44 protein-coding genes are annotated in these 57,671 nt (G+C 66.5%); 18 read left to right on the forward strand and 26 right to left on the reverse strand.

Annotation, left to right across the window (positions count from 1 at the left end; all coding sequences use genetic code 11):
* Window positions 1-168: 168 nt before the first annotated feature.
* The 8 genes from ACFTSF_RS25885 to ACFTSF_RS25920 are packed head-to-tail and all read right to left on the reverse strand — an operon-like array spanning window position 169 to window position 7,075.
* Window positions 169-1,950: a sensor histidine kinase gene (locus tag ACFTSF_RS25885; RefSeq protein ID WP_380156297.1), complete on the reverse strand. Its 1,782-nt coding sequence runs from the start codon at window positions 1,948-1,950 to the stop codon at window positions 169-171.
* A gap of 1 nt (window position 1,951) precedes the next feature.
* Window positions 1,952-2,641, reverse strand: coding sequence for a response regulator (locus tag ACFTSF_RS25890; protein WP_380156299.1), 690 nt, complete (start codon window positions 2,639-2,641; stop codon window positions 1,952-1,954).
* 20 nt (window positions 2,642-2,661) lie between these two features.
* Window positions 2,662-3,894, reverse strand: a complete 1,233-nt coding sequence (locus ACFTSF_RS25895; protein ID WP_380156301.1) for an ABC transporter permease — start codon at window positions 3,892-3,894, stop codon at window positions 2,662-2,664.
* Window positions 3,891-4,556 carry an ABC transporter ATP-binding protein gene (locus tag ACFTSF_RS25900; RefSeq protein WP_380156303.1) on the reverse strand — a complete coding sequence of 222 codons (666 nt, stop codon included), beginning with the start codon at window positions 4,554-4,556 and terminating at the stop codon, window positions 3,891-3,893. The genes ACFTSF_RS25895 and ACFTSF_RS25900 overlap by 4 nt, the downstream gene beginning before the upstream one ends.
* The gene (locus tag ACFTSF_RS25905; protein WP_380156889.1) at window positions 4,553-4,933 is read right to left on the reverse strand and encodes a hypothetical protein; all 381 of its coding nucleotides are present in this window, start codon (window positions 4,931-4,933) and stop codon (window positions 4,553-4,555) included. The genes ACFTSF_RS25900 and ACFTSF_RS25905 overlap by 4 nt, the downstream gene beginning before the upstream one ends.
* On the reverse strand, window positions 4,825-5,451 hold the full coding sequence (locus tag ACFTSF_RS25910; RefSeq protein ID WP_380156305.1) for a peptidoglycan-binding domain-containing protein: 627 nt from the start codon (window positions 5,449-5,451) through the stop codon (window positions 4,825-4,827). The genes ACFTSF_RS25905 and ACFTSF_RS25910 overlap by 109 nt, the downstream gene beginning before the upstream one ends.
* A 44-nt stretch (window positions 5,452-5,495) precedes the next feature.
* Window positions 5,496-6,101, reverse strand: a complete 606-nt coding sequence (locus ACFTSF_RS25915) for a hypothetical protein (protein ID WP_380156307.1) — start codon at window positions 6,099-6,101, stop codon at window positions 5,496-5,498.
* Window positions 6,098-7,075 (reverse strand): alpha/beta hydrolase family protein, encoded by a 978-nt coding sequence (locus ACFTSF_RS25920; RefSeq protein ID WP_380156309.1) that lies wholly within the window; start codon window positions 7,073-7,075, stop codon window positions 6,098-6,100. The genes ACFTSF_RS25915 and ACFTSF_RS25920 overlap by 4 nt, the downstream gene beginning before the upstream one ends.
* A 121-nt stretch (window positions 7,076-7,196) precedes the next feature.
* Between ACFTSF_RS25920 and ACFTSF_RS25925 the strand changes: the two genes are divergently transcribed.
* On the forward strand, window positions 7,197-7,760 hold the full coding sequence (locus ACFTSF_RS25925; protein ID WP_380156311.1) for a TetR/AcrR family transcriptional regulator: 564 nt from the start codon (window positions 7,197-7,199) through the stop codon (window positions 7,758-7,760).
* On the opposite strand, the gene ACFTSF_RS25930 is transcribed toward ACFTSF_RS25925, so the two are convergent.
* Complete coding sequence (locus ACFTSF_RS25930) at window positions 7,726-8,328, reverse strand: TetR/AcrR family transcriptional regulator (protein ID WP_380156313.1); 603 nt, start codon at window positions 8,326-8,328, stop codon at window positions 7,726-7,728. The two genes, ACFTSF_RS25925 and ACFTSF_RS25930, sit on opposite strands and share 35 nt — an antisense overlap.
* Window positions 8,329-8,385: 57 nt before the next feature.
* Here ACFTSF_RS25930 and ACFTSF_RS25935 point away from each other — a divergent pair, with 57 nt between their 5' ends.
* The 8 genes from ACFTSF_RS25935 (at window position 8,386) to ACFTSF_RS25970 (ending at window position 15,930) form a co-directional block, all read left to right on the forward strand.
* A complete protein-coding gene (locus ACFTSF_RS25935; protein WP_380156315.1) occupies window positions 8,386-8,985 on the forward strand; it encodes a DUF2867 domain-containing protein in 600 nt (199 codons plus the stop codon).
* Window positions 8,986-9,025: 40 nt separating this feature from the next.
* Complete coding sequence (locus tag ACFTSF_RS25940; RefSeq protein ID WP_380156317.1) at window positions 9,026-9,616, forward strand: helix-turn-helix domain-containing protein; 591 nt, start codon at window positions 9,026-9,028, stop codon at window positions 9,614-9,616.
* Entirely contained in the window at window positions 9,613-10,683 is a 1,071-nt protein-coding gene (locus tag ACFTSF_RS25945) for an epoxide hydrolase family protein (protein WP_380156319.1), read from the forward strand. The genes ACFTSF_RS25940 and ACFTSF_RS25945 overlap by 4 nt, the downstream gene beginning before the upstream one ends.
* 42 nt (window positions 10,684-10,725) lie before the next feature.
* Window positions 10,726-11,277 carry a DUF998 domain-containing protein gene (locus tag ACFTSF_RS25950; RefSeq protein ID WP_380156321.1) on the forward strand — a complete coding sequence of 184 codons (552 nt, stop codon included), beginning with the start codon at window positions 10,726-10,728 and terminating at the stop codon, window positions 11,275-11,277.
* Between the two features lie 1,288 nt (window positions 11,278-12,565).
* Window positions 12,566-13,513 carry an o-succinylbenzoate--CoA ligase gene (locus ACFTSF_RS25955; protein ID WP_380156323.1) on the forward strand — a complete coding sequence of 316 codons (948 nt, stop codon included), beginning with the start codon at window positions 12,566-12,568 and terminating at the stop codon, window positions 13,511-13,513.
* Entirely contained in the window at window positions 13,506-14,657 is a 1,152-nt protein-coding gene (locus ACFTSF_RS25960; protein ID WP_380156325.1) for a thiolase family protein, read from the forward strand. Before ACFTSF_RS25955 ends, ACFTSF_RS25960 begins: the two co-directional genes overlap by 8 nt.
* Window positions 14,648-15,331 (forward strand): energy-coupling factor ABC transporter ATP-binding protein, encoded by a 684-nt coding sequence (locus ACFTSF_RS25965; RefSeq protein WP_380156327.1) that lies wholly within the window; start codon window positions 14,648-14,650, stop codon window positions 15,329-15,331. The genes ACFTSF_RS25960 and ACFTSF_RS25965 overlap by 10 nt, the downstream gene beginning before the upstream one ends.
* Window positions 15,328-15,930: an energy-coupling factor transporter transmembrane component T family protein gene (locus ACFTSF_RS25970; RefSeq protein ID WP_380156329.1), complete on the forward strand. Its 603-nt coding sequence runs from the start codon at window positions 15,328-15,330 to the stop codon at window positions 15,928-15,930. Before ACFTSF_RS25965 ends, ACFTSF_RS25970 begins: the two co-directional genes overlap by 4 nt.
* Here ACFTSF_RS25970 and ACFTSF_RS25975 read toward each other — a convergent pair.
* On the reverse strand, window positions 15,879-16,487 hold the full coding sequence (locus ACFTSF_RS25975) for a biotin transporter BioY (protein WP_380156331.1): 609 nt from the start codon (window positions 16,485-16,487) through the stop codon (window positions 15,879-15,881). The two genes, ACFTSF_RS25970 and ACFTSF_RS25975, sit on opposite strands and share 52 nt — an antisense overlap.
* 82 nt (window positions 16,488-16,569) lie before the next feature.
* Between ACFTSF_RS25975 and ACFTSF_RS25980 the strand changes: the two genes are divergently transcribed.
* Window positions 16,570-19,101: a hypothetical protein gene (locus tag ACFTSF_RS25980; RefSeq protein ID WP_380156333.1), complete on the forward strand. Its 2,532-nt coding sequence runs from the start codon at window positions 16,570-16,572 to the stop codon at window positions 19,099-19,101.
* On the opposite strand, the gene ACFTSF_RS25985 is transcribed toward ACFTSF_RS25980, so the two are convergent.
* The 3 genes from ACFTSF_RS25985 to ACFTSF_RS25995 are packed head-to-tail and all read right to left on the reverse strand — an operon-like array spanning window position 19,098 to window position 21,771.
* Window positions 19,098-19,556 (reverse strand): GNAT family N-acetyltransferase, encoded by a 459-nt coding sequence (locus ACFTSF_RS25985; RefSeq protein WP_380156335.1) that lies wholly within the window; start codon window positions 19,554-19,556, stop codon window positions 19,098-19,100. The two genes, ACFTSF_RS25980 and ACFTSF_RS25985, sit on opposite strands and share 4 nt — an antisense overlap.
* A 9-nt stretch (window positions 19,557-19,565) precedes the next feature.
* Window positions 19,566-20,777, reverse strand: coding sequence for an alkaline phosphatase (locus tag ACFTSF_RS25990; protein WP_380156337.1), 1,212 nt, complete (start codon window positions 20,775-20,777; stop codon window positions 19,566-19,568).
* A 25-nt stretch (window positions 20,778-20,802) separates the two neighbouring features.
* Window positions 20,803-21,771, reverse strand: a complete 969-nt coding sequence (locus ACFTSF_RS25995) for a hypothetical protein (RefSeq protein WP_380156339.1) — start codon at window positions 21,769-21,771, stop codon at window positions 20,803-20,805.
* Between the two features lie 191 nt (window positions 21,772-21,962).
* Here ACFTSF_RS25995 and ACFTSF_RS26000 point away from each other — a divergent pair, with 191 nt between their 5' ends.
* Complete coding sequence (locus tag ACFTSF_RS26000) at window positions 21,963-22,751, forward strand: maleylpyruvate isomerase family mycothiol-dependent enzyme (protein WP_380156341.1); 789 nt, start codon at window positions 21,963-21,965, stop codon at window positions 22,749-22,751.
* 140 nt (window positions 22,752-22,891) lie between these two features.
* A complete protein-coding gene (locus ACFTSF_RS26005; protein WP_380156343.1) occupies window positions 22,892-24,352 on the forward strand; it encodes an alpha/beta fold hydrolase in 1,461 nt (486 codons plus the stop codon).
* Here ACFTSF_RS26005 and ACFTSF_RS26010 read toward each other — a convergent pair.
* The 3 genes from ACFTSF_RS26010 to ACFTSF_RS26020 all read right to left on the reverse strand — a co-directional run bounded on the left by ACFTSF_RS26010 (window position 24,343) and on the right by ACFTSF_RS26020 (window position 30,807).
* A complete protein-coding gene (locus tag ACFTSF_RS26010) occupies window positions 24,343-26,613 on the reverse strand; it encodes a chitobiase/beta-hexosaminidase C-terminal domain-containing protein (RefSeq protein ID WP_380156344.1) in 2,271 nt (756 codons plus the stop codon). The genes ACFTSF_RS26005 and ACFTSF_RS26010 overlap by 10 nt on opposite strands.
* Before the next feature lie 155 nt (window positions 26,614-26,768).
* On the reverse strand, window positions 26,769-27,947 hold the full coding sequence (locus tag ACFTSF_RS26015; RefSeq protein ID WP_380156346.1) for a glycoside hydrolase family 5 protein: 1,179 nt from the start codon (window positions 27,945-27,947) through the stop codon (window positions 26,769-26,771).
* 145 nt (window positions 27,948-28,092) lie between these two features.
* Window positions 28,093-30,807 carry an ATP-binding protein gene (locus ACFTSF_RS26020; protein ID WP_380156348.1) on the reverse strand — a complete coding sequence of 905 codons (2,715 nt, stop codon included), beginning with the start codon at window positions 30,805-30,807 and terminating at the stop codon, window positions 28,093-28,095.
* A 141-nt stretch (window positions 30,808-30,948) separates the two neighbouring features.
* Between ACFTSF_RS26020 and ACFTSF_RS26025 the strand changes: the two genes are divergently transcribed.
* The 3 genes from ACFTSF_RS26025 (at window position 30,949) to ACFTSF_RS26035 (ending at window position 34,280) form a co-directional block, all read left to right on the forward strand.
* Window positions 30,949-31,296, forward strand: a complete 348-nt coding sequence (locus ACFTSF_RS26025; RefSeq protein ID WP_380156349.1) for a VOC family protein — start codon at window positions 30,949-30,951, stop codon at window positions 31,294-31,296.
* 35 nt (window positions 31,297-31,331) lie between these two features.
* Window positions 31,332-31,940 carry a glyoxalase gene (locus ACFTSF_RS26030; protein ID WP_380156351.1) on the forward strand — a complete coding sequence of 203 codons (609 nt, stop codon included), beginning with the start codon at window positions 31,332-31,334 and terminating at the stop codon, window positions 31,938-31,940.
* An 819-nt stretch (window positions 31,941-32,759) separates the two neighbouring features.
* A complete protein-coding gene (locus ACFTSF_RS26035; RefSeq protein ID WP_380156353.1) occupies window positions 32,760-34,280 on the forward strand; it encodes a DUF222 domain-containing protein in 1,521 nt (506 codons plus the stop codon).
* A 693-nt stretch (window positions 34,281-34,973) separates the two neighbouring features.
* On the opposite strand, the gene ACFTSF_RS26040 is transcribed toward ACFTSF_RS26035, so the two are convergent.
* Complete coding sequence (locus tag ACFTSF_RS26040; RefSeq protein WP_380156355.1) at window positions 34,974-35,333, reverse strand: hypothetical protein; 360 nt, start codon at window positions 35,331-35,333, stop codon at window positions 34,974-34,976.
* A gap of 227 nt (window positions 35,334-35,560) precedes the next feature.
* On the opposite strand from ACFTSF_RS26040, the gene ACFTSF_RS26045 reads away from it, so the two are divergent.
* Window positions 35,561-40,939, forward strand: coding sequence for a hypothetical protein (locus ACFTSF_RS26045; RefSeq protein ID WP_380156357.1), 5,379 nt, complete (start codon window positions 35,561-35,563; stop codon window positions 40,937-40,939).
* Here the strand turns inward: ACFTSF_RS26045 and ACFTSF_RS26050 are convergent.
* Complete coding sequence (locus tag ACFTSF_RS26050) at window positions 40,916-41,467, reverse strand: TetR/AcrR family transcriptional regulator (RefSeq protein ID WP_380156359.1); 552 nt, start codon at window positions 41,465-41,467, stop codon at window positions 40,916-40,918. The two genes, ACFTSF_RS26045 and ACFTSF_RS26050, sit on opposite strands and share 24 nt — an antisense overlap.
* A gap of 54 nt (window positions 41,468-41,521) precedes the next feature.
* Here ACFTSF_RS26050 and ACFTSF_RS26055 point away from each other — a divergent pair, with 54 nt between their 5' ends.
* Window positions 41,522-43,054 carry a carboxylesterase/lipase family protein gene (locus ACFTSF_RS26055; protein ID WP_380156360.1) on the forward strand — a complete coding sequence of 511 codons (1,533 nt, stop codon included), beginning with the start codon at window positions 41,522-41,524 and terminating at the stop codon, window positions 43,052-43,054.
* Between the two features lie 68 nt (window positions 43,055-43,122).
* On the opposite strand, the gene ACFTSF_RS26060 is transcribed toward ACFTSF_RS26055, so the two are convergent.
* Window positions 43,123-44,091: a polysaccharide lyase family 1 protein gene (locus tag ACFTSF_RS26060; RefSeq protein ID WP_380156362.1), complete on the reverse strand. Its 969-nt coding sequence runs from the start codon at window positions 44,089-44,091 to the stop codon at window positions 43,123-43,125.
* Window positions 44,092-44,332: 241 nt separating this feature from the next.
* Between ACFTSF_RS26060 and ACFTSF_RS26065 the strand changes: the two genes are divergently transcribed.
* Complete coding sequence (locus ACFTSF_RS26065) at window positions 44,333-47,227, forward strand: family 43 glycosylhydrolase (protein ID WP_380156364.1); 2,895 nt, start codon at window positions 44,333-44,335, stop codon at window positions 47,225-47,227.
* Here ACFTSF_RS26065 and ACFTSF_RS26070 read toward each other — a convergent pair.
* The 7 genes from ACFTSF_RS26070 to ACFTSF_RS26100 form a co-directional block, all read right to left on the reverse strand.
* Window positions 47,192-49,879: a Tat pathway signal sequence domain protein gene (locus ACFTSF_RS26070; protein ID WP_380156366.1), complete on the reverse strand. Its 2,688-nt coding sequence runs from the start codon at window positions 49,877-49,879 to the stop codon at window positions 47,192-47,194. The genes ACFTSF_RS26065 and ACFTSF_RS26070 overlap by 36 nt on opposite strands.
* Complete coding sequence (locus ACFTSF_RS26075; RefSeq protein ID WP_380156368.1) at window positions 49,852-52,482, reverse strand: Tat pathway signal sequence domain protein; 2,631 nt, start codon at window positions 52,480-52,482, stop codon at window positions 49,852-49,854. Before ACFTSF_RS26075 ends, ACFTSF_RS26070 begins: the two co-directional genes overlap by 28 nt.
* A complete protein-coding gene (locus ACFTSF_RS26080; RefSeq protein WP_380156369.1) occupies window positions 52,479-53,393 on the reverse strand; it encodes a carbohydrate ABC transporter permease in 915 nt (304 codons plus the stop codon). Before ACFTSF_RS26080 ends, ACFTSF_RS26075 begins: the two co-directional genes overlap by 4 nt.
* Before the next feature lie 12 nt (window positions 53,394-53,405).
* The gene (locus ACFTSF_RS26085) at window positions 53,406-54,317 is read right to left on the reverse strand and encodes an ABC transporter permease (RefSeq protein WP_380156371.1); all 912 of its coding nucleotides are present in this window, start codon (window positions 54,315-54,317) and stop codon (window positions 53,406-53,408) included.
* The gene (locus tag ACFTSF_RS26090) at window positions 54,314-55,843 is read right to left on the reverse strand and encodes an extracellular solute-binding protein (RefSeq protein ID WP_380156373.1); all 1,530 of its coding nucleotides are present in this window, start codon (window positions 55,841-55,843) and stop codon (window positions 54,314-54,316) included. Before ACFTSF_RS26090 ends, ACFTSF_RS26085 begins: the two co-directional genes overlap by 4 nt.
* Window positions 55,840-56,469, reverse strand: coding sequence for a YesL family protein (locus ACFTSF_RS26095; RefSeq protein ID WP_380156375.1), 630 nt, complete (start codon window positions 56,467-56,469; stop codon window positions 55,840-55,842). Before ACFTSF_RS26095 ends, ACFTSF_RS26090 begins: the two co-directional genes overlap by 4 nt.
* Window positions 56,470-56,585: 116 nt before the next feature.
* The gene (locus tag ACFTSF_RS26100) at window positions 56,586-57,596 is read right to left on the reverse strand and encodes a LacI family DNA-binding transcriptional regulator (RefSeq protein ID WP_380156377.1); all 1,011 of its coding nucleotides are present in this window, start codon (window positions 57,594-57,596) and stop codon (window positions 56,586-56,588) included.
* Between the last annotated feature and the right edge of the window lie 75 nt (window positions 57,597-57,671).

Here is a 57,671-nt window from a genome sequence, read left to right on the forward strand (position 1 = left end):
ACCTGTCTACCCAACAGAGCTCCGCTGCTTTACGTTCAACACGCCCCTTGACACCACCCAACCCGCCTTAACTAACCGGCCTTGGGGTTCACCCACCAAAGCGGGGGTTCCCACACCAGATTCCGGTAGGGGAACCCCCAAGCCGGTGGGTCCACCCACCAAATGGGCCTACGGGGTGGTGGGGAGGCGGAGGGTGAAGGTGCTGCCTTGGTCGGGGGTGCTGGTGACTGAGGTGGTGCCGTGGTGGGCTTCGATGAGGCTGCGGACGATCGGGAGGCCGAGGCCGCTGCCGCCGGTGTGGCGGTTGCGGGACTGCTCGGCGCGCCAGAAGCGGTCGAAGACCTTGGGGAGGTCTTCGAGCGCGATGCCGGCGCCGGTGTCGGTGACATCGATCAGTACGTCGGTGCCTTCGCGGCGGGCGTCGATCCGAACCGTACCGCCGGCGGGGGTGAAGCGCAGCGCGTTGGCGACCAGGTTGCCGATGGCCTGGCGGAGGCGAACCGGATCGGCGTCCAGCTCGATGTCACCATCGGTTGCCGAGGACAACGTGATCTCGGCGTGCTCGGCCTGGCTGAGGTAGGTGGCGACGACCTGTTCGAGCAGCAGACCGAGGTAGACGCGTTCGGGGTGGATGCGGAGGTTGCCGGCGTCGGCGGTGGCCAGGTCACGGAGGTCGTCGATGATGTGCTGGAGCAGCGCGGCCTCCTCCGACAGCGAGGCGATGAAGGCCTGATCGGGCTGGGCGACACCGTCCTCGACGGCTTCGAGCCAGCCGCGGATGTTGCTCAGCGGGGTGCGCAGCTCGTGCGCGATATCGCTGACCATTGCCCTGCGCAACGATTCGGTCTTGGCTCGGCTGTCGGCGAGCTCATTGAAAGCGAGCGACAGCTGGCCGATTTCATCCTTACCGCGAACCCGGACCCGGATCTCCTCGTCGCCACTGGTCATCTGCCGCGACGCCTTGGTCAACGCCCGCAGCGGGTGCACCAGCCGGATCCCGCCGAGTACCGCGATCAGCACAGTGATCCCGAGAATCGCGGCCGCGACTCCGGCGATCCGTTTCTGATTGGCCGCCGACAGGTCGAACTCGGCCGACGCGCTACTGCCCTGACTGCTCACGAACAGCAGTGCCAACGGAGCGACGTACGGCTTGAGTAGGTCGCGGCGTGCGTTCGTCAAGCAGTTCTCGACGGCCTCGGTCGTCGGCGGCACTGGCGCAACGGCCGGGGCTTCCTGTGCCGGGGCGGTGGGGATGGACCAGTTCAGGTAGGCATCGAGCTTGATCGTTGCCTTGGGCCCCCGGGCGTTCAGGCAGCGGGTGACGTCCTTCTGCAACTGATCGTAGGCCTTCAGTTGGGGCGGCTCGATGAGGGCGAGGCGGTCGCCTTGGCAACCAGCCACCGTTGCCTCCGGGGCATCCAGGATCTCGGGCCGGCCGGTTGATCCCACCTCGATCCTGCCCTGGCCGGTGCGTCCCTGAACGCACTCCAGGACCTCCTTCGCCACCGCGTTGTACGCCGTCCGCTGCGCCGGCGTCAGTGCGAACGGACCGGCCACTCGCGGATCGATCAGGTCACCGCCGCCCTCCGCGGCGACCAGGTTGGGGTCGAGGCGGAGCGGATCGATGAATGCCGACGGCTTCCTCGTGTCCGGGACCGGCTTGCCGGCGATCGGTGTGTGATCGCGGAGGGACAGGCTGATCTGCCGGCCGGTGTCCTTGCCGAGTTTGGTGAGCAACGGGTCGACACCTTGCCAGGTCCGGTGCGTCGCGGCGTACTCGAGCAGGGTGTTGTAGATCTTCGCGTCGTCGGCGAGCGCCTGGCCCTGCTGTTCCTGGATCGCGACCGTCGTACTGCGGGCCGCCAGCCAGGCCGTCGCGGCGATCGAGCAGAGCGCGATCAGGACGGCACCAGCCAGTAAGCGGACCAGAATGCTTCGCCGAGCGGCCATGTCAGCCGTCGGTCAGCTTGTAGCCGACCCCGTAGACCGTCAGCAGCCGCACCGGCCGGCGCGGGTCCGGCTCGATCTTCTTCCGCAGGTTCAGCACGTGGGTGTCGATCGTGCGGGTGGTGATGTACTGGTCGATCCCGTGCATGTTCTCCAGCAGTTGGGCGCGGGTGAAGACCCGGTGCGGTCGCGCGGCCATCGTCGCGATCAGGCGGAACTCTCCTGGCGTACAGGTGATTTTGGTGCCGTCGGCAAACAATTCGTGCCGCTCGAGATCCACCGCGATTTCGCCGACCTGCAGCAACGTGCTGGGCTCAGCGGCCGCAGGGACCCTGGTACGGCGGAGCAGGGTGCGCACGCGCGCGGCCAGTTCGCGCGGACTGAACGGCTTGGTCATGTAGTCGTCCGCGCCAAGGTCGAGGCCGAGCAGCATGTCGTCCTCCTCGGTCCGCGCGGTCAGCATCAGCACGGGAATATCGGACTCGCGCCGCAGGATCCGGCACACGTCGAGCCCGTCCACGCCGGGCAGCATCACGTCGAGAACCAGGAGATCAGGCTGCCGCCGCCGTACCTCCTCCAGAGCGGATCGGCCGTCGGTCACGACGATCACCGTGTGGTTCTCCCGCTCGAGATAGCGCCGTACCAGCTCGGCCTGCTTCTCGTCATCCTCGGCCAGCACGACCTGCGCACCCATGCCGTCGACTATATGCCGTCTCAATCCGAGGCCAGCGCTTCTGTTGGCGTGAGCAACGATGCGCGGACGGCCGGATAGACCCCCGCCAGCACGCCGACCGAGATCGATGCGGCCAGGCCGGTGAGCAGTGCGGAGGCCGGGATCACCACGGGCCAGTCCTGCGATTCGGCGTACCCGATCACGCCGATCACCCCGAGGACCGCGCCCATCAGACCACCGATCGCGCACAGTACGACGGACTCGGTCAGAAACTGGCCGCGGATCTGGCGCCGGTTGGCGCCGAGTGCGCGGCGCAGGCCGATCTCGCGGCGGCGTTCGAGCACGGAGATCACCATCGTGTTCGCGACCCCGATGCCGCCGACCAAGAGCGCGACCCCGGCCAGGCCGAGGAACAGTGTGGAGAAGGCGTTCTGGGTGATGCGTTTCGCGGCGAGTGCTTCGGATGGCCGGCTGATCTGAACCAGGCCGGGCTGTTCGGGGCTGAGCGTGCGGCCGAGTACGGCGCGGACGTCCTCGACCGCGGTGTCGGTGGACCGGACGTAGACCACCGATGGTCGCCCGTCGAAACCGAGGTTGGTCTTGGCGGCGTCCCACCCGATCAGCACGGATTGCGCGACATCCGGTGCGAGCGGGGAGTCTGCGAGTACGCCGATCACGGTGAACCAGGTGTCGTTGAGCAGGATCCGGGGGAGCGCTTGCCCGGCGGGCAGGCTGGTGATTCCCAGCCAGGTAGCGGCTTTCGCGCCGAGTACGACGGTGGGGAACTGGTCGGTCGCGGGGGACAGGAACTTGCCGGAGTACATCTTGGCGCTGAGCAGGTTTATTAGGTTGGGGGTACCGGCCAGGACGGTGATCCCGCTGCTGTTGGTGGTCGCGTCGATCTTGTCGGAACGCCGTACGCTCGCGTGCACGTTGGCCACGCCGCTGACGTCCTGTACCGGTCCGATCCGGCCGGCCATGCCTACCGCCTCGACCGGAAGCCCGGCGGGAGCGCCGCTCTTGTCGGTCGCATCCGGTACGGCGGCCGCCCGGAGCAGGTCGGGTCCGAGGGTCGACAGTTCGTCGAGTACCGCCTGCTGGCTGGAGGCTGGGATTCCGGTCACGACGATCATGGTGGCGATGCCGATGGAGATGCCGAGGGCGGATAGGGCGGCGCGCAGCGGTCTGGTGCGGACCCGGGTGAGGCCGAGCAGCAGTAGATCGGACAGCGCCAGGCGGACGGGTCGGGTGAGCTCGGGTCTGCGTGCGGTCATGCGGTTACCACCTGGCCGTCGCGCATCTCGACTTGGCGGGGGAGCTGGGCGGCGATCTCGCGGTCGTGGGTGATGACGGCGATCGTCGTACCGGCTGCGTGGAGCTGCGTCAGCAGGTCGAGGACGGCGAGGCCGTTGGCGGTGTCCAGGGCGCCGGTTGGTTCGTCGGCCAGCACGATCGACGGGTTGTTGACCAGGGCTCGCGCGATGGCGACTCGTTGGCGCTCACCGCCGGAGAGCTGGTGCGGGCGGTGGTCGGCTCGGTGGGACAGACCGACTTTGGCGAGTGCTTCGAGTGCTAGTGGTTTCCGCGCGCGCCGCGGCGTACCGGCGTACAGGAGTCCGGTGGCGACGTTCTCGGTCGCGGTGTGACCGTCGGAGAGGTGGAACTGCTGGAAGACGAAGCCGATCGAGCGACCGCGCAGGGCGGACAACTCGCGATCGGACAGGCCGGCCACGTCGTGGCCGCTGATCGCGACCGTCCCTTCGGTGGGACGGTCGAGCGTGCCCATCAGGTTGAGCAACGTCGACTTCCCGGAACCGGATGGGCCGACGATCGCGATGAGTTCGCCCTTGGCGATGACTAGCGAAACGTCGTCCAGGGCGCGGACTCCACCGGGGTACTCCTTGACCGCATGGGTGAGTTCGACGACCGCGGTCATGAGGTGGTCACGACCTTCTGACCCGCCTGCAGACCCGTCCCGGTGATCTCGACGTTGCCATCGGCAAACATTCCGGTCTGGACGCCGACCAGCGAGGTCGTCGTACCGTTCACCACCTGGACGGCGTACCCACCCTCGCGCAGCGCGAGCAGCGCAGCCACCGGTACGACGAGGACGTCTTTGCGACTGGGACCGGGCACAGTGACCTGCACCGGGCCGGTGTCGACACCTTTGCTCGCGGCCTGCTGGTCGAGGGCGATCGTCGCGATCAGCTGCGGCTTCTTGCCGCTGTCGGATGGATTGCCGTCATCGGGCGGAGCGGTGGCGTCCGTGCCGACGCTGCGCCGGTCGGCTGCTGGTCTGTTGCCTTCTGCCACTTCTTGATCGCCTTGGTGGTGGCGGGAGTGAGCTTGTCGGTCGTCGTCGTGGGCAAGAAACCGAGTGCCGTGAGGTTCTCCTTGACCACGCGGATGTCGGGTCCCTCGAGCGGCTCAGAAGGCGGCGCGCTGGGCGGTGTACTTGGCGAAGTCGGCGGCGAAGTCGGTGGCGTGGTGGGCGGCGGACTCCCTGCACCGGTGCCGATCGTCCGGAAGAGCGGCGTGGATCCGAAGAACAGTGTCACCGGTTTGTTGTCCACCCGGAACAACGCGTCCCCGCGGTCCACCACGGTGTTTGCCTTGGGCAACCACGTGATCGTGCCGGTGGCATGACTCTTGATGGTCGAACTGCCGCCGTACCCGAGCTGCCCGGTGACCTCCTTGGCCTGGGACAGATCGGTCCGGGTGATCTCCACCGTCTGCGCCGGATCAGGGCCATTCGCGGCGACCGCCTTCTCCGGGCGATCGACGTACCGGAAGCCGGCCAGACCGCCGCCGCCAACCACGGCTAGTGCCACGACAGCCAAGAGAAAACGGCGCAGTACCATGCGTCGCCGAGAGCTCACTTGCCGGCCACCTCGCGCTGGCATTCCGGCATCAGGTCCATGCCCTTGGTGATGGACTGCATGTCGTTGTTCTTGCCGCCGAGCGCCGGGCCGACGATGCCGGACGACGTGTCCTTGGACAGCTCGACGTACTTGACGCCCTTGTCCTTGAGGCACTGCACGACCTTGCGGCCGAAGTCCAGCGCATCCGGGTTGTTGGCGTCGACCTCCCAGGCAGGCAGTGGCAGCTTCGGCTCGCAGACCTTGCCGGCCGTCTTCGCCTTCTGCGGGTTCGTGGTCGGCCCACTACCCAGTACGCCGGCCTCCTTCCGCTGCGCGAGGACATCGATCCCGTTGTCCTTCATGCATTGCAGATACGGCTCGAGCAACCGCCGGCGATCCGCATCGGTCATGTCGATCCGCTCCCGGACACGGCCGGCGTCCGGGTCCTTCGGAGTCGCCTTGGTGCTACTGCTCTTGCCGGGTGTCGGCGTCACGAGCGTCGCGACATCCGGCGCATTGGTGGTGTGCGCCTGCGTGTCCGCCTTCGAGGCCGAACATCCGGCCGCCAACACCACCACCAGCACCATCGGTGCCCACTGCAACAGTCTTCTGGTCGTCATGCCCGCCACGATGCCGACCGAATGTCAGGAAATTGTCGGCTCCCGGTGCCGATCCTGTCCTCGCTACTTGGACTCGGTGCCCGCGAGTGCGGCCAGCTCCTCCGAGGCCTCTTGCCACGCGGTGTTGGCGGGGTTGAACTGCGTGTGGAGGTAGGCGGCGGTGAGGCGGGCGATGGCGGCGACTCGCTGCGGATCCTCGTCGGTGGTCTCAGCGGCGTCGTACCCCTGGATGCCGCCGAGGAGATGCTCGGCGCCGAAGACGGTGAGGAGGGTCTTGGGCGCCGGGGCGAGGTGGTACGGGTCGGCGTGCCAGTCGGGGCCCAGGTCGGTGAAGTGTTGCGAGTCGTCCTTGTCGCGACGACCACCAGGGCCGGCGTCGTCATCGTGCTGAAGTCGATCGTCCGCGCGAAGTCGATGGCGTCCGCCATCGGGCCGTTCAGTACGTCGCCGCGGCCGGGCGCGGCCAGGACGATGCCCTGCTTGATCCGCGGCTCGCGCAGGTCCGCGATCTCGCCGGTCTCGGGGTCGGTGATGCGGGCCCCGAGCAACTGAGTGGTGGTGAAACCGCCGAGGGAGTGACCGGCCACGGCAATCTGTTCGCGGTTCACCCGACCGGCGAGCTGCGGTACGGCGTTCTCGACGAGATCGAACTGGTCGAGGATCTGGGACATGTCCTCGGCGCGCGATCGCCAGAAGTACGGCGCTCCGGGCGCATCGCCGACCGCGTTGGTCAGCGTCCGCGAGCTGAGGTGAGTCGGCTGGATGACGACGAAGCCGCGCGCGGCCCAGTCGTTGGCGAGCGGGGCATAGCCGTTCAGCGAGGACAGGTTGTTCGCGAAACCGTGGCCGTGCGACAGCAGGATGACCGGCAGATCGGTACCGGTCGCGGGTGCAGTGACGCGGACCTCCAGGTCGACGGGCCGGCCGGGGACAGACAGGATCACCGGGCTGTAGGAGATGACGGGCGTGCTCATATCGCTTCCTTCGATGCACTAAAGTGAGAACCGGGACGTTGTTCCACTTACGATACGGAACGTTGTTCCGGTTATCAAGTGGGACGTCGTTCCGGTTGTCCTGGCTGAAGGGAGTTGGGTGATGGAGGCCGGTCGGAGTAGGCGGTCCGATGCGCTGCGGAATGAGCAGAAGCTGCTGACCGCGGCGGCTGAGGTGTTCCTGGTCTCCGGCGTCGATGCGCCGATCCGGGAGATCGCGGCCCAGGCCGGCATCGGCACCGGGACGATCTACCGGAACTTCCCGACGCGCGCGGATCTGGTGGTTGCGGTCTATCGGCACCAGGTCGAGGAGTGCGCCGGGGCCGGCCCGCGGCTGCTGGCCGACCTCGACTCGCCGTTGGAAGCGCTGCGGCAATGGGTCGATCTCTTCGTGGACTTCCTGGTCACGAAGCACGGCCTCGCGCACGCAATGCAGTCGGACAGCAGTGGCTTCGAAGCCCTGCATGTCTACTTCCTCGAGCGCCTGCTGCCGATCTGCACCGAGCTACTCGCGGCCGCCTCCGAGGCCGGCGAGATCGACTCCGACATCCAGGCCTACGAGCTGATGCGCGGCATCGGGAATCTCTGCATCGGCCGCGAAGGTGACACCGCCTACGACCCGCGGCGCCTGATCACGTTGCTGCTGGACGGTCTCCAGGTGCACTGAGGAGATACTCCCCGGCTAGCTTGACCGTCTCGGCGCGCGTCCGGCCGGGGTGGTCGAACGCGATGAAGTGCCGGCCGATGGCCAGTGTGAACGCGAGGATGCTGCGCGCCTCGACCTCGTCCGGGTCACTGATGAACGACCCGAACATCGTGCGCAGGAAGTCCATCCGCTCGGTGTCGATCCGGCGAAGTCGCTCCGCCACCGCCTCGTCATGGCGTGCCCAAGCGCGGACGGCGAGGTCGATCTGGTGGACGTCCTCGGAGAAGGTCAGCTGACCGGCGCGTCGAATCCGGGTGGCCGCATCGCCGCCCTCGGCCTCGACGTGCAGCAGAACCTCGCGAGTACAGCGGCGCTCCCACTCGTCGAGCATCTCGTCGAGCAGCGCAGCCCGGCCGTTGAAGTACCCGTAGAAACCGCCCTTGGTGACACCGAGGTCCGCGGCCAGTACCTCGACGCGGACGGCGTCAGGTCCGCCCCGGGCCAGTGCGGTCAGACCGGCTTCGATCCAGCGGGTTCGCGGAGTCCGGGCGACGGCGGGAATCGGTCCTCCTCCATTGATGACGGCCAAGTTGTACGTTACCGTACAGATCAATTGTACGGCGACGTATAAATGGAAGGCGGAGTCATGGCGCGACTCGAAACGAGCGCTCACACCGAGCTGAACTGGCGGATCCACGAGCTCGCGAGCGACTTCACGGTCGAGGATGTGTGGTCCTTCCGTACGCCGGGCGCAGGGCCGGACGACTTCCCCGTCATGCTCGCCGCGATGCGGGCGGCCGGGGGAATCGATAACCAGCCCGGGGTGGCCAAGTTCCTGTTCGCCTTCCGCTGGAAGGTCGGTGAGCTGTTCGGCTGGGACAAGCCGGCCGCGGGTCTCAACAGTCGGATCGCCTCGCTGCGCGATCGGTTGCCGAGTGATCTCCCCGCCACTTCGACCGAGCTCGACGACGATCGCCTGCCGCTCAAGCCGGTGTACGCGCTGGAGCGGGAGGCTGCGCTCGAGATCGCGAACAAGACCGTGCACGCCCTCATGCACCTCGGCTGGGTCCAGGGATCGCAGGGTGATTACGAGCTGCGGATGGCCGTGCTGGTCAAACCCAACGGGTCGTTCGGGCGGCGCTACATGGCCGCGATCGCGCCGTTCCGCTATCTCGTCATCTACCCCGCGCTCACCCGCCGCTGGGAGCAGGCCTGGCTCGACCGCGAGCAGCTGCTCACGCAGTAATCTTGTTGCAAAGAAAGCTTTGCAAAGCTACCTTTGCATCATGCAGGAGGAATTCACGAGGGCGCCGGCTTTGGGTACGGCGGCGTTGCGGGCGCTCGCGCATCCGCTCCGAGTGCGGATTCTCGATGAGCTGTCGATGTACGGGCCGCTGACGGCGAGTGGGTTGGGGGAGCGGCTCGGTGAGTCGAGCGGCGCCACCAGCTACCACCTTCGCCAACTGGAGAAGCAGGGGCTCGTCGCCGAGGACGTCGGGCGCGGTACGGCGCGAGAGCGCTGGTGGAAGCGGGCGCCGGGCTCGATCACCCTGCCGGACGCCCATCGGCAGCCGGAGGGCAGTGCCGAGCGGCTCGCCACCGAGCTGATCGACCAGGAGTGGATGAGCCGCCGGGATGACACCGTCCGCGAGTTCCGGTCGCGCGGCGAGGAAGTGTTCGGGCCGGAGTGGCTCGACGTTGCGTCGTTCGACACCGTCAACCTGCGACTCACCGCCGACGAACTGCGTGAGCTTGTCGCCGAAATCGACGGTGTCGTCGCTCGTCGCCTCCAAGCCCAATCGTCTGCGGATGCGCGACCCGTGCAGTTGCAGCTCAACGCGTTCCCGCTGGTGCGCGGACAGGGAGTAACCCTATGAACCCCTTCACGATCGCCGTACCCGAGTCCGAACTCGACGATCTCCGGTCACGACTCCGGCGGACGCGATTCGCCGTACCGACTGCGAAGGACTGGGACGCCGGCGTCGATCCGGACTACCTGCGCTCGCTCGTCTCCTACTGGGCCGACGAGTTCGACTGGCGGGCGGCCGAGGCGCGGTTGAACGAATACCCGCAGTACATCGTGGACGGCACCCACTTCGTCCACATCCGGCGCGATCCGACGCGGCCTCCGGTCCTGCTCACTCATGGTTGGCCGAGCACGTTCGCCGAGCTGTTGCCGCTGGCCGACCTGCTCGACGTCGACGTGGTGATCCCTTCCCTGCCTGGGTTCCTGTGGTCGACGCCGACCGACGGACCGACCACGAAGGCCGCGATCGCCGAGCGGTACCACCGGCTGATGACGGAAACCCTCGGGTACGAACGCTACTTCGCCTTCGGCGGCGACATCGGCGGCTCGGTGTGCGGGTGGCTCGCGACGATGTACCCCAACCAGGTCGCGGGGATCCATGTCATCCACGGCCCGTTCCCGGCGGACTTCGCTGAGCCGATCACCGAGGCCGAGCAGGTGTGGCTCGACTCGGACGACGAACGCGGCGAGGAGGACGGCGGCTACGGTGCGATCATCGGCACCCGGCCTGACACGGTCGCCGCGGCACTGCTGGATTCACCGTCCGGGCTGGCCGCCTTCATCATCGACAAACTCCGAGCCTGGAGCGACTGCCACGGCGATCTCGAATCACGCTTCACCCGCGACGACCTCTGCACGATCATCACGCTCTATTGGGTGACCGCCTCCATCGGTACGTCGTTCCGCCCGTACTACGACGGTTCGCACAACGGGGTCCGCCCGACCATCGCCGTACCGGTCGCGGTCACGCAAAGCCAGGAATGGAACATGCCCCTGTTCCCCCGATCGATCGCCGAACGCGCAGCCACCGACATCCGCCGCTACCTGGCCCCCGCCGCAGGCGGGCACTTCATGCCCTTCGAAGAACCCAAACTCGTAGCCACCGAACTCACCGCCTTCATGCACGACCTCGCCTAGCGTGTCATCGAAATGTCAGCCGGTGGCGGCACCATGCACTCCATGAGTACCGCTCTCGCCGCCGTTGCCGCCACCCTGTTCCTGATCCGCCTCGGCCTGTTCGTCGCACTCCACCTGGTCCGCAGCGACTACAACCCCATCGAACACGCCGTCAGCGACTACGCCGTAGGCCCCACCCGCCGCCTAGCCACGACCGCCACCTGGGTCTGGGCAGCAGCCTGGGCAACCCTCGCCGGAGCCGTAGACCAAGGCACCATCTGGCTCCTGCTCCTAGCCGCCATCTTCGCCGTACTCCCCTTCCTCCCCACCGACCTAGAAGGCGCCCGCCAGACCGCGATCGGCCGGATCCACTACGTCGCCGCGATCGCCTGGTTCGCCATCAGCTTCACCCTCACCAGCACCTTCACCGCCCAGTACAACCTCGTAGTCCTCAACGCCCTGCGCTGGATAGCCCTCGTCTCCCTAACCGCCCTAGTCGTCGCCCTCGTAGTCCGCCCGTTACGCCGCCGCTTCTTCGGCCTCTCCGAACGAATCTTCATCGTCGCAATCAACCTCTTCTACCTAGTAGTCCCCATCGCCATCCTCACCCGCTAACCACGTTCTGTACGGCGGGAGTCGTGGCCGGGCCGCGGTGGTCTGCCGCGCGGGGTTGGCGACCGGGGCCCGCTGCCATGCGGCCGGGATCGAGGCGCCGGGTCCTCGCCGCTGCGGCCGGCTTACAAAGGAGGTGTGGCTGGGCGAGCCTGTGGCTGAGCGGGATGGCGAGGCCGCGACCACCTGCACGTCGCCTGTGTCTGACGGGCTTCGGTTGCGGTACAAGAGCTGCGTGGAACATATGTGCCCGCATGTGACGAATAGTTGCCCAAACACCAGCAACCAAAGGCGAAACCGCACTTCGCGGATCGTGACTGCCACAGAACGGCAGCGAGCTTCCGTGAATCCGCGCCGAAGGCCAATTCGCCTCGGCAGACGGAGTGTGGGGTGCATCCTGGCCCGCTCAGGCCCGACGCACTCCCACACCAGTCCAACCACCCGCCCGGGCCAACTCCCCGCCCGGCCAAACCACCCGGCCGTCCGTGCACGGCTTGTCACTCGGCGGTCCGTGCACGGCTCCCTCCCGGGCTCGGGTTGCTGCGACAGACGTGATGGAGAGATCGCGATCGGATGCCCGCTGCGTGTGTCTGACGAGCTTGGTTGCTGCGACGAGGATGGAGAGATGGCGATCGGATGCCGGCTGCGTGTGACTGACGGGCTCGGGTTGCAGCGACAGAGGGTGGAGTCGGGTTTCATCGATCCTCGGAGTGCTACTGCCACAGAGCGGCAGCGATCTTCCGTGAAGAGTCTCTGGGGGACCGACATCGTCCCGGGACGTGGAGTGCGGAGTGAACCCTGGGCCGCGAGGGATCGTGCGGGGCGCATCTTGCGCCGGTGAGGCCCAGTACCTTCGCCACCCTCCCCCCAACCGCCCGCCCGGGGCCCGATACCTTTCCCGCACCGGCTGAACCACCCGCGACGGTTACCTGCAGGGCAACCTCTTCTTCAACCGCAACCGAAGCCCGTCAGCCCCAGGCAACGCTCGCGCGGTCGCCGGCCTCGCCATCCCGCTCAGCCACAGGTTCGCCCAGCCGCACCTCCTCTGTAAGGCGGCCGCGGCGGCGCGCAACCCCCGCCGTACGTTCCCGGCCGCATCCCAGCGCACCCGGGCCCTCAACCCCACCTCTGTGGTAGATCGCGGTCACGGAGAGACGAAGTGCGTATCGACAGGAGGTGTCCGCTGGAGAACGGCGGTCAGGGGGTCGGCTCAGGTGGGGACGGCGGTGTACGTGGGCGGCTACGTCCTGTCCTTCGGGGGATGCGGGGAGTCAGGAACTACAGTCGGGGCGTGACTGGTGGGTTTTCGGTGCGGCCGTTGGCGACGGCTGACCCGGTGCGGGCGGTGCTGGAGGCGCGGGAGCGTGGGGTGCCGATTGCGTTGGGTACGTCGGGGACGACCGACCGGCCGCGGTTCGTGGTGCGGGATCCGGAGTCGTGGTGGGCTTCGTTTGAGGCTTACTCGGAGTTGACCGGGGTTGGCTCAGGCGCAGCGGTGTGGGTTCCGGGGCCGTTGAGCGCGACGATGAACCTGTTTGCGGCGGTTCATGCGGCGGCGGTTGGCGCCCGGGTGGTGGAGGAGCCGGGTGAGGCGACTCATGCTTGTCTGACTCCGGCTCAGCTTGAGCGGCTGGGTGGCGAGTTGGCGTCGGATGTAGTGATCTGTGTGGCGGGTGCGAGGTTGGCGCGGCGGTCGGCGGCGGCGAATGTGGTGCATTACTACGGTGCTGCTGAGTTGTCGTTTGTTGCCGCTGGCAGTCATGCGGATGATCTGCGCCCGTTCGACGGGGTCGAGGTCGACCTCCGGGACGGCGAGATCTGGGTGCGGTCGCCATACATCTGCCTCGGGTACGCCGACGGCGCCGCCGGCCCGTTGCGAACCGACTCGGAGGGCTGGGCGACGGTGGGTGATCGCGGCCGCTGGTCCGGTACGACGCTCTGTGTGCTCGGCCGCCCCGGCGCGGTCACGACAGCCGGTGCGACCGTGGTAATCGCCGAGGTCGAGGAACGGCTCGCGAGTGTCGCCCAGGGACCGGTAGTCGTCTACGGAGTACCGCACGCAGTTCTCGGCGAAGTGCTCGCGGTTGCGGTTGTCGCGGAGGCGGACGTGGCGACGCTGCGGGAGTACGCGCGCGAACACCTGCCGCCGTCCCACCGCCCGCGCCACTGGCGAGTCGTCGACGAATTGCCGCTGACGCCCGGCGGGAAGATCGATCGAGCGAGGTTGGCGCGTGTCTGACGTGTTCATCGCCCACGCACTCCGGACGCCGATCGGCACCGCAGGTAAGGCGTTCCGCGACCTCACCGCTGCCGACCTCGGCGCCGCGGTGCTGAAGGAGCTGACCCGAAGACTCCCCGCCGACCAGATCGAAGACGTTGTCCTAGGCAACTGCATGGGACCGGGCGGCAACGTCGCCCGAGTAGCCGCCCTAACAGCAGGCATCGCCAACCACGTGCCGGCGATCACCGTCGACCGCCAATGCGCCAGCGGCCTAGCCGCAATCCAACTCGCGGCCGCGGCGCACGCGGATGGTGGTCACGGCGGAAGCGGCGCGACCGGGGTTGACTCCGCGGCCACCGAGGGTGGGTTTGTGTTGGTGGGTGGAGTGGAGAGTGCTTCTACTGCGCCTTGGCGGTTCTGGCCGCCGGTGGGGGAGGCGGAGCCGGTGCGGTACGAGCGTGCACCGTTCGCGCCCGCGGATCGGGATCCCGAGATGGGGTTGGCTGCTGACCTGTTGGCTGAGTTGCATGGGATCACGCGGGAGCGTCAGGACGAGTACGCCGCTCGGTCGCATGAGCGGGCCGCGGCGGCGCAAGTGGCGGGGGCGTTTGATGACGAGATCGTGCCGGTTGGCGGGCAGACGATTGATGAGCGGATCAGGGGCGGACTGACTGCCCAGCGGTTGGCGAAGTTGCCGGCGGTGTTTCGGGCTGGCGGCACGGTGACCGCGGGGAACTCGTGCGGGATCAACGATGGGGCCGCCGTGGTAGCGCTGTCCCATACTGGCCCCGGGCTCAAGGTGCTGGCGGCGGCCTCTGCCGGAGTCGATCCGACGACACCCGGGCTTGGGTTGGTGCCGGCTGTGCAACGGGTGCTCAAGGCAACGGGTCTCACCATCGAGCAGATCGACGTCTGGGAGTTCAACGAAGCTTTCGCCGGTCAAGTGCTTGCGTGTTGCGACGTGCTAGGACTCCCCGACGAGCGCGTCTGCGCGCAAGGTGGCGCGTTGGCGCTCGGGCATCCGTGGGGTGCGAGTGGCGCCGTACTTGCGGTGCGGTTGTTCAGTCAGCTCATCACCCAGCAGAGCGGCCGGTACGGCGTGGCGGCGATTGCTGCCGGTGGTGGCCAAGGTACGGCGATTCTGGTCGAAGCATGCCGCTGATCGAATTCGCCGAGGTGACGCACGCGTTCGGCGACGGCGAGCCCGTGCTCCAAGACATCACCGTCGAACTCCACGAACGCCGCATCGGCATCATCGGCGCCAACGGCTCGGGTAAGTCGACCTTCGTGCGGATGATCAACGGGCTGGTCGTTCCGGAGACCGGAACCGTACGGGTCGACGGTGACAGTACGGCGAACCAGGCGCGCCGGATCCGCCGCAAGGTCGGCTTCTGTTTCACGAATCCGGACTCGCAGATCGTGATGCCGACGGTTGCCGAAGATGTTGCCTTCGGCCTCCGTCGGCTGCACTTGTCCAAGACCGAAGTGCATCAGCGCGTCAACGATGTCCTCGCCACCTACGGCCTGTCCCAGTTGAAGGATCGGCCCGCGCACACGTTGTCCGGTGGCCAGAAGCAACTGCTCGCCCTAGCCTCCGTCATCGTCACCGAACCCGAGGTCCTGGTACTCGACGAGCCGACCACACTCCTTGACCTGAGCAACGAACGACGGATCCGCCACGAGATCGAACGCCTTGACCTGCAAGTGATCCTGGTGACCCACCACCTGCACCTGCTCGACGGGTTCGACCGCACACTCGTCTTCGACAACGGCCGCCTCGTCTGCGACGACGAGCCGGATCAGGCCCGCACGGCGTACCGGGACCTCGCACAATGAGCGACCTGATGACGTACGTCCCCGGTACGTCGATCCTGCACCGAACGAGAGCCGTTTCGAAGGTGCTAGCGCTGGCCGTGGTCTCGATCGCAACCGTCGTCCTCGACGACCCATGGTTGACCGCAGCCGCGCTCACCCTCGCGGTCATCGCCACCATCGTCGCCCGCGTTCCCCGCCGAATCCTCACCAGACAGTGGAAGGCCTACCTGCTCATCGTCGTACTGCTCGGCGGCTACCAATGGTTGACCGACGGCCCAGCGACCGCCTTCCACGTCGCCGGCGGTCTGGCCGCGCTCCTCATCCTCGCGGGCGTGATCAGCAGTACGACGCGCACGACCGACCTGCTCGACCTCGCAGTCAGATGTGCCCGGCCGCTAAAGCGAGTAGGCGTCGACCCCGAGCGTTTCGGGATCGCCCTTGCCCTCGGCATCCGTTCGGTCGCCGTCGTCCTCGACCTGGCCCGCGATGTCCGAGAAGCCCAGCTGGCCCGCGGACTCGGCTTCAGCCTGCGAGCGTTCGCCGTACCGCTGGTTGTCCGCTCGCTCCGTCAGGCCGACGGATTGGCCGAGGCTTTGATCGCGCGCGGCTTCGACGACTGACGCCGCGGCAGCAGATCCGGTACGGCGCGATGGACGGCGTCGGCGACGACAGTCGCGATGACCGCCTTCACGCTGTCCCCGATCAGGAAGAACGCGCTCCCGGTGATCGCCGTACCGAGGTCGAGGTGCGCGCGCCACGCGGTGACCGGGATGCCGATGCAGTACAGCACCACGATCCCGCCGAAGACGATGCTCGGCAGTCCCAGCCACATCCGGTACGGCGCTCCGAACCGGTACACGAGGCTGCCGATCACGAACGCGGCGACCGGGAACCCGATCACGTAGCCCGCGCTCGGTCCGGTGAACACAGCCAGCCCACCTCGGCCCCCGGACAGCAGCGGCAAGCCGAGAGCGACGAGCGCCAGGAAGAGCAGCATCGAGAGTCCACCGCGGCGGCCGCCGAGGACCGCGCCGGTGATCATCACGCCCAGTGTCTGCACGGTGACCGGCACCGGGAACCCGAACGGCGACACTCCCGGCACCAGGCCCATGGCGCCGACCAGACCGGCGAAGGTCGCGATCAACGCGAGGTCACGGGTTCGTTTGTCCCTGTTCATGCCGTCATTGTGCCTGTCAAGAGCCTGATCACTGACATCGAAACGATAGGCGGGATATCCGGGAATCCTTACGTTGTTCGGCATGGCGACGAACTGGTCCAGACGAACTTTCCTTGCCACCGGTAGTGGCGCACTCGCGGCAACCGCTGTCCCCAGCGGAACCGCGGCCGCATCGGTGGGCAGCGCCGCGGTGGCTCCGGCGGTCTCCGGGCTTGCCGGGGTCGAGCCTGATATCGAGCTGGCCAAGCTGTGGTGGCCGAATCCACGCAACGTGTGGACGCCGATCGGCTGGAAGGACCACCTGTTCCGGTTCAACGTCACCTACAACGGCAGCGTGATCGGTGCGCCCTCCCCGCTCGCGCGCAAGATCAAGGAGTTCGAGAAGGAAAGCAACCCGAACGACGACAAGCACTACGAGAAAGACCGGCTGCAGCTGGACATGACGCCGTGGGGCGGCAACGCGTTCAGCAGGCAGGATCCGGACGATCCGACGCCGCGGATGCCGGACCTGTACCCGGGCCACTTCTACGTCTACCGCGAGGACCAAGGCCTGTACGGCCGCGGCCGCCAGAGCTGGGCCGACCACCCGACGCCGGTGCTGCAAACGGAGTGGACGTTCTCCGAAGCAGGGCTGGTACTACGGCAGTCGGTGTTCGCCCATGCCATGAACGGCGCTGACGCGGTGACCGGCGAGGAGTCACTCTTCGCGTGGATCCGGCTTGAGGTCGTAGCCGCTGATGCACGACTGGTGAAGCCCAACCGCGACTACGGATTCGCGATCCGGGTGTGCCGCGCGTACTACACCCAGGAGCTCCCGTACAACTGGCAGGACGGCATCGTCCTCACGGGCTTCCCGGAGCTGGCGCCGTTCACCTACACCCGCTGGAAGAAGGACCTGAGCGCCAACGGGATGACCGGCTTCTCGATGTGGCAGCCGCGCGGCCCACAGCTCGGCGTACTGGCGATGAACGGGGCGCCGGCACCGGAATTCCTTGACCCCAAGGTTGCCGGCAAGAACATCTACGAGATCGCCGCCCGGCTCAAGCCGGAGGTCGGCTCGCGCGTCGACATCCTGCAGTGCATGCGGCCGGTCCACGAGACCAACGAGTTCAACCCGGAGATCAACCTCGGGTACGACGGCGCGCTCGCCGACTCGAACCGGTATTGGTCCCGCAAGCCGGCGACCGCGGCCACGGTCAGCACGCCGGAGAAGTACGTCAACGACCTGGTCACCCGGAACATCCAGTTCTCGGAGGTGGTCGCCTGCAAGGTGCCGGGGAAGACCTACTCGACCTTCCTGACCGGGTCGATGGGGTACGACGTGCTGTGGTCGACGCCGACGTCGATGACCAGCCACATGTTCCTGTCCTTGCTCGGCCATCACGACACGGTCGCGAAGCACCTCGATCTCTACCTCGGCAACCAGGGCAAGAAGACGCCCAAGGGGGAGCTGTACCCGTCGCATCTTGGGTACTACTCGACCCCGGAGGAAGTGAAGGCGGTCGACTGGCTGCCCGACCACGGTGCGGTGATGATGTCGGTCGCGACCCATGCGTTGATGACGGGTGACCAGGCCTTCATCGACAAGTGGCTGCCGTCGCTGCTGCTGGCCTGCGACTGGATCGAGATGGCGTGCAAGCTCACCGGGCACGGTGGTGTCGTGGGTCTGCCGCCGGCGGCGGAGGCGTCTGACGAGGAGATCTCGGTCCAGAGCATCTGGGCGACGGCCTGGATCTACAAGGGTCTGGCGACGACCATCCGGCTCCTGAAGCGGCTCAACCACGCGCGTGTGCCGGCGTTGACGGCTCTGGCGGCCGACTACCGCGCCAAGGCCAGTACCGGCCTGGACGCGATCGGCCGGGTCTCGCCGAAGTGGCGTCATCCGGATGGGAGCGACTATCCGATCTACGGGCACAACTACTTCGGTCCGGCGGGCAACTTCGGCGAAGCGATGCGGCTCGACGCCGGCGCGATGGTGATGGTCTGGGCCGGACTGCTCCCGGCTTCCGACGAGCGGATGGTCAAGTACTGCGACTACTTCCGCGTCGGCCCGAACGCGAAGCTGTGGAACGGCGGCTCCCGCAAGCACCCGCTCGACGCCCCGATCCTCGAGCACGAGATCTCCAGCTTCGAACCGATCTACAGCTGGAACATCTTCCACTCCTGGCAGCTCGGCAACCGCGCCCGCTTCCTCGAAGGCATGTACTCCCTGGCCGCAGGCGGCGTCTCACCGCAGACCTACATCCCCTTCGAACACCGCGGCGGCATGTCGGCCTCACTCGGCACCCACGCGACCATCTTCACCCTGATGCGACTGGCGGTCGTCGACGACCAGCTCTCCGAGACCGACCTCAACCTGCTCCGCCTCTGCCCGATGGCCTGGCTAACCACCGACCAAGACACAGTCTTCGACAAAATGGCCACCGTCTACGGCCCCGTCAGCCTCAAATTCCGCCGTACCGGCTCCACCCAACTGACCCTCACCTGGACCGCCACCTGGCGCACCAAGCCCGAGCGCCTCCTGGTTCACGCCCCACCCGGCTTCACGACGCTCATCATCAACGGCACGACCTACGCCGTACCGGCGGAGGGGTATGTCGTAGTACCGATCTAGAGGGATTTTGCGTAGCAGTGGGTGCCGGGCTGGTTGAGGTACTTGCCCCAAGGCTCGGTACGGCGGTAGCCGGCGGACTCGTAGAGGGCGATGGCGGCCGGTTGGAGGTGGCCAGTGGTGAGCCGGAGCGCGGGGTGTCCGGCCTCTCGGGCTACGTGTTCGAGGCACGTGAGCAGGACTCGGGCGAGTCCGCGCCCACGTGCTTCGGGGGCGACGTACATGCGCTTCACTTCACCGTCGCCCGCATGTTCGTGGGACGACTCGAAGGCTTGTACGGCGCCGCAGCCGACCGCGGTGTCATCGTCCAGTACGACGAGGTAGCGGGCACCGTCCTTCACCTGGGACCGGCCTTCCGCGCCGTACCGGCCGACGAGTTCGTCGAACGCGGCGGCCAGCAGGCGGGCCAGTTCCGGGTCGTCGACGGGACGTTCCTCGATCACCAAGTCAGTCGCCACCGCGCCATTCTAGAGTCGGGCGGCGGCTCGCATGACGGCGTACACCTCGGTGTTGTCGAGGACGCGGCCGAGGCGGTCGGATCCGGGGCCGGATGCGGTCAGGGGAGTGTCGGCGCCGGTGTGGCTGTTGGTGACCCAGTCGACGGCGAAGCGCAGGTTCGAACCAGGGATCGGGAAGGGGCCCTCCTGGCGCGGGTCGGTCTTCTCCTCGTCGGTGTCGTAGTCCTGAATGCTCAGACCGCCGGTCTCGTGGTCGCCGTTGATGATGACGAGGGTGTCCGGGTGCTTGGCGACGAACCGCATGACCTCGGCGACGGTGTTGTCGAGGGCGCGCCCGGCGTCGATCACACCGGCGGCGTTGTTGTCGTGGGACAGCCCGTCGGTGCCTTCTTCTTCGAGGAAGAGGAAGAAACCGCGCGGATTCTTGGACAGGACATCCAGCGCCTTGCGAGCCATCTGCTGCAGGGGAACACGCGGCGCGTACTTGCCGTGCTCCCCGTAGTCGACCATGTCCTCGTTGGCGAAGAGCCCGAGCAGCCGGTTCGATCGAGTGGTGCGCAGTTCGTCGGCGTTGCGCACGTAGGTGTAGCCCGTGCGCTGAGCCTGCTCGACCAGGTTGCCGTACGGACTGTTGCTCTCCTCCTCACCCGGCTTGTCCGGAAACTGCCCCGGGTTGCCCTTCGGGAACCACCAGTCCTCACCACCACCGAGCAGTACGTCGGGCCTCACGTTCTCGATGTACTGCTTGGCAATGTCGTTCTGCAGATCGCGACTAGGCACATGAGCAGCAAACGACGCCGGCGACGCACCCGTGACCGTGGCGGTAGTCACCAGCCCAGTCGACTTCCCCGCCTTCTTCGCCAACTCCAGAATCGTCTCGACCGGCCGCCCCTTCGGATCCATCCCGACGACCCCGTTGTTCGTCTTGTGACCGGTCGCCAACGCAGTCGCCGAAGCAGCCGAGTCGGTGACCACCTCATCCGGATCGACCGACGTAGTCCGCACCATCCCCGCAACCGGCAGCTTGTCGAGCGCCAATTCGCCGTACCGGCCCTTGGTAGCCAGCCGAATCAGGTTCCGCTGCCCAGGCCCCAGACCATCACCTTGGATATAAATGATGTTCTTCGCAACCCGAGGCCGCTCATGAGTCGTCTGCGCAACAGCAACCGCCGTACCACCACTGAGAACCGTCAACGCCACCGCCACAACAAGACTGCGCATATCGCCTCCTAGGGAGAGAATTTCGTTACAGGCAAGGGAGAGAACCGGCGCGGAGTGCGTGGCCGCCGGTGTTGTCGTCGTCGGCCCAGACGACCGGCTTGCGGCCGGAGACACACGCGGGCGCGATCGCGAAGCCTTCGAGGTTGTAGTTGGGGAGTTGGGCTGGGCGGTCGTAGGTCGTGGAGACGGTGAATTTGCCGTTCACGATCGTGAGCGCGGCGCTGCGGCCCTGGCAGTGGTTGTCGCAGGTTGACCACAGGCGGCCGGTGTCTGGCTCGAACTCGAGGTCCATGATGGATGGGAAGCCGCCAGCGAAAGCGGCTACTTGGGTGAAGGTGCCGCCTGACTGATTCAGGGCGTAGGCGTAGACCATCCCGTTGTCTTCGAGACCGACGAAGTACAGACCGGTGCCGTGGTTGGCGTAGGAGCTTGGTTTGTAGGCGGCGCTCGTGCGCTCGTCGCGGAAGCCCTTCGCGGTGAGGAACGAGTCCGGTACCCAGGAGATCGCTTCGAGGCCGGAGTTGTCCTCGACCTCGGGAAGGTCCGAGGTGAGATCCCATTCGGCAACGGCATTGACAGATTTCGCCGTGGAGCTCGGGTTGTAGCGGAGAACCTTCAGCAGGCTGGTGCTGTCGTCGTCGCCGTCGCGTTCGGTCGCGACCACCAAGCCGTCGGGTGTACGGACCACGCCTTCGGCATCAGGATCACCGCTGCCGTCGCGATAGCTCAGCGACCGCGCGCCAATCGAGTCCGGCTTCCAGCGCGTTCCATCCCGGACCAAGCGGTACAACGTACTGGGCCCGTTCTTGACTGCCCACAACACATCTGGACTCTCGAACGAGAGCCCACTCAGGTTCGTCCCGAACACATTGCTGCCATCGGCAACAGTCACCGCCGGGCCACCAGGCCAGGCGGTGGCCGCGTGGGCCGGGGTAGCGATCAGGGACACCGCGACAACAACAGCGGAGACGGTCGTACGGCGGAACAGGGACACGTCGCGCTCCTTCCGGCCAACGGGGGCGGGGCTCGGTGACAGCAGCGAAACTATAAGTAAACTTTCCTAACAGAAACCAGACTGTACCCACCGACCTCCGTCCCGGCAACCGTCCGGTGAGCACGGCGGCGGAATAGGAACGGCGGCGAAGTGATTGACAACTGAACCGACTACTCCTGTGGAGGCACAGCTTGAGCAACGCCGATACCGTCATCATCGCGCTCCGGAGCGGCTACGAGCGGCTCGCGGATCTGGTGGACAAGTTCGACGACGAGACCCTGGCCGGGCAGTCGGCGGCCACGGAGTGGGATATCGCGCAGGTGCTGAGCCACCTCGGCAGTGGCGCGGAGATCATGACCAACACCCTGCAGTTGGCGGTGGACGGGAAACCGCCCGCGGCCGGCGACTTCAACCAGTCCGTCTGGGACCGGTGGAACTCGTCGTCTCGCCGTGAGCAGGCCGAAGGTTTCCTCGAGTGGAACGAGAAGCTGCTCGCGCTCTTCGAGTCGCTGACCGAGGAGCAGCGCGACGCTATCCAGATCGAGTTCTCCTGGCTGCCCGCTCCGATCGACCTGGCGACGTTCGCGCGGATGCGCCTCAGCGAGCTCACCTACCACTCCTGGGACGTCCGCAGTGCCTCCGATCCCGCGGCCACACTCGACGCGGCGGCGGTCCCCGAGATGCTGCAGACCGACCGCGACGTCAGCTGGATTACGAAACCCGCCGAGCTCAACGGACAGACCGCCGTACTGACTGTTGTCACGACCGACCCGGCCGAGGAGTTCACCCTGCGGCTGGCCGACCCGGTCACCCTCGAGGCGACCGCGGCTGATGAGTCCGACGGCACGCTGACGCTGTCGGCCGAGGCATGGCTGCGGCTCGCGGCCGGTCGCCTGGGTCCGGACCGTACGCCGGAATCGGTCGAGCTGACCGGCCCGATCAGCTTGGACACCCTGCGCAGCGTCTTCGGCGGCTACTGAGCCTCGACGGATGGTCGTAGTGGACGTACGCCCACAGGATGAGCAGAGGCCATCCTGTGGGTGGTCCCGGTAGTCGCAGCCGGGTGCCAACCTCCTCGAAGGGGAGTTCGATGAACCTTCGAGAGGGAGTTATGCGACCGATGAAGCGAGCACTCGGGGCGTTGACCGCGGGTGTGATGGTGCTGTCTGCCGTGGCAGTGCCGGCACACGCGGGTACGGCGAAGATCGTGTGGAAGCCGTGTGCCGGAGAGCAGCCCGGGTATGAGTGCGGCACGCTGGTTCTGCCGATCGACCGGAGCAAGCCCGGGGGGCCGACGTTCGAGCTGGCCGTGAACCGGCACAAGGCGACCGATCCGGCGCACCGCGTCGGCGTACTGTTCGTCAATCCTGGTGGGCCGGGCGGCTCGGGTGTGCAGTTCGCCGGCGAGGCCGAGCAGTACTTCTCGCCGCAGATCCTGGAGCGGTTCGACATCATCGGTTTCGATCCGCGCGGGGTTGCCGGCAGCAAGCCGGTGCTCTGCGACCAGGACCTGGTCGAGAAGCAGCAGGCGGCGATCTATCCGCGCACGGCCACTGAGTTCGCCCAGCTGGTCACGGTCGAGAAGCGGTTGCGCGCCGACTGCCGCGCGCGGACCGGATCGATGTACGACCACATGTCAGCGGTCGACGTCGCCGATGACATGGATGCACTGCGCGGCGCATTGGGCGAGGCAAAACTCAACTACTACGGCATTTCGTACGGCACGTTGTTCGGGCAGATGTACGCCGAGCGCTACGCCGGTCGCGTGCGCGCCATGGTGATCGATTCGACCGTGGATCACAGCCTGGGCACCGAGGCCTTCCTGACCAGCGAGGCGCGAGCGGTCGAGGATTCCTTCCATGAGTGGGTGAAGTGGAATCAGCGAACGGCCTCGTCGCCACTGCATGGCCAGGACGTCGTGAAGATCTGGGACGGCTTGATGGCCAAGGCCGAACGCGGTGCGCTGACCGATGCCGACGGCAACAAAGTGACTGCGACCAAGCTGAAGGACGAAGCCGGCAGCATGGGCTACGGGCCCGATTGGCCTCGATTCAGCGCGTGGGTTGCGGCTCTGCACACCGGCAAGAAGGCTCCCGCGCCGAGTCGCGCGGCCGCGCTGGGCGAGCCGGTCGCAGAACCCGTGGCCGCCTCGCTATGCAGCGACTTCAACTTCACCATCCGCGACTTCAAGCACTACCAGCAGCTCACTGCGGCTGAGCTTCGAAACGCCCCGCATGTCCGCGGTTCCCATCTGGGCCACGCCGCGACCACGGCCTGCCTGGCATCACCGAAGGCCAGCAATCCCCAGCACATCCCGACGCTCAGAACCCCGAACAAGATCCTGATGCTCAATTCGGCGCACGACCCCTCCACGCCGTACGAGTGGGCCGCAGCCATTCACGGGCAGAACAAGGCCGGCACGGTTCTGCTGAGCTATGGCGGTTGGGGGCACGGCGTCTACCCGTACACGGGGTGCACGCGGTCGACGACCGACAACTACCTGACGGCTTTGAAGGTCCCGGCCGGCAACCTGCACTGTGCAGCGCAGGAGCCGGCCGGAGCCGATTCAGATCAGGGGTAGTTGACCACATTCACCGGGACTGTGCCGGGTGGTGTGACTGCACCGGTGTCGTTGATGACGTGGGTGATGGTGCCCTGGTAGTTCAGCGACACCGTGCAGAGACTGTGGAAGCGCACGTTCGCGTTGTTGGGTGCCTCGAAGGCGTTGTAGGCGCTGACCGAGGGGTTCACGTTGAAGAAGTTGTAGCTTCCCAACCCCCACGCCTCGTGCGAGGTGACGTTGTCGCCGACCTTGTACGCCGCGTACCCGTTGCGGCCGCTCGGTCGGTTCCAGCTCGCCTGGTCCGGGACGTCGTACGGCATCTCGTTCTGGAAGAAGATGGTCTTGCCGCCTTGGCCGTTCCAGATCACCTGAGTCTTCTGGTAGTGCTCCACGAACAGGCCGGTGGCCAACACGTTGTTGCCGTTGACAATCAATCCGGTATCCGCGGTCGCCTGGGTCCAGCCCCAGGTGCCCGCGTTCCCGTGGTCGGCGCGCCAGGCCCAGATGTGGTCGATGATCGTGTTGTGACTGTTGACGATGAGGCTGGTCGTCGCGTGGCCGGCGATCGATCCGCCGATCCGGAAGAACACGTCCTGAAGGGTTGTCGGGTTCGCGGAATGGTTCGCCGACGAGCCCGAGGGTCCGACGGTGAGCAGGGCCGCGGAGTTCGTCGTACCGGCGTCGAACAGCAGACCCTTGACCCGTACGCCGTCAACGTCGGCGATCTGCATAGCGTTGACGCCGTTGTCCGGGATCAGCGTCGGGTAGCCGATGCCCAGTACGACGGTGTTCGCCCGGGTCACGTTGAGCGTCTGGTTCAGGTGGTAGATGCCCGGCGTGAAGAACAGGTTGCAGCCCGACGCGAGCGCCGAGTTGATTGTCGAGGCGGTGTCGCCGGCCTTGACGACATAGAACTGGCTCATCGGGATCGACGTACCGGGGGTTGACCCGTTCGCCCAGCTCGCGCCGGAGGCGTTGGTGCGGAGCGACGGGGTGAACACGCGGTACTTGCCCGCGCCGTCGAGGTAGAGATACGGCACGTCACGCGAGACCGGGGTGGTCGCCAGCGTCGTCTCGGGCGGGTTCGGGAAGGTGGTCGGCGGCGCGCCGGGGGTGCCCGAGAAGACCATGTTCCAGACGCCGCCGTCCCAGCTACCGAGGTTGCTGTCCCGCGTGTACCACTGCTGCTGCGAGATGGACGCTGTCTGCCCGGACACCTTGGAGTCGGCGATGTAACCGCCACTGGCGAAGCCGTAGCTGGCCGGGTACAGCTGCAGGTTGCCGCGGATGTCCATCCGACGGAACGGCGCCGCCTGCGCGACCGCCCAGCGGTTGGAACCACCGATCGGGTTGACCGCCATGTTCTCCGCGGACCGCCAGAAGTTCTGCAAGGCGACACCGTGGTCGGACTCGTTGAACGCATCGACCGTGATAGCGCCGTTGATGACGACATCGCCCGGGTTCTGACCGAGACCCGCGACCGAGGTGTAGTAGCCGACATCATCGTGCACGCTGTACGCACCGGGCTTGAACAGGTGCGCGATCCGCCCGCTGCCCATCTGGTGCGTGAGGGTGTCCTTCTGCGCGTTGAAGTCCGCATCGAGCTGCGCCTGGATGGCGGTGGACGACATGCTCGGGTCGAAGATCCGCGTGTTCGGCCCGAAGTTCGGTACGTCGGGCTGCGTCGTGCAGCTGACTTGCGTCGTACCGATCGTGTACGTCGCACTCGCCACCGCGGAGTTCGTGAGACCGGCCTTGATCCCGATCGCGTTGACCGTGCGGGTCGAAGGCACGCTGATCGGTCCGCTGTACAACGTCGACGATGCGGTCGGTGTCGAGCCGTCCACGGTGTAGCGAATCGTCGAGCCGGCCGTCGCCGTCGAGATCGTCACCGTCTGCGCAGTCGCATAACTGCCGCCGCCTGGGGAGAAGGTCGGTGTCGCAACGGTGGGCGTCGTCGTACCGCCGTGGGTGTAGCTGAAGTGCGGTGTGTCGTACTGCGGCCCGCTCTTCTCATACGTGAACCAGTAGTCGATGACGCTCCCCGACGACAGACCACCCACGGTCTTGCGCCACGTACCGCCACTCAGATCCATCCGGAAGTTCTGTTGACCTTGGCCCGCGACGATGTAGTGGACGTCGACATAGACCGCCGCCGTCGTCGGCGTGAAGGCAATCTGCGCCTGGGTCGCGCTGAGCGACGTGACCGTCTGCGTGTAGTCGTCAGCGGCCTTCGCTACGCCACCCACCAGGAGGCTCGAGCAAACAGCCAGCACCACCGAGACAACAACCGCACGCCATCGACGGCGACGATCTCTTCTGGAACTCCTGAACACGGGGAACCACCTCCGGGGCGGTAGAGGGGATGAGGTGAGAGCGCTCTCATTTCAGCGGACCCTAGACCGATTCCCGCCCCGGCGGAAGAGCTCGCCCGTTAGCGAGCGTTCTTGATGGCGTCGATGATGCCTTGCTGGGTCACCGCGTTGTTGGCTCGATTGAACAGGCCGAAGCCGTACTGGCCGTTGTGTCCGTTGTCCCAGTAGACGGTCGCGGCGCCGTACTTCTTCGAGGTCGACACCACGGCGCGCGCGTAGTCGGCGCGGTACCGGTTGTTTGTGGAGTCGGCCGAGGTCTTGTCGATCGAACCGTACTCACCGACGACCACCGGATAGCCGCGGACGACGAACTTGTCGTACATCAGCTTGAGCTGCGCATCCAGGTAGTCCTCCTGACCCCAGGTCGACTTCCGTGCCGGGTTGGTTGCCCCGCGCCCCCATTGGGTGATGTTGCCGTTCTCCTCACCGGCGAAGTCCCAGGGGGAGTAGTAGTGCACGGAGATCATGAGCCGCTGCTCGTTGGCCGGAATGGACGAGGACCGATACTGATCGGTCGGTACGACGAAGCCGTAGTTGCCGGCGGTGTAGTCGATGTTGGTGTTCCAGCCGGGGACGAGCAACCAGCGCGAGCTGTTGTTCCCGCCGGCTCGCCGTACGGTGTCGACGAAGATCTGGTTCCAGGCGTTGATATTCGAGTAACACGGCTGGGTGGGAGCGCCGTACTGGCCGTCGAAGTTCTCGTTCATCGACTCGAGAATCAGCCGGTTGTCATAGCTCTGGAATCGGGTGGCGATCTGCTGCCAGACCTTCAGGTACTTCGCTCTGATCTCGGTCTGATTGGCAGCATCGCAGATCAGCCAGGCGTAGGGAATGGACTTGTAGCCGTCGCCGTGCATGTTGATGATGACGTACAGGCCGCGGTTGTAGGCGTAGTTGACGACCTGCTGGATCCGGTTCAGCCAGGCGGAGTCGATGGTGTAGTTCGGGCCGGCGCCGATGGTGCGTAGGTAGGAGACCGGGATCCGGATCGACTTGAAGCCGGCGGCCTTGACCTTGTCGATGAGTGCTTGGGTGATGGCCGGGTTACCCCAGGCCGTCTCGCTCGGGTAGCCGTTGGAGTTGGCTTCGAGCTGGTTGCCGAGATTCCAGCCGACGCCGAGGTCGGCCACGATCTGAGCAGCACCGGCTTCAGGGCTAGCAGTGGCCGTGTTCGTCATACCAGGCACGACCATCAGAGCAGCAGTGAGCAGCGCAATTCTGAGCTTGCGTGAACCCATCGGAATATCTCCCTTCCGGGTCTGTCGAACGAAGCGTCGAAGCGCTTCGACGATGGGGGCGGATAGTTCGGGCAAGATCACCAGGGATTGGGCGGGATCCTAAGCGCGCCTCACGGCTGGTGACAAGACCTCGACGATCCGAAGTTTAGTTGCCTGTGGCAAGGATCAGGCTGCGCTCGGATTGGTAGCGGCAGCCGAGGGCGTCGAACGTCGCCGCCGTGGCTCGCGCCGCCGCCGGATCGTTGTTGAAGAGAGCTGCGGCTCGTTCGACCTGGGCCGCGGCGAGTGGGTTGCCGGACACGATGGTCTGGGCCTCGGTCAGGCGCGCGCGAGCCTCGGGATGCCCGGCGAGTACGGCGGCCTCGGCGCGAAGGGCGACGTACCAGTGGTGCCAGATCCAGGTGACCCACTTCCAGATCTCGGAAGGGGGCCGGGCGATCCGCTCGAGGGCTTCGGGCAGTTGGCCGTTGTGGAGCAGGAGCGTGGTGTCGAAGACTGCGCCGTAGCCGAAGGCGTGCTCTGGGGGAGTGTTGAGGTGATCGAAAATCTCCAGCCACTCCTGGCGGGCGTCCTGATCGCCTTGGAGGCCGTGGACCATCGCGACCGCGGCGACCGCGGGGCCTAGGGATGGACGAGCTGGGCTGCCTGCGCGTCGCCAGGCGTCGAGGAAGCGGACGCTGCCGGCGAGCACCTGGTCCACGTTGCCTGCAAAGGCGTCCGCGACGAGGAGCCAGCTTGTGGCGCGGTGACCGACTTCCGCGAGCAGGGGATGCTCGGCGAGTTGGGTCGCCCACCGCCGGGCCGCGTGCAGGTCGCCGGTGCCGAGGCTGGCTTCGGCTGCTTCGCCGAGCGCCTCGATCAGCTCGTGCGTGGCAGCCGGCGTCACCGGCGCGGATGCGAGCAGGGTGACGCGGCGCTGAGTTGTCGTCGCGGCGGCGAAGGTGTCGCCGGCCCAGCTCTGAGCGCCGGTCAGTACGTCGAGCGCGATGGACTCGGCGAGCGCATCGCCTGCGCTGTGCGTCAGCTCAACAGCTCGTACGGCGAGCGCGATCGTATCCGCGACGGAATTGCCGGGAAGGCCGTCCGCGGCGGTGATCGAAGCGTTGAGCGCCTGCCCAGCCTCGGCCACCGCCACCATGACCTGCGCGGCCTCGTCCTGACCGGCCAGCTCGCGGGCCTGGGCAACCAGCGCGTCGGATTCCGCCGCGGGAAGCTGACGCACGAACCCCGCGAATCGGTACGACGAGATGGCGATCGTCGCCAGATCGCGGGCCGCGCCAGCCGTGTTCCCGACGCTGAGGTCGGCGTCCGCCGCAGCGCGGTAGAGGCGGTACAGGTCGTCGCCCCGCATCCGGCACGCCGCCACGGCCGCGGCATTCCGTAGCTCGGTTGCCGCTTCCTCAGAGAGCGACGCCGCCTGCTCATACCGCAGCTGGGACTCGCCGATCAGCGTGCGGGTGAACGTCAGCTCGGCCAGCCGCTGAGCGAGGCGGTACGCGTTCGCGCGCTGTTCCGGTTCCTGCGCCGCCCACGCGAGAGCCGCGCGGAGGTCGTCGGCAACCGCATCGAACCCGGCTCGCCAGTCCGGTCGATCCACCGTCAGCCCGGCCGCCTGCTCCAAACACCAGTGCAGGTGCCGCGCCCGGACCGCACCGAGCTCATCAGCGAGTTGCTCGGTCCCGTACTGACGAATCGTCTCCAATGCCCGGTACGTCGTACCGCGGGGTGACGCCGTCACCACCAGCAGGCTCTGCTCGGCCAACCGGGCCAGGCCGTCGGCCACCAGGAACTCGTCCGACTCGGCCACCTGAGCTGCCGCGGTAGCGGTGAATGGCGCGACGAACACGGACACCCGGCGAAGGAGCTCCTGGTCGACGGGATCCAGAAGCGCATGGCTCCAGTCCAGTGCCGCACGCACCGAACGATGCCGCTCGTTGGCGCGGAAGCCGCCAGTGAGCATGCGGAGTGGATGCGACAGTGCAGCGGTGATGCCGTCGAGCCCGAGGGTCCGATAGCGGGCCGCGGCCAATTCGATAGCCAGCGCCATCCCGTCCAGTCGCTCACAGATGACCGCGATCTGCTCACGCGCTGCCGCGTCCAACGTCGTACCGTCCACTGCCGCACGATCGAGGAACAACGCGACCGCATCCGATTCACCGTCGACGGGGAGTGACAGCGGCGGGACCTGGTACACGTGCTCGAACGGCACCATCAGCTGGGCGCGGCTGGTCGCCAGTACGGTCAACCGGGGACAGGTCGCGAGCAACCGCTCGACAACCAGTGCCACGCCGTCCAGGACCTGCTCGCAGTTGTCGAGCACCAGCAGCGCGTGCCGATCCGACAGTGCGGCGATCACGGACTCGGTGATGTCCCGGCCGGGCTGCTCACCGAGGCCGAGGGTGGCGGCGACCGCGGTCGCGATCATCTCCGGATCGGTGACCGGGACAAGATCGACGTACCAGACCGTGTCGAAGTGCTCACCGGCTGCCTCGGCCGCCACCGCGAGCGCAAGGCGGGTCTTGCCCACGCCGCCGGGGCCGACCGCGGTCACTTCGCGACGGGTCGTGATCAGCTCGATCAGAGCCGCCTGCTCGCCGGCCCGGCCGACGTACGAGGTGAGCACCGCAGGCAGCACCGGCGCTGCGGAGACTGCGCCTCCGGGGCTGGTCGGCTCGGGTGCACGGTGGGCGAGCGCCCGCCGATCCGGTACCTCGAGCTTGCGCAGCAGGGAGGAGACGTGGCTCTCCACGGTGCGCACCGAGATGCTCAGCCGCGCCGCGATCTCCGCGTTGCTGAAGTGCGCCCCGACCAGTTCCAGCACGTCACCTTCGCGGGGCGAGATGTCGACAGTGGCGGTCACCGCCCAATCTTCCCTCATTTCAGTGGCGGGATCCGTACCCCTATCCGTGGTGAGGTTTCCGTGGTTGGCACGGATGTGGCGAGGGCGCTCCCAACGGCAAGCTGTGACTACAGCAAGCAACGAACCACAACAGGAGCGACCGTGACCACCCAGGGAATCAAGACCGTGCTGCACCCCGTGTCCGACCTCACCAAGGCCAAGGCCGTCTACGCCGCCCTACTCGGCATCGAGCCGCAGACAGACTCGCCGTACTACGTCGGTTTCGACGCCGAGGGCCAGCACATCGGCCTGGTACCCGACGGCGGACCGCAGGGCATGACCTCACCGGTGACGTACTGGCACGTGCCGGACATCGCCGCCAAGCTCGCCGAGGTCACCGCAGCCGGCGCAACCGTGCAGGAAGCCCCGCACGAGGTCGGCGCCGGCCGGGTGGTCGCCACTGTCATCGACGTCGACGGAAACGTCCTCGGACTCATCCAGGACCGCTGAACCACCTCCACCTCTCGTTAGCAAAGGACACCGCCATGAACACTCTCGCCTCCGTCACCGTCGAAGCCTCCGACCCGACCGCCGCCGACGCCTTCTACCGAGCCACCGGCCTCGACACCTACGTAACAGTCCGCGGCACCGACAAGCCGTCAACCGGCTTCCGCGGCTTCGCCCTCTCCCTGGTCGCCTCCCAGCCCGGCGACGTCGACGCCATCATCGGAGCCACCGCCGCAGCCGGCGCCACCACCCTCAAGCCCGCCACCAAGAGCTTCTGGGGCTACGGCGGCATCGTCCAGACCCCCGACGGAACGATCATCAAGGTCGCCAGCTCCAGCAAGAAGGACACCGCCCCCGTCACCGGCACCATCGACCAGGTAGCCCTCCTGCTAGGCGTCGACGACGTCAAGGCCAGCAAGCGCTTCTACGTAGACAACGGCCTGGCCGTAGGCCGCAGCTTCGGCGGCAAATACGTCGAGTTCGACACCCCGTCCTCCGCCGTCACCCTCGCCCTCTACCCCCGCCGCGCCCTGGCCAAAGACACCGGCATGCCCCAAGAAGGCACCGGCTCCCACCACCTGGTCCTAGGCACCGACGCCGCCCCCCTCACCGACCCCGACGGCTTCATCTGGGAGACCACGGCTTGATGCCCGATGCCCGATGCCTGATGCCGGCCGAGGCCCAGCCAAGGCCGGCCAGGACAACGGGCGGGCGTTCTCCAGGTCGGTGTGCGTAGTGCCGATCTGTACGGCCGTCACCAGCCCGAAGGCGGACGGCGGCACCGGCAGTAGGCCGACACTCGTCACCGCCCGCGGGATCTGCCGAGCACCCCACGCCGCTTACCCTCCATCGCGAGCAGTACGGCACCGCCCCACACACCGCCGAATCCGCAGCCCTGAACAACCCCGCAAGATCACCGGCAGCACGCCGGGCAAGCTGCCGATCTGCTCGTATAACCACCGCCCACCACGCCCATCAGACAACTGGTGATGGCTGGCACCCGCGCAGCCGGCAGACGCTGCGCCGCTGGGTTCGACAGGCCGAGATCGACGCGGGACAGGTTGTACGTGCGCCTGCGACCAGCACGTTCGCCTGCACCGCGTTCGTGGAACGGGCCATCGCCCAGGCCGCGGCGATACGCAGAAGACAAGGCAATCCCTTGCAGAACAAGACGATTCATCACCCGACGCCGGGTCGCAATACACCTCGGTGCACCTGACCGAACTCTGCAGTTGCACGGCCTCAGTTCGTCGATCGGGACCGTCGGTGACGCTTACGACAACTCGCGACGACCTACCAGTCGTCCACACATATCCGAGGGTGCACCAAACCCGGGACGGTTCGAACCGCCGTCAAGATGTGGGCAAATTGAATGTGCAACTAGCCCCCAAACAGCCCACACTTCCTTTGTAAATAAGGGGTTCTGGCCTCGAAAACTGTCGGTGGCCGTGTCTAAGCTGTTGGGTATGGAGATGTTGGCGTTGCCCCCGGTGTGGTCGCTGAGCGGCAGCGAACTGCTGTCCACTCTCGACACCGTGGAGGCTGCCACCGCCCTACTGAAGACCTACACACTCCAACTCCTGGGCGGACTCGACGACCTGGGCCTCGCCCAGGAACTGGGCGCCCGCAACACCGTCGAACTGGTCTCGGAACGCTACCGCCGCGACCCGGTCGAAGTCCGCAAAGACCTCGCCTTCACCACCGCCCTGCACAAGTACCCGGCAGTGACTGCCGCGCTGCCCGACCCGTCGGATCCGGCGCGCCTCGCGGCGGTGTCTCCTGACCAGGCCAAGGTCATCGTCAAGATCTTGGAGAAGGCCCCCGCGACCGTCCCGGTCGAGACCCTGACCGTCGCCGAAGAACAGATGATCGCAGCCGCCCGGATCACGAACCCGCGTGAGCTGACCCGGTTTGGGCACAAGGTGCTGTCTACTTTGGACACTGATGGTCCGGAGCCGGCCGAGGATGTGGCGCGTGCGAAAGAGTTCTTGCGGCTACGGCCCACCGAGGACGGCGTGAAGATCTCCGGGTTCATGGCCGGTGCCTATGCCGAACTTCTCAAGACTCAGCTCCACACCCTGTCCAAGCCCCACAAGACCGTCGACGGTGAACGCGACCCACGCACGGCCGACCAGCGAGGCGCCGACGCGCTGAAGATCATCCTGGACCGCGCTGCAGGTAACCCCGACTCACCCGGTGTCCCGCACCTGACAGTCACCATCGACTTCGAAGACCTCAAAGCCACCCTCGCCAATGCTGCCCCAGCCGCTCTCGGCGGCACAGCCGAAGCCGGTGCGACCAGTGGACATGGCGGAGTGGGTGAACTGGTGTTCGGCGGGAACCTGTCCGCAGGCGCGGTCCGCCTCCTGGCGTGTGATGCCGCGGTGCTGCCGATCGTGCTCGGCGGTGATTCCCAACCCCTGGATGTCGGCACCGAGCAACGGTTCGTGAACCGCTACATCCGCCGCGCGTTGAACAAACGCGACAAGGGCTGCGTGGTGTGCCAAGCACCACCCTGGATGTGTCATGCCCATCACTTGATCCATTGGGCCCACGGCGGTCCGACCAGTCTGCAGAATCTGGCGTTGCTGTGCGCGTTCCATCACCGCGCGGTCCATGACGGTCAATGGGCGCTGTCGATCACCGCGGCCGGTGTGCAGGTCTCCCGCCCGTCGTGGGCCGACCCGCCACCCAGAACCGACCGCACCGCACTCGCCAAGGTCATCGGCTGGGTCACCCCTGCCCCCAGCCCCAACACTAGCGAGAGCGATGCCAGTAGGGGCGGTGTCAGCACCACCAGTGCCGACTGGAGCGGCCTCGTCACCAGCAACCCGACCCACCAGCAACCCGAACGGCTCCCAGCCGCCAGCACTCTTCCCAACCCGGCACTGGCCGCGGCCTGCGAAGCCCTCAGCCGACTGACCGCCCTCGCCCCCCACCACACCGACCCCTGGGGCACCAACGCCACCCCCACCGCCGGACCGTAACCCCACCACCTCGGTCCACCAACACCACCAACCCACCCACCCCATCACCCCCACCGCGGCAGCCGGTCCCCAGACCGGCCCGCGGACCTACCCACGCCCGCCACACCACCACCGCCACCACCGCGGCCACCGCCCACACCACCGGATCAGCCCCCAACCCCGTGATTTCCAAGCAGCACCTACACCGACGGGTCAGTCGCAACAGCCACCTGATCCCCGGGGTAGCCCCTGCACCAATGGGTCAGCCGCAGATCCACCTGCCGGTCGGGTCAGCACCTACAACGGTGGGTCACCTGCAAGCCGCCTAGTCGCCGGGACAGCAACCACAGCCCGTCAGCCTCAGTCGAGGGAGACGATGGTCGCCGGCAGCAACCATCTCCCTCAGCCATCGGATCGCCCAGCCACACTGCTTTTGGTCGGCCGCGGTGGTGATCAGCCAGCGCGGACGTGATCGGCCGAGTCCATGCCCAGGGGAAGGCGCCGGACCCCATCAGCTGGAAAGTCGCCTGATCCTGAAGCAGCAACAGTCGGCACGGCGGTCAGCTGTCGCGTACGTTGTCGGCTTGGGACGGGTCGAGGGGTGCCGGTGCGTGGCTGCTGTAGGTGAGGTGTGATCGTCTTGGACGTCAGCGCTGTCCTCCCCGTGGCGGGACGCGGTGAACATCCACGAGGATCACATCTCGAAGATGGGGACTAGTAGTTGCAGACGTCTACTCCGGGGATGTAGCCGTCGTAGCCGGAGTTGATTTGGGACTCGTGGACGTAGCCTTGGGGGCCGTTGTGGACGACGATGTAGTACCAGGCTTCGGAGCCGGCGATGACGTCTCCCCAGTGCTGGCAGACGACGTGGACGGTCCAGCCGCGGTTCATGGTGGTGTAGTTGGTGCAGCCGAGCCCCGGTTGCGACGGGTGTGTCGGGTGGTAGCAGTCGCGCAGTTTGGCGCCGGTGTACAACACGGTGCCGGGGTGCCATGAGGCGTTGGCCGGTAGGGCAGTTGTGGCGGCGAGGCCCAGGCCGATGGCGGCCGCGATGATGGCGATCCTTCGCTTCATCTCACATCTCCTTGCTCGATGGAGCCACCAGCATCGGCTCGCATCGAGCCTCGCCGGAGCCGGTTGTGCATGAAACGGTTGATGGTGCACAACCTCTTGCCGGACAGGATTGTGGGTAGGAAAGTTTCGCCGCAGTGGGCCGTAACGTTGTCGATGGTGGCAGCGATGTGACCCGTGTTGTTGGACGGCAAATTTTGGGGGGACCAGAAATGCCGCACCGGATGCGCATGCCTGCGCTCATTCGCGGGCTGTCGCTCGCATTGGCCTGTCTGTTGACGATCGGGTTGCTGGTCGCGCGATCAGCGCAGGCCGATCCACCGCCGGACACCCCGAGTACGCCGACGGCCGGCGAACCGTCGGCGACCGCGACACCCGGGCCGACGGCAACACCTCAGCCCACGGCAACACCGCAGGCGACGGCAACACCGCCGGCGACCCCGACACCGCAGGAGTCCGAGACTCCGCGGAACCCGGGCACGCCGCGCCTGGTCCCGCCACCGACTGCGCCGCCGAAGCCGAAGGTGACCAGCAGGGCAACGGCTGCCGACGACACCTGCCAGGCCACGCCCCTCGGGCAGTGGGGCGATGGACTACCGGTCTCAGCCAGCCGAGGTACGACGACCTCCGAGTGCTTCACGGTCACGACCGGTGCCTTCGGCATGTATGCGTGGCGGTTTGTGCAGACGTCGCTGAACTGGACTGGGACCTTGACCGTGTACGACGGATCCGGCACCCAGGTCTACCGGAGTTCGCTGGGCAACGGGTTCGGCACGCTGCAGTTGTTCGCGGCCAGGCAGTACCGGCTGGAGATCAGTGGCAACGTCGGCTCGAACCCGGCCAGCTACCAGTTGGGCCTGTTCGAGGTCGCCGCCAGCGGCACCTGCGCACTGGCCCCGACCACTGCCTTCGGCACCGAGCCACTCTCCGGAACATTTGCTGACGGCAACGAACTCGACTGCCGGCAGGTCTCCGTGACCACCGGATCCCTGCTGCGAGTCGATACCCAGGCCAGTACGCCGTACCTCTCGACCGTCGTCCTCGACTCGTCCGGGGAGATGGTCTGCAGCTGGTACGCGTACTCGTCAGCGAACGACTGTCGGCTGACCGGCACCGCGCCGTACCGGGTTGTCACCCGCTCGTCGAGCGGCGCGGACGCCGTACCGTCCACCTACAAGACCTGGCTCGACAACCTCACGTCGGCACAGGGGTGTACCAGTTCGACTCTCACGAGCTGGAACTCGGCGCCGAGTATCAGCGCCAACCGGACGGCGAATGCGGCCGACTGCTACCTGGTGCCGAGCGCCGCCTTCGGTCAGTATGCGTTGCGAATCATGCAGGAGAACGCCAGCTGGACGGCCCGCGTCGCCGTCTACGAACCCGGCGGAACACGCGTCTACGACTCGGCGTCCGGCTACAGCTCTGTTGAGCTCAAAGCAGGTCTGAGCTACCGCATCCTCGTGACCGGCGATCCGAACGGATACCCACCCGGCTACGCGGTCGCGCTCGCCCAGATCCAGGGCTCGGCCGGCTGTCCGGCGATCTCCTCGACGGCCTGGAACTCAACCGGCACGGCGATCTCGCTGCCCACCGGGCAGGAGCTCGACTGCCGGCAGTTCGGCGACGCGCAGGGGTCGATGCTGCGGATCAAACTCGGCACGGACGCGCTGTATGCCGACGTCTACAATGCCGGTGGCTCGCAGGTGTGCTCGGTGACGCCGTACAGCGACGCCTATGACTGCCGCCTGACCGGTGCGGCGCCGTGGCGCATCGTCACGCGCTCCGGTTCCAGCAGCGGCGACCATGACCCAGCCACCGCCACACTCTGGACCTACAACATCGCCAGTACGACGGGATGCACCACCAGCACGCTTGGGACCTGGCAGCAGCCGCTGCCCGTCTCGGTCGACCGCTCAGCCCAGGCGGCCGACTGCGCCTTGATCACCTCGGACACCTTCGGCGACTACGTGCTCCGCTATGCGCAGGACAACGGGAGCTGGTCCGGCCGCGTGACGGTTTACGAGCCGACCGGCGCCCGCGTCTACTCGACGTCCAGTGCGTACACCATGCTGCAGCTCAAGGCCTCGACCACGTACCGGGTGCTGTTCACCGGTGACCCGAACGGCTACCCATCGGGCGTTCGCTTCGGCTTGTACCGGCTCACAGGCAGCGGGACATGCCCGGCGGCGACCGACGTCAGCTGGACCGCAGCTGCGATCTCGCAGTCGTTCACCGCTGGTCCAGAGCTGGGCTGCCGAGAACTGCCGGGAACATCCGGTACGGCGCTCCGCATCACCGCGCCCGTGAATTCGGAGGGACAGTCCCTGCGCGGCCTGGTCTACAACGCCGCAGGCGCGCAGTTGTGCGACACCTCGTACGCGTCGTCCGGTGTGACCTGCATGCTGACCGGCAACGCGCCGTACCGTCTGATCACTCGGACCGACTACAGCTCGTCCGACGACCCACGCGCAGGCACGTACCGGTTCTGGGTGAATGACTTCGGCTCGACAGCAGGCTGCAACTCGATCGACTCCACCGTGCCGATCACCGCACCAGCTGCGACCGGCGCCATGTCACCGGCCGCGGCCGGGAGCTGCTGGACGAGCGGGCTGGTCCGCGAGGACCGGGCCTGGCTGAGCCTTGTCTCGACCTCGGGCAACCTGCGGGTCACCTTGTTCAGCGGAACCGGCCAGTCCATCTGTTCGGTGAGTAGCTCTGCTCATACGAACTGTGCACTCACGCAGCCCGGACCCTACCGACTGATCGTCACCGGCCCGATCGATGACGACAGCGGGTACCGCGTCGCCCTGCGGCGAACGAACAACCCCGTCGGCTGCCAACGCGTGGAGGGCGTCGCGTCCGGCATCGCGCAACAACGCGGAGACGTGGGTGAGGTCGACCAGCTGGCGTGTTACCGGTTCGCCGAGGCGGTCGGGGACCAGATGAACTTCACTGCGACCAATCCCGTCATCATGGGCAACCCGGCCCACGACGTAGATGTCTACGGTCCGAACGGGTCTTTCATCTGCAGCCCGCGGTCGTGGTACTCCTCACCACATTGCACCTTCGACACGGCCGGCGATCACCTCGCGATTGTTTCGCCCGACGGCTATCCCGGGAAGTTCGTCTTCAGCTCCGTCTGCGTCAACCCGGCCTGTGGGCCGGAGATGCTGACCCTGGCCGCCGTCACACCCCAGCGTGTCGGCGCGGCCGCCGCGACCACGATTACCCTGCAGGGCAAGGCGATGGCGACCTCCCAGAAGGTCGAGCTCGTCCGCGGAACCGCGCGAGTCACCGGTCAACCGCTCGCGGTTTCGGCGGACGGACGTGAGCTCCAGGTGTCCTTCGATCTGACTGCTGCGACGCTGGGTCTGTACGACGTCGTGGTCACCTCGACCACCGAAGGCACCGTTCGAGTGAATGGCGCGCTGACCGTGGAGGGCATCCGTCCCGCGCACATCGAGACCGGCCTCGTGACTTTGGGCCGCTTCGTCGCGAACCGTCCGCAGACCGTCTCCGTGACGGTCCGGAACACCGGCAACGTCGACGCCCTCGGCGCGCCGGTGATCCTGGACGGTCTGCCGGCCGGATCGATCATCACGCCACAGTTCGACCTCGTCGGGGCGGCCGATGCGAACGCGCCGGTGCGTGACTGGGACTGGACGCCCGAACGTTCCGTCTACACCGCCGCAGACGGCAAGCGCGGCGTACCGCTGTTCGTCGGGCGCATTCCGGCCGGCGCCAGCCATCAGTACGACTTCACGGTCACCGTCCCGAGTGCGTCGAACTACGACCTCGCCGTACTGTCCTCCGACTGCATGGTGTCCTCGACAACCGCTCGTTCTGCCGCGGCGGACTCGGTCAAGGACAGCTGTGCGGATGCCGTGTTCGACGTCGCTATCGACTGGATGCCCGGCGGCGACTGCCTGAAGTTCGCCCTGGGGGCGGAGAAGGCGATTGTCGAGAACATCGCGGACCACGCGCCGCCGTTCCAGGCCTCCTCGACGTCGGAGATGTTCTGGTCGGCGGTGAGTGCCGCCCAATGCGTGGCGGACGTGTGGCCCGTCAGCTCGGTGCTCCTCAATGTGCTCGACGGCGTCTCCAAGGCCAAGAACATCATTGCCGTCGGCACCAGATGCTTCGGGGGCCCGTCCGCGCCACAGACTTCGGTGGCATCGCTGGATCCGAACGAGCTGGCCGGACCCATCGGCGGTGGTCCTCAGCGTGCCGTGACCACGAGCGGCGTCCATACGTTCGCCGTCTACTTCGAGAATGCGAAGACCGCCAGTGCCCCGGCGCAGGAGGTTCGGGTGACCGATCACCTGAATCCGGCGCAGTACGACCTGAGCACCTTGCGCTTCGGCGCGGTCCAGTTCGGTACGACGCGTTGGACGCCGGCGTCGGAGTCGACCACGATCGGCCATGTCCTCGAGCTCGGTGGGGGACTGCAGTTGGACATGCAGGCGTCGTACGACGCACAAGGTTCGGTGAAGTGGACCCTCGCGACCCAGGACGTCGTCACCGGCGCGCTGCCGGAGGATCCGCTGAAGGGCTTCCTGCCGCCGAACGTCGACGGTACCGAGGGACAAGGCGTGCTCTACTTTACGGTCAAGCCGAAGGTCGTTGCCGACGGCACCGTCCTGAGCAGCCGTGCCGACATCGTCTTCGACCTCAACCCGGCCATCGCCACCAACACCTGGACCAATCTGGTCGACAACACCGTGCCCACGGCGAAAGCGATCGCGCCGGTGTCGGTCACCACGAAGACGTTCACGGTGTCGTGGAGCGGCACGGACGCGACCTCGGGCATCGCGTCGTACGACGTGCTGGTGGCCACCGACAGCGGCGCCTACACGACCTGGAAACAAGGCGTCCCGGCCGGCAATGCGACCTTCACCGGCGCAACCGGCCATGTCTATCGCGTCTCCGCGATCGCGCATGACTTCGCCGGCAACGTGTCCCTGCTACCACCGACGCCACACGCCACCACCGCCGTCCGCAACGCCACCTCGCTGACCATCGGCAAGGCCGCAACCATCAAGTACGGCGGCTCCCTGGTCGTCAGCACGCAAGCCAAAGACATCACCACCGGCGCAGTGTTGGCCAAGGTCCCCGTCGTCCTCTACAAGCGAACCGCAACAACGGGCGCCTGGACCAAGGTCGCCACGGTCACCACCAGCACCACCGGCGTTGCCTCCAGCACCCAAGTCCCGAAGACGTACACCCAGTTCATGTGGTCGTACGCCGGCGACGCCACCCGCGCCGCGGCAAACTCGGCCAACCAACCCGTCTCGGTAGCCCAGTTGCTGTCAGCCCGCGCAACCGCGACGTCCGTGGTCCGCGGAACCACCGTCAAGTTCTACGGAGCAGCCACCCCGACCGTCACCAACCAGGTAGTCAACCTCCAACGCCTGATCGGCTCCACCTGGAAGGCAGCCGGAACCGCAAAGCAACTCCGCCAACGCATGCCCAACGGAACCACCTCAACGGGCTACCTCTTCACCCTCAAGTTCTCCACTCCAGGCACCTACACCTACCGCGTCTACAAACCAGCCGTACCCGGCCTGGGCGCCGTCTCATCGTCCTCAATCGTCATCCGAGTGCGGTAGCAACCGCCGGAGAATCCGGTCGGCCTGTCCCGGGGTCATGGTGTTGGTGATCACCAAGGTGGACAGGCCGATCGCGGTGGCCAGCAGTTGTTGAGCTTCGGCTTGTTGACCGTCGAGGAGCAGCGTGAAGAGGGCGGCCAGGTCTGTGTAGCCCTGTTTGAGGTGCTTGGCGAGTTCTGGGTTGGTGAGGGCGTAGGTCTCGAAGGACTGCTGGATTCGGAAGAGCCTGCGGTCGTCCTCGGTGCGGGGGATCAGGACAGTCAGTACGGCGTGCAGTACGTCGGCCGGCTCGGCGGTGGCTTGTTGCTGCACTCGGGCGGCGCCGAGGTCGTTGATGGCGGTGAAGGCGGCGTGGAGTAGGTCGTCCTTGGTGGGGAAGTAGTGCTGGACCCGGCCGATCGAGACGCCGGCCTGGTCGGCGACTCGCCGTACCGTCACCTGGTCGACGCCGCCGGTGTCGACGAGGGCGAAGACTGCTTCGACGATCGCGGTTCGCCGCTCGTCGTGGGCGGCACCCTGACCTCTCACTGCGTTAGCCTCCTGAGCAGAACAATACGCTAGTATTGATTAGGTGAGGACCTCATGGTGAAGATACTCGCGCTCGCGCTGGCCGCTCTGCTCCCGGCGCCGGTGGTTGCCGTTGACGATCCGCTGGTTGTGCGGATCGAGCAGGGTGCGGTCCGCGGCGTCAAGAAGGGGGAGTACCGCGAGTTCAACGGCATCCCGTACGCCGCGCCGCCGGTCGGCGCTCTCCGTTGGCGCTCACCGCAGCCCGCGGCGGCGTGGACCGGCGTACGGGCGGCCTCAGCAATCGGACCGCGGTGCGCTCAGGCGGAGTCCGCGACTGGTACGCCGCCCAGTATCGAGGAGGACTGTCTCTATCTGAACGTCACGACGCCAGCCAAAACTGGACCGCGCAAACCGGTGATGGTCTGGCTGCATGGCGGCGGGTTCGTGGAGGGGTCGGGTGGTGAGTACGACCCGCATCGGCTGGCGGTTCGCGGTGAGGTGGTCGTGGTGACGATCAACTACCGCCTCGGCATCTTCGGGAACTTCGGCTATCCCGGGCTTGATGGCTCAGGGGCTTTCGGGATCGAGGATCAGCAGGCCGCGCTCCGGTGGGTCCGGCAGAACGCGGCCGCCTTCGGAGGTGACCCGGGCAACGTCACGTTGTTCGGGCAGTCGGCTGGTGGGCAAAGCGTGTGCGCGCAGCTCGCGGCGCCCGCTGCGGCGGGCCTGTTCGACAGAGCGATCATCCAGAGTTCGTTGTGTACGTCGCCCATCCCGGCCAACGCGCTGGCGCCAGGGCTGCCGACCGTTTCACCGTGGGAGGCGGTGGGCAGCGTCGCTGCGCGCGGCCGATCCGTTGCCGCCACCCACGGTTGTTCCACGGTCGACTGCTTGCGGCTGAAGAGCCCGACGGAACTGATGCCGGTCTTCGGCCAGTTCGCCGGACTCGCCTACGGCAGTTCGACGCTGCCGGAGAATCCAGCGGAGAGCCGAGCGCACGACGTACCGATGCTGTCCGGTACGACGCGCGACGAGATGACGTACGTGCAGGGCATGGTCGATCAGGCGACTCAGCCGCTCACCAGCCGGCAGTATCGCGACTACCTGGTCAAAGCATTCGGCGAGGACGCCGACCGTGTCGCACGCCGCTATCCACTGAGCAGCAAAGTCCCGCCGAGCCGGACCTGGGCGTCGGTCACGACCGACAGCGCCTTCGCCTGCCCGACGCTGAAACGCAACCAGGCCTTCGCGCGCCATGTTCCGACGTACGCGTATGAGTTCGCCGACCGCACCGCGCCGCCGACCTTGCCGCCTGCAACCTACCCGTACGGCGCCTATCACTCGGCCGACGCGTTGTATCTCTTCGCGTTGCGAGGCGGTGTCGCCAACCCACCCCTCACCAGCGCCCAGCGACGCCTGTCCGACGCGATGATCGACTACTGGTCGGCGTTCGCCCGCACTGGCAACCCGAACATGCCGGGCCTCCCGCACTGGCCGCGGCTACACCCGACCGATGTCGTCGCCCAATCCCTCGCGCGCACCATTCGGCGGACCAATCTGAGCCGCGCGCACAATTGCGACCTGTGGAGCACGATCGAGTTTTGACATGAGTTATTGCCGGAGCACCTCCTGTGGGGCGACGGGAGGTGCTCCGGGGTTCAATAAAGCTGAATTCAGATTTTGCCGGTGCCAGCACCGCCGGTCACGATCGACTTCACACTTTCGGCGGCGTCGACCACGTAAGAATAGGGAATCGCCGCGACGCTGCCGGCATTTCGGGAAACCGGGGTGCCCGAGTTGGCCAGGTAGTTGTTGAGGAGTTTGACGTTGCCTTCGGGGGAGTCGCCGGTCTGGGCGACGACCGTCTTCGACACGCCGTCGAAGTAGTTCCGCTCGACGTAGACACCGGCGTTGCAGGTCGAGGCGACGCCGTACCCGCTGGTGCCTCGGTAGTAGTTGTTGAAGACGTGGACCGGGTTGCCGAAGCGGACCCGGGGGTGGCGCTGGGTGGTGCCGTCGAACCAGTTGGCGTAGTAGGTGACGCGCAGTTTGCCGCGGTCTTCACCGCCGTTGTCGTCGCTGTGACCGATCAGCCCGACCTTGTCGTGGTTGGAGAACTTGTTCCAGGACACGGTCACGTAGTCCGAGGCGCGCTTGACGTCGACAGCGCCGTCGTACCCGTTGCTGAAGCTGTTGTGGTCGATCCAGACGCGGGTCGAGTACTGCACGTTGATCGCGTCGTCATCCCAGTTGCGGAAGTTGAGGTTGCGGATGATCACGTTGCTGACGCTCGCGACGTTCAGGCCGCCGCCGACGATCGCCGAACCGCTGCCGACGCCGATGATCGTCTTGTTGGCGGCGACCTTGTTCATTCCGGACAGGGTGATCGTGCCGGAGACGCGGATCACGCGCGCTCCGCTGGCCTGCATATTGCTGATCAGGGCGGCGGCGGTCGTCACGGTGACGGCTGAGGCGCTGCCGCCGCCGGTTGTGCCGCCTCCCTGGGTTGCCCAGCCTTGCAGGGCGTACGTCGATGCTGCGGCTTTGGGCAGGAGTTGCGGTGCGGCGACCGTGGTGCCGGCGGTGGCCGTCAGGACGGCTGCCACCACCAGGAAAGGCAGCCGTCGAGTGATGGATCGCATGGGAAAACCTCCAGTGAAACGGGGCGGGACTGAGAGGAAAACGCTTTCCATCGAAGAATTTACAAAGCTGCGCCGATGCGGTCAAGGGTTCGCGGGGTGATAAATCGAAGCGATTCGATAGAACGATCAAATCGGGAAATAGATCTAAACCCTTCGAATGTCGGGCGCCAGGGCTTGACGGACCGCGAAGGATCGATCAAAGTACCAGCACTGTTAACGTTAACACCCTGGTGAGGTCGACGTGAAGATCCGCATCCGCCCCATGCTCCACGCAGCCATCGCAGTCCTTGCTCTCCTCGGTGCGCAGGTCGCCCACGCGAACGCCGCCGACACACCACCCGAGCGCCCGGCGGCGGCGCCGTACGTCGGTTATGTGTTCAGCTACTTCACCGGCAACTCGGTCGCCGGTGAGAAGATCTACTTCGCCGCCAGCCGCGGCAACACCGCGCTCAAGTGGGACGAGCTCAACAACGGCCAGCCCGTGCTCGAGTCCACGAAGGGCACGCTCGGTCTGCGCGATCCGTTCCTGATCCGGTCTCCTGACGGTGGCCGGTTCTTCCTGATCGCCACCGATCTGTCGATCGGCCGCAACGGCGACTGGGATGCGGCGCAACGCCGAGGCAGCCGCTATCTCGAAGTCTGGGAGTCCACCGACCTCGTCAACTGGTCCGAGCAGCGCCATGTCCTCGTGTCGCCCGAGACCGCCGGCAACACCTGGGCGCCCGAGGCCTACTGGGACACGGAACTCCAGCAGTACGTCGTCTTCTGGGCATCGAAGCTGTATGCCGCGGACGACCCCGGCCACACGGGTTCGACGTACAACCGGATGCTCTACGCAACGACTAGCGACTTCCGGACGTTCAGCACACCGAAGATCTGGCAGGACCGCGCCGAGTCGCGCATCGACTCGACCGTCATCAAGGAGAGCGGCACCTACTACCGCTTCACCAAGGACGAAGGTGGTGGCGGCACCGGCTGCTCGGACATCATCCAAGAGAAGTCCACGTCGCTGACCGCGGTCGACCTGCCGGGCAAGCCGGCATGGGCAATGCAGGACTCGTGTATCGGTCGCGACGCGGGGACCTCGGCGGTCGAAGGCCCGACGGTCTTCAAGGCCAACCCCGGCGACACCTCCGGCTCCAAGTACTACCTGTTCGTCGACGAGTACGGCGGCCGCGGCTACATCCCGCTCGGCACCAACGACCTCGAAGCACCGAACTGGAAGGTCCCCACCAAGTACTCGCTGCCGTCCAGCCCTCGCCACGGCACGGTGATACCGGTCACCCAGGCCGAGCTCGACCGCCTGCGCAGCGGCATCGTCCTGCCAGACCCGGTGAAGGCGGATGCGAACGGACTGGTTGCCCACTACCCCCTGAACCAGACCAGCGGCACCAAAGCAACCGACACAACAGGACATGGGTACGACGGCCAGGTGGCTGGCGACGCGAGTTGGGTCGGCGGCGCGCTCGCCCTCGGCGGTACCAACGGTCACGTGAAACTCCCCGACAACCTGATGGCCGGGCTCACCGCGACCACGGTCTCGACTCGGGTCTGGATCGACGCCGGCCAGACCACGCCGTACTTCATCTGGGGACTGGGCAACACCGCGAACAACATCGGCAACGGCTATCTGTTCACCACCGGCGATGCCTACCGTACGTCGATTGCCAGCGGCAACTGGTCGACCGAACAGACCGCGTCGTCGAGCGCCGTACCGCGTGGTGCCTGGAAGGCGCTCACCTACACACTCACGACCCAAGGCGTCGCCACGATCTATCTCGACGGAGTTCAGGTCGGCCAGAAGACCGGTGTCACCATCGACCCCGGCGACATCGGCGGCGGGCGCACGGCGGCCAACTACATCGGGCGTTCCGTCTACACCTCCGACAAGTACCTCAAAGGCAAGGTGCGCGACTTCCGGCTCTACAACCGCGCCCTGTCGCCCGCCGAGGTCCGTGACCGGGATGCCGATCCGCGCGCGATCCTGGGCGCCGACGCAGAAGGTCTGAAGGTTCCCGCGGTCATCGACGACGCATCGTCGACCGTCACCTTGCCAGTCCGCCCCGGCACGGATCTCAGCAGAGTGCGACCGGATTTCACCCTCGTCTCCGACTCGAAGATCTCGCCGAAGGGCCCTGTCGACCTCACGTCGCCCAAGACGTTCATCGTGAAGGCCAAGGACCGAACCATGCGGGCGTGGAAGGTCAAGGCCGTCGTCATGCGCTCGCCGGTGCTGCCCGGATACAACGCCGATCCGAACATCGCCGTCTTCGGCGACACCTACTACCTCTACCCAACCACCGACGGAGTCCCCGGTTGGGGCGGCAAGGACTTCTACGTCTGGAAGTCCAAGAACCTCAGAGACTGGGAGCGATCCGCCAAGCCGATCCTCACCCTCGACGGTGCAAACGTGCCTTGGGCAACAGGCAACGCCTGGGCGCCGACGATCATCGAGCGCAACGGCAAGTACTACTTCTACTTCTCCGGCCACAACCCGACGTACAACCGGAAGACGATCGGCGTCGCGGTGGCGGACAGCCCGGAGGGACCGTTCACCGCGCAGCCGACCGCGATGATCCTCAACAACGAGGCGGTCACGTCCGGCCAGGCGATCGACCCGGCCGCGTTCCGGGACCCGCGGACCGGGAAGTACTACCTGTTCTGGGGCAACGGCTCACCCGTGTACGCCGAACTGGGCGACGACATGGTGTCCATCAAACCGGAGACGCTGAAGGCGATCAGCGGTCTGACCAGCTTCCGCGAGGGCGCATTCGTCAACTACCGCAAGGGTTTGTACCATCTGACGTACTCGATCGACGACACCGGTTCGCCCGACTATCGCGTCGGCTACGCGACCGCGACGAGTGTCGACGGACCGTGGACCTACCGCGGTGTCATCCTCGAGAAGGATCCCGCGCAAGGCATTCTCGGCACCGGCCACAACTCGATCATCCAGGTCCCCGGCACGGACGATTGGTACGTCGCCTACCACCGCTTCGGTATGCCGGGCGGCGACGGGACTCATCGCGAGACCACCATCGACCGGCTGACCTTCGCCCCCGACGGGACGATGGCGAAGGTCAAGCCGACCCTGACCGGATCAGGGATTCACGATGTGGTCACCAACCAGCGCTAGGGACTGGATCGCCGCCAGACCGTAGAGTGCCGTCGCGTTCGTGGAGACCCACTTGGCAACCTCGGTCGGGTTGAGGGTGGAGTCGACCGGGTCGGCCTTCCACGGCAGGCCCGGACCATAGCCGTCACCGGTGTAGAACTCCTTCCAGGCCCGGTTCGCGAGATCGTCGCGCTGCAATCGCACCGCGGCGTACGCCGTGAGCCGGGCATGGCCCTGCCGGAGGATCAGGTTGCCGAAGTACGCGCCGCACTCGGCCGTCTGCTCGGCGCGGGTGCCGTTGAAGAGCCGGCAGTACTGCAACCAAGCCGCCTCGAACGCCGGCATCTCCACCAGGTCGATCAGTTCGGCGCAGATCTCCACCTGACCGAACATCGCGCTCAGGTGTGACACGCTCACCGTCTTCTCGGTGACCGGCGCGAAGCGACCAGTGTCCAGGTCGTACAGCCCGCCGCCGGTGACGAAGCCGTTGGGCATCGCCGCGATCGTCTCCATCGTCCCGAGCAGTTTCGCTTTGGCGATCGTTGCCTTCGGCCCCTGACGCTCCCACTCGGTCAGCCAGGCCGCGGCCAGTCCGCTCCAGTCCGTCCCGAGCCCGATGGACAACGCGTGCGGATCCGGCGTGTACGGCTCGGTCCGGATCTTGCGGATCGGGTCGAGGACCAGGAAGGTCCGGTCGGAATCGACCAGCTCGGACAGCAGATCACCGGTGCGTTCGTCGGCGGTCAGGTAGTAGTAGAACCGCCGATAGATCGCCGTACTGATCCGTTGCTGTTTCGCGCTGTCCGCCCAATGCTGTACGCCGTGCCGCGTGCCAAGGCCGGCCCACTTGCCAAGGTGATAGACGTCGACCTCACCGGTGTGCCGCGTCATCGCCTCCGCGAATCGGAAGATGTCGGCGCGACCGGACCGCAGGAACGAGTACCACAGCCACAAGTCAGGCGAGAGCTCCGAATTGTCCCAGGCGTACCCACCGACGTCGTACCGCCAGACCGACCGGTCCTCGTCGAACGAGTGCATGACATCGCCGTAGTCCCAGAACCCGTACCAGTGCCGCGACTCGACCTGCCCACGGTAGTAGTCGAAGAGGAAGTCCAGATGATCCTCGATCGACTTCTTCGCAGGGACCGACCGATCGACCGGACTGATCAGCCCACCGAAGACCCGCGTCGACATCAGCTGGTCCACGGGGTTGATCAGCTGAGGCGGTACGCGCAACTGGTCCGCCATGTCGCCCAGCCGAGCCGCGGTCGGTGTCGCGGCCACCGCCCACAGCATGAGCTCCGACGTCCGCGCGATCCCGTACGGCGTCCCGAACCCAGGCTCGTAGTCCTCGTAGGTGATGTTGAGACCCTCGAGCTGTTCGGGGTACGTGTCCTGTCCCATGCCGTCGTGATAGAACCGCGTGTCCATCGGACCGGCGTCCGGCGACCACAGCCAGACCGTGACTTCGGCCTCGTCGGTCGCCGCATCGCGGATGTCCAGCTGGGTGGGATGCCGCTGCCAGAAGTCACGCAGTCCGAAGGCCACTCCGCCGCTGACACCGCCGACATACCCGAGTCCGGACGCACGACGCCCTTGGTCGACAGGGATCCAGCCGTATCCCTTCGCGGTCCGCTTCTTCACCGTGAAGCCGTCGGCGGTGAGCTGGCTCAGCGAGTAGTCGCCCCACTCGGGGATGTACTGCAGCCGAGTGGTGACCCGCTGGTCCCAGGTCGACGGGTCCGGCAGCTTGGTTCCGGCGACCTGCGCAGCGCGGACGACGGCACCCGGATCGCGTCGCAGTCCGGTGATTCCCTTGACCGCCTCGGCGACCATGCCGTGGTTCTCGCCGACGAAACGGACATGCCGGTCGTACGCCGGATCGCGCAGCGGCACGCGGAATCGCACGCCCAGCCCGGCGATGTGGTCCTTCTGACCGTCCCGGTCGTAGACGAACGTGTGCACGATACGAACGTTCTCGGCACCGGCCGCGAAGTACAGCCGGATCGAGAAAGGCAACCAGGTCTTGCCCTTGCGGGACTTGTGCCGGCCCTCGACCCGCACCACCGCACGGACCGGCCCGGCCTGCTCGACGGTGACGCGGGTGATGTCGCTCTCGTAGCGCTCCCGGACGCTCCCGCTCTCCTCGTCCTCCGGAATCCTTTCCTGCCTGAGGTTCACGAGCTTGCCCTGTCGCGCGATCAGTACGTCGCCACGCCAGATCTGGCTGATCACCTCGGACCCGTGCTTGCGGATCCGCGCCCTGATCACGCCGGTGTCGACATCGACGTACTGCCGCTCGTCCTTGACCGTGACCGGCTGCGCCGGGGCGGCCGGCGTACCCGGACCAAGCGTGTACGAGTCGGCGGGCTCGGCCACCGCGATGGCGTGTGCACTCCACTTGAGTGAGCCATCAGGCCAATAGGCGAGCGGTCTGCTCTGCATCGGTACGGCGCTGCCGTCGGGTGCCGTCAGCGCGAACGACTGGCCGGCCGGTACGGCGCCCTTCGGCCACGGCGTACCCCAGTTGGTGACAGCAGCCGTGGCCGGCTTCCCCTCCAGCCAGGTGAGCTTCACCTCTGAGGGTGCGGCGGAGGCGCTTGGGGTGTCGAGCAGCGACACCACGGGGACGGCGGCCATACCTGCTAGGACTGTGCGTCGGGAGATCTCCATACCGGTCCACCTCTGTCATGTCGGTGTTCGGGGATCAGGGTCAGGTTCTGAATCGCGGCGAGCGCGTACTGCGACGCGTCGTTGGTGCTGACGAACGGCGCCTCGTCGACCGGCATCAAGGAACCGGTGACCGGCGTGGTCCGCCATTCCGCCTCGCGCTGTAAGGCGTTGCGGTTGAGTTGATCGCCTTCGTCGACGAAGAACGCGCGCCAGGCCAGGCGAGCGAGCTCGACGTCACCGGTCCGAGCCGCGGCGTACGCGGCCAACCGGCTGTGTGCCTGGACGAGCGAGATGCCTTGCAACGCGGCACCGACCTCGGCGGCCTGCCGCTCGGGTGGCAACAGATAGAGCCGACAGTAGTCGAGCCAGGCCTTCTCGAACCCCGGTACGTCGAGGTCCAGGTCGATGAGTTCCGCGCAGATCTCGGGGAGTCCGAAGACTGCGGACAGGTGGGAGACCGAGATGTCCCGCCGACTCGTGTCGAAGCGCCCGGTCGACGCATCGAGCGCGGCATTGCCGGTCAGGAATCCATAGCGGAGTACGGCGATATCGGCCATGGTGCCGAGAAGCCGCGAGCGGGCGCGCTCGTCGTCGTACCGCTCCCAGCGCGTGAGCCAGCTGGCCGCGAGAGCACCCCAGTCGACGCCGAGCCCGACCTCCAGCGCACGCGGGTCGGGCGTGTAGGCGTCGGTGCGCACCTTGCGGAGCGGATCGACCGTCAGGAAGGTCTCCTCGGCGGTGGCCAGCTCGTCCAGCAGATCACCGGTGCGTTCGTCGGCGGTGAGGTAGTAGTAGAACCGGCGGTAGATCGCGCTGGAGATGCGGAGCTGCTTGCAGCTGCAACCCCAGTGCTGCACGTTGTGCCGCGATCCCAGACCCTTCCAGCGGCCGAGATGGTGTACGTCGACCTCTCCGGTGTGCCGAGTCATCGCCTCCGCGAACCGGAACACGTCTGCCCGGCCGGTCCGCAGGTACTGATACCAGAGCCACAGGTCCGGCGAGAGCTCCGAGTTGTCCCAGGCATAGCCACCCACGTCGTACCGCCAGGTGTGCCGGTCGCGGTCGTAGGTGTGCATGACATCGCCGTAGTCCCAGAACCCGTACCATCGGCGCTGCTCGCGCTGGCCGACGTAGTACTGGAAGAGGAAGTTCAGTCGGGCCTCGAGGTCCTGGTGATCGGCGGTCGGCAGACTCCAGGTGCCGAAGACACCGGCCTCGAGCATCCGGTTGGGGGAGACCGTCAGGAGACCGGGGGAGTCGAGTAGCGCAGTGTGTCGCGCGAGGTCCTCGGCAGTCGGGGTGCTGTCGTGGGCCCGCAGCGTCAGCTCGTGGGTGCGGGCGATGCCATGGGCGTTGCCGAAGCCTGGTTCGTAGTCCTCGTAGGTGATCTCGAGTCCTTCGAGCTGCTCGGCGTGACTGTCCTGGTCCATGCCGTCGTGCCAGTAGCGCACGTCCATGGCCTGTGCGCTGGGCGACCACATCCAGACTGTCGCCGTCGCGAGGTCAGTGGCCGCATTGCGGATGTCGAGTCTGGTCGGATGGAGCTTCCAGAAGTCACGCAGTCCGAAGCCCAGTCCGCCGGTGGCACCGCCGACGTACCCGTAGCCCGGCGACCTGGTCCCGGCTGGCACGGTCACCCAGGCGTGCTCAGCGCCGGTGCGTTTGCGCAGGGTGAATCCGTCGGCGCTGCTCTGGTCGAGTGTGTAATCGTTCCATTGCGGGATGAGCTGGAGGCGGCCGGAGACCTCAGGGTTCGGGATCTCGCCGATCGCTTGCCCGGTTATCTGGGCCTGCTTGACCTCTGCACCCGGGTCGCGGCGCAGACCGGTCAGTCCGCGGACTGCCTCGGTGAGGAAGCCGGATGGGCCGGCCAGTCTGATGTGGCGGTTGTGCGGTTCGTCGCGCATCACGACGTCCGCGCTGAGCCCGAGGCCGGCCAGGAAGTCCCGGTCCGGATCGCCGTCCCAGATGAAGCTGTGGATGATCCGTACGTCGGTCGCGCCCGCGTAGAAGTAGAGCCGCACCGAGAACGGAAGCCAGTCGCCATGCCTTCCCTCGAGCTTGACCACCGCCCGGACGGGCCCGGACTGTTCCACGGTGATGGTGTCCACGGTCGCCGTCGTCCGCCTCCGATCGCGGCCTCGGACCCGGTCCCCGTCATCGTCCTCGTCCGGGGCATCCTGGCGCAGGCTAACCAGCCGGACGTCCCGCACGATCTCGCGGTCGTCGATGCGAATGGACGAGATCAGCAGGGGCGCACCGAGCACCCAGGTAACCGCGCCGGTCGTCACCCGGATCTCCGCGCCCGCGTGCTCCGCGCCGGCCTGGTCCGCACCCACCTCCTCCACGCGGACCGGGTCGGGCGGCTCGGTCGGCTGACCTTCGACTACCTCGTACGACGAGGGCGGGTGCTCGGCGGGGCCGATCGCGTGCGCGGACCACTTGACCGAACCGTCGGGCCAAGTCGCGGTCGTCCAGCTCTGCACCGCCGTACCGTCGGTCAGCGCGAACTGTGTGCCGTCGGCAACCGTTCCACGCGGCCAGGGAACTCCCCAGGTCACGCCTTGCCGACACGGCGTCTCGAGCCAGTGCACCGTGGTCATTCCTTCACCGACCCGATCAGCACGCCCTTCGCGAAGTGCTTCTGCAGGAACGGGTAGAAGAACAGGATCGGCAGAGTCGCGACGACCACCACCGCGAACTTCAGGCCCTGCTCGGGGAAGGTCACCGTCTCGAGTTGTTGCAGGACGTTCGCCGAGTCCGCGTTGGCCGCGGTCAGTTGGCGGACGATCATCTGCAGCGTCCACTTCTTGCTGTCGTCGATGTAGAGCAACGGCGACATGTAGTCGTTCCAGATCCCGACCGCGTAGAACAACGAGAAGGTGGCGATGATCGGCTTCGACAGCGGCAGCACGATCCGCAGGAAGACGTTCAGCTCGTTGCACCCGTCGATCCGGGCCGCTTCTTCGAGCGCCTCGGGTAGTTCCTGGAAGAAGCTCTTCACGACGATCAGATAGAACGGGTTGATGGCCAGCGGCAGGATCAGTGCCCAGTAGCTGTCCAGCAGACCGAGGTCACGCACAACCAGGTACGTCGGGATCATGCCGCCGCTGAACACGAGGGTGAAGATCACCAGGTTCAGCACCAGTGCACGTCCAGGCAGGAACCGTTTAGCCAGCGGATAGGCCATGGTCAACGTGAGTGTCAGCTGGACGACAGTGCCAACTGCAGTCACGCAGACTGTGGTCAACAGCGCGCGGACGAACGTGTCGGTGGAGAAGATGTACTGGTAGGTGTCAGTGACGAACTTCTCCGGCCACAGGAAGAACGGCCGCGAGCTGATCTCGGACTCGGTGGCGAACGATCCTGCCAGGACGTAGATCAGCGGCAACACCGTGATGAGGCCGAGACCGCACAGCAGCACGACATTCAGTACGTCGAACAACCGGCTGCCGCGAGAGTCGTAGTACCGGACGGACCGCCGCTTGGGCCGGATGGGTGACTTCTTCAGCATCTGCTCGCCTCCTCAGAACAGTCCGCGCTGGCCGAGCCGCTTGGCCAGGAAGTTGGAGCCGAAGATCAGCACAACCCCGACGAGCCCCTTGAACAGACCGACCGCCGTCGCGTAGCTGAACGCGCCTTGGGTGATGCCGATGAAGTAGACGAACGTGTCGAACACATCGGCGACATCGCGGTTGAGCGAGGTCGTCATCAGCCAGATCTGTTCGAACCCGGAGTCCAGCAGGTGACCCGAGGTCAGGATCGCCATGATCACGATCGTCGGCCGGATCGCCGGCAATGTGATGTGCCAGAACTGCCGCCACCGGCCGGCACCATCGACCCGGGACGCCTCGTACAGCTGCGAGTCCACCCCGGCCAAGGCGGCCAGGTAGATGATCGTGCCCCACCCGGTCTGCTTCCACAGCAGCTGCGCCACGATCAGCGGACGGAACCAGTCGGCCTGTGCCACGTAGTCGGTCTTCTGACCGCCGACCAGGCCGTGGATCCAGTTCGCGATCACACCGAAGTCCACCGAGAACAGCAGATAGGTGAGCGAGGCAACGATCGTCCAGGACAGGAAGTGCGGGATGTAGATCAGCGACTGCACCGACCGCTTCACCACGTTGACGCGCAGCTCGTTCAGGAGCAGCGCGACAACGATCGGTGCCGGGAAGACGAACACCACCGTCAGCAGGGCCAGCAGCATCGTGTTGCCGAGCAGCCGGCCGAAATCCGGTCCGGTGAACAGTTCCTGGAAGTGCTTCAGACCGACCCACTCGCTGCCGGAGTAGCCGAGGAACGGCACGTAGTCCTTGAACGCGATGGTGAGGCCGTACATCGGCAGGTACTTGAAGACGACGAAGTACGCGAGGCCCGGCAACAGCAGGAGATACAGCCAGCGGTAGCGCAGCATGTCCCGCCAGAGATGGTTGGTCACTTGGCGACCAGATCGTTGACCTCTTGCGCGATCTGGGTGCCGCCGGCGTCGTACCAGCGCTTGATCTGTGCCTTCAGCTGGTCCTCGGTGATGGCGCCGGACAGGTACTTGATCCGGGCGTCCGGGATGATCGTGTCGAGGGTCTGCCCCTTCGAGACCGCGGTCGGTGCGATCACGCCGAGCGCCGGGTTGAACACCGCGGTCTTCAGGTCCTCGTTCATCAGTACGTCGAACTTGTCGCGCATCGCCCGGCTGGCTTCGTCGGCCGGCCGCAACCGGTAGGCGCCGAGGCCGACGCTGGCCCGGGTACCGAGCTGGATGAAGGCTTTGTCGACGTCGTTCTGGATCGCCTTGATCTTGGGATCGTCCTGGTTCAGCGGTACGGCGAACTCGCCCTCGGCCTTGAAGTTGCGACCCTCGATGCCGTTGGTGAGCAGGATCGAGCCCTCCTTGGACTCGAGTTTGTCCAGCGTCTGCAGCACCTGGGCGAGCTGGTCCTCCGTGCGCACGTGCTGCTTGGAGATCGCCATCACCATGTTGTAGCCAGTGAAGGGGTAGGAGAACTTCTGGCCGTCGGAGCGCTTCAGGTTGCCGACCAGCGTGACCTTGTCGAAGTCCTTGGGGTTCTTCTCCTTGAACAGGTCCAGCAGCTGGGTGGCGCGCACGTTGACGTCGATGATCATGCCGCCCTTGCCCTGGACGAACGCGTCGTTCCAGTTCGCGCTGTCCAGCGTGGCGAAGTCCGGGTTGACCAGGCCTTCGGTGACCCAGCCGCGCAGCCAGCGGTTCGCGGCCAGGAACTCCGGGGTGTCGAAGCCGGGGACCAGTTTGCCGTCGCGCTCACCCCACCCGTTCGGAGCACCGAACCAGGTCTCGATCACGTCGTACGGGCTGGCACTGGCGTAGTTGCCCGGCCACTTCGGCACGATCAGGCCGTAGGTGTCCTTCTTGCCGTTGCCGTCCGGGTCCTGTTCGGTGAAGGCCTTGGCGACCGCCCGCAGTTCGTCGACGGTCTGCGGCTCCTTCAGACCGAGCTTGGCCAGCCAGTCCTTGCGGATCACGATGCCGGACCGCAGCAGCGGCCGGACCCGGTAGATCCCGTAGGTCTTGCCGTTGGTCATCGTGTTCTTGGCGGTCTGCTCGTTGGCCGGCTTCAGGTTCGGGTACTTGTCGAGCTTGCCGGTCAGGTCCCAGAACGCGCCGGCTTCGGCCGCCTTCACGAACGACGGGCCCTTCTCGTTGACCACCATCACGTCCGGGATCTTGTCCGAGGCCAGCGTGACGTTGGACTTGTCGCCGTACTCGGCGTTCGGTACCCAGGTGATCTTGAGCTTCTTGCCGATCAGTTTCTCGACCGCCTGCTGGAGTTCACCGCCCGGATCGGGTGCGGTACCGAACAGCGGCGCCATCACGGTGAGCTCGTCGGCGGCCTGGCCCTGGTCGTCGCTGCCACCGGAACAGCCGGCGACGGCGAGCAGCGCCACGGACGCGGCCAGCGCGACGCGACGTGAGGAGAAGATGGTCATGAGGTCCCTTTCAGATGCAGACGCGCCTCGTTCTCGGCGAAGAAGCGCAGGCAGAGCCAGGTGTTCAGGTGGATCCAGGCGCCGCCGGCCAGCAGGATCCCGAGCACCGGGAACCTCGCCGAGACGTAGCCGATGGAGATCGCGACGAAGAGCAGCACCGCCGACGAGGCCGGTCGCGCGAGCGCGATCAACGATGCCTTGGGCAACAACTCGCGGGTCCGAAGGTCGAAGTGCACGGCCATCGGAAGTAGGTAGGCGCTGATGACGCCGAGCACGGCGAGCGCGCCCAGGCTGGCGAGGCGGGGGATTGTTGCCTGCACTCCGAGCGACGCGAAGTACAGGTAGTTGCCGACCAGCAGCACCACGGCGACGCTCGCCGGCAGCCCCAGGAGGGTGCCTCGACGGAACTCGCTTTTGAACGCTGCGCGGTACGCAGGGAAGATATGAAACGATTCACCAATATTGCGGCGTCTAGACAGGGTGTACGCCGCTAACGTAGCCGGGCCGATACTCAGCGCGACACCGCCGAGCAGCGTGAAACCGAGCCAGAGGCCGTTCAGCCGGACAGCCCAGATCACTTCGTCTGCAGCGTGATAGAGCTTGATCGACCATCCGGTGGCACTCATCATCACTCCTTGGCGGACACCTGCTGCAGGCGAAAAGTGATGTGACCGTATGGTTGAATCGTCTCAATGTCAAGGCTTGGGAAAGCGCTTGTCGGAGACTGGTCGAGGGGCTGAGATCAGCGGTTGACGGCGCTGGAGGCGCGGACGATCAGGTCCGGCTGGAAGATCACCTGACGATGGCGGTGGCTGTCGGCAGCCTCCACCTCTTCCTGCAGCAGCTCCATCGCCGACCGGCCGAGCAGCTCGGCGGGCTGACGCACCGACGACAGCGGTACGGCGGCCGCCCGCGCGAAGTCGATGTCGTCGTACCCGACGATCGCCATGTCGTCCGGCACCCGCAGTCCGGCGGCTGCCATCGCCTGCAGGAATCCCAGCGCCAGCAGGTCGTTGGCCAGGAATGCGGCGGTCGGTCGCGACTTCTTGGGTAGCGCGGCGAGCTGCTCGCCGATCACCCGGCCTTCCGTCACACCCATCACGTCGACCTCGTGGTACTCGAGCTCCACGTCACTGGCCTGCTCGACGACGGCTGTGATCCCGGCCATCCGGTCGGCGACCTGCTGTACGCCGAAAGGCCCGCCGATGAAGGCGATCCGGCGATGGCCGGTCTCGATCAGGTGCTTGCCGGCCAACCGCCCGCCGAGCTGGTCGTCGACACTCACCGAGCAGAGCCCGCTCTCCGCCGTACGGTCGACCAGGACCACCGGCGTACCGCGATCGACGATGGCCGTCAGCCGGGGATCGTTGCTGTCGAACGGCGTGATCAGGATGCCGAGGACGCGCTGCTGCTCGAGTTGGTCCAGGTGATGACCTTCGCGGACCCGGTCGGTCTTGCTGTTGCAGAGCATCACCATCGTGTCGTGCGCGTAGGCGAGCGCCTCCGCGCCCTCGGCGATCGCGGTGAAGAACGGGTTGGCGACGTCGAAGACGATCAGCCCGACCGTCCGGCTGCGGCCGGCCCGGAGGTGCCGGGCCGCCTCGTTGCGGACAAAACCGAGGGCCTGGATGCTGTCCTGCACGCGTTGTCGGGTGGTCGCCGCAACGATCCAAGGCCGGTTCAGGACGTTGCTGACGGTCCCTACCGAGACCCCTGCCCGCTGGGCGACTTCTTTGATGCTGGGCGTCGCCATCGTCCTCCGTCCGGTGTGCGCGGCAGTTTACAAGGGTGGCTGCGAACCGCCCTGCTGTGCTCGTCCTCTTCGACT

This window comes from Kribbella sp. NPDC056951 (genome assembly GCF_042674205.1).
Lineage (GTDB): Bacteria > Actinomycetota > Actinomycetes > Propionibacteriales > Kribbellaceae > Kribbella > Kribbella yunnanensis.

Bases quoted from the DNA above. Each gene is read 5' to 3' on its own strand.
- ACFTSF_RS25885 (WP_380156297.1), bottom strand. From the start codon at position 1,950: ATGGCCGCTCGGCGAAGCATTCTGGTCCGCTTACTGGCTGGTGCCGTC.
- ACFTSF_RS25890 (WP_380156299.1), bottom strand. From the start codon at position 2,641: ATGGGTGCGCAGGTCGTGCTGGCCGAGGATGACGAGAAGCAGGCCGAG.
- ACFTSF_RS25895 (WP_380156301.1), bottom strand. From the start codon at position 3,894: ATGACCGCACGCAGACCCGAGCTCACCCGACCCGTCCGCCTGGCGCTG.
- ACFTSF_RS25900 (WP_380156303.1), bottom strand. From the start codon at position 4,556: ATGACCGCGGTCGTCGAACTCACCCATGCGGTCAAGGAGTACCCCGGT.
- ACFTSF_RS25915 (WP_380156307.1), bottom strand. From the start codon at position 6,101: ATGACGACCAGAAGACTGTTGCAGTGGGCACCGATGGTGCTGGTGGTG.
- ACFTSF_RS25920 (WP_380156309.1), bottom strand. From the start codon at position 7,075: ATGAGCACGCCCGTCATCTCCTACAGCCCGGTGATCCTGTCTGTCCCC.
- ACFTSF_RS25925 (WP_380156311.1), top strand. From the start codon at position 7,197: ATGGAGGCCGGTCGGAGTAGGCGGTCCGATGCGCTGCGGAATGAGCAG.
- ACFTSF_RS25935 (WP_380156315.1), top strand. From the start codon at position 8,386: ATGGCGCGACTCGAAACGAGCGCTCACACCGAGCTGAACTGGCGGATC.
- ACFTSF_RS25940 (WP_380156317.1), top strand. From the start codon at position 9,026: ATGCAGGAGGAATTCACGAGGGCGCCGGCTTTGGGTACGGCGGCGTTG.
- ACFTSF_RS25945 (WP_380156319.1), top strand. From the start codon at position 9,613: ATGAACCCCTTCACGATCGCCGTACCCGAGTCCGAACTCGACGATCTC.
- ACFTSF_RS25950 (WP_380156321.1), top strand. From the start codon at position 10,726: ATGAGTACCGCTCTCGCCGCCGTTGCCGCCACCCTGTTCCTGATCCGC.
- ACFTSF_RS25965 (WP_380156327.1), top strand. From the start codon at position 14,648: ATGCCGCTGATCGAATTCGCCGAGGTGACGCACGCGTTCGGCGACGGC.
- ACFTSF_RS25970 (WP_380156329.1), top strand. From the start codon at position 15,328: ATGAGCGACCTGATGACGTACGTCCCCGGTACGTCGATCCTGCACCGA.
- ACFTSF_RS25975 (WP_380156331.1), bottom strand. From the start codon at position 16,487: ATGAACAGGGACAAACGAACCCGTGACCTCGCGTTGATCGCGACCTTC.
- ACFTSF_RS25980 (WP_380156333.1), top strand. From the start codon at position 16,570: ATGGCGACGAACTGGTCCAGACGAACTTTCCTTGCCACCGGTAGTGGC.
- ACFTSF_RS25990 (WP_380156337.1), bottom strand. From the start codon at position 20,777: ATGCGCAGTCTTGTTGTGGCGGTGGCGTTGACGGTTCTCAGTGGTGGT.
- ACFTSF_RS26005 (WP_380156343.1), top strand. From the start codon at position 22,892: ATGAAGCGAGCACTCGGGGCGTTGACCGCGGGTGTGATGGTGCTGTCT.
- ACFTSF_RS26015 (WP_380156346.1), bottom strand. From the start codon at position 27,947: ATGGGTTCACGCAAGCTCAGAATTGCGCTGCTCACTGCTGCTCTGATG.
- ACFTSF_RS26030 (WP_380156351.1), top strand. From the start codon at position 31,332: ATGAACACTCTCGCCTCCGTCACCGTCGAAGCCTCCGACCCGACCGCC.
- ACFTSF_RS26035 (WP_380156353.1), top strand. From the start codon at position 32,760: ATGGAGATGTTGGCGTTGCCCCCGGTGTGGTCGCTGAGCGGCAGCGAA.
- ACFTSF_RS26040 (WP_380156355.1), bottom strand. From the start codon at position 35,333: ATGAAGCGAAGGATCGCCATCATCGCGGCCGCCATCGGCCTGGGCCTC.
- ACFTSF_RS26045 (WP_380156357.1), top strand. From the start codon at position 35,561: ATGCCTGCGCTCATTCGCGGGCTGTCGCTCGCATTGGCCTGTCTGTTG.
- ACFTSF_RS26055 (WP_380156360.1), top strand. From the start codon at position 41,522: ATGGTGAAGATACTCGCGCTCGCGCTGGCCGCTCTGCTCCCGGCGCCG.
- ACFTSF_RS26060 (WP_380156362.1), bottom strand. From the start codon at position 44,091: ATGCGATCCATCACTCGACGGCTGCCTTTCCTGGTGGTGGCAGCCGTC.
- ACFTSF_RS26070 (WP_380156366.1), bottom strand. From the start codon at position 49,879: ATGGAGATCTCCCGACGCACAGTCCTAGCAGGTATGGCCGCCGTCCCC.
- ACFTSF_RS26075 (WP_380156368.1), bottom strand. From the start codon at position 52,482: ATGACCACGGTGCACTGGCTCGAGACGCCGTGTCGGCAAGGCGTGACC.
- ACFTSF_RS26080 (WP_380156369.1), bottom strand. From the start codon at position 53,393: ATGCTGAAGAAGTCACCCATCCGGCCCAAGCGGCGGTCCGTCCGGTAC.
- ACFTSF_RS26090 (WP_380156373.1), bottom strand. From the start codon at position 55,843: ATGACCATCTTCTCCTCACGTCGCGTCGCGCTGGCCGCGTCCGTGGCG.
- ACFTSF_RS26095 (WP_380156375.1), bottom strand. From the start codon at position 56,469: ATGAGTGCCACCGGATGGTCGATCAAGCTCTATCACGCTGCAGACGAA.
- ACFTSF_RS26100 (WP_380156377.1), bottom strand. From the start codon at position 57,596: ATGGCGACGCCCAGCATCAAAGAAGTCGCCCAGCGGGCAGGGGTCTCG.